We start from the raw sequence: 41,131 nt of genomic DNA, 5'->3' as shown, positions 1-41,131 counted from the left end.
GTGTTGGTCTCGACACGCTCGCTGGCGCTCGCGGCTCGACCAGCGGCGGAGGTCTCGTCGACGAGACAGATGTGCCGACTCGGCGACCCGATGAAGAACCAGTCCCCAACCGACTTGAAACCCCGACCAGCCCCGAAAAGCGACCGTGATGGTCTCGACACGCTCGCTAGCGCTCGCGGCTCGACCAGCGACGGAGGTCTTGTCGACGAGACAGATGTGCCGACTCGGCGACGCGATGAAGAACACGCTCGCTGGCGCTCGCGGCTCGACCAACGGCGCAGGCAGAACGTCAGCGACGCGAGCGGACCCCGAGCCGAGCGGTCTCCCCGGTAGCAGAGCGCTCGAGCGCGGCGATGAGCGTGCGTGCGTCGTAGCGGCCCTCGTGGCGGTGAGATCCGACGAAGAACGTCGGGGTGCCGCGGGCGCCGCTGTCGTTGGCGGAGGCCATGTCCTCACGGACATGTTCGGCCAGGTCCGGGTCCTCGAGGTCGCGGAGGAACTGCTCGACGTCGAGCCCGAGGGCACCGGCGTAGCCGGCCAGGTCCTGGTGCTCGAGCTCGTTCTGATGGTCGAAGAGGTGCTTGTGCATCTCCCAGAACCGGCCCTGCCTGGCCGCGGCCTCGGCAGCGACCGCGGCCAGCTCGGCGTGCGGATGCTGGGGGAGGGGCAGGTGGCGTACGACGTGGCGGATCCGAGGCCCGAAGTAGTCGCGGACCTCGTTGGCGGTGCCGGTGGCACGGGCGCAGAAGGGGCACTCGTAGTCGAGGTACTCGACCAGGGTGATCTCGGCGTCCTCGGCACCGTAGATGTGGTCGCGCTCCGGATCGACCGGGGTCGAGAGCACCTTCGGCAGCGCCGCGTCACGCTGGCCGAGGAATCGCGCGGCGAACTGGAAGATCAGCCAGCCGAGCGCGGAGGCGAGCACCACGGAGAGGAGTACGCCGACGATCGCGTCGCGCTGCAGCGTCTCGGAGTCGAAGGCGAGGGTGGTGATCAGCAGGGCGACGGTGAAGCCGATCCCGGACAGCGCGGCGCCGCCGAGGACATGGCCGCCGCCGACCCCCTGGGGCAGCCGGCCGAGCCGCAGCCGCGTGGCGACGAGTGCGCCGCCGCCGATCCCGAGCGTCTTGCCCAGGACCAGGCCGGCCACGACGCCCCAGGTCACCGGCGAGCTCAGCGCCTCCCCGAGCACGCCGTTGCGCAGGTCGACGCCGGCGTTGGCGAGCGCGAAGACCGGCACGATGAGATAGCTCGTCGGTACGTGCAGCGTCTCCTGGAGCCGCTCGTTGACCGAGATCGTGCGGGTCAGCTCGTCGCGGGTCTCCCGCTGCAGCGTGGGCAGCGGCGACTGCCGGAACGCCCGGAACCGCGAGGTCGCGACCTCCATCTGGGCCCGGGTCGGCTCCGCCGCCGGCACCAGCAGGCCGGCCAGCATCCCGGCGATCGAGGCGTGCAGGCCGGCGCCGAGAGTGGCCACCCAGGCGATCAGGACGAGCAGTACGTAGGGTCCGGCCCGCCACACCTTCACCCGGTCGAGCACGAAGATCCCGACCAGGGCCAGCCCGGCCACGACCAGCGGCCCGATCGAGAGGTGCTCGGTGTAGGCCACCCCGATCACGCTGACCGCGACGATGTCGTCGATGACGGTCAGCGTGAGCAGGAAGATCCGCAGCTGGGTGGAGACCGCCGGCCCGACCAGCGCGAGCATGCCGAGCAGGAACGCGGTGTCGGTGCCGATCACGATTCCCCACCCGCGCGCCGCCTCGCCGGAGGGGTTCAGCAGCAGGTAGATCAGCGCCGGCAGGAGCAGCCCGCCAGCGCCGGCGATCAGCGGGACCACCATGCGGCGACGGTCGGTGAGCTCGCCGACGGCGAGCTCGCGGCGTACCTCCAGGCCGACGACGAAGAAGAAGACCACCATCAGGCCGTCGTTGACCCAGTGGTGCAGGCTCATCGAGAGGCCGACGTCGCCGAACCGGACCGAGACCACCGTCTCCCACAGGTGCTCGTAGCCGTGCGACCACGGCGAGTTGGCCCAGGCCAGCGCCAGCAGCGAGGCGATGACCAGCAGCGTGGCGCTCGTCGACTCCAGATGCATGAAGTGCCGCAGTCTGGTGCCGAGCTGTCCGGTCAGGTCCTCGTCACGCCGGGACTTCGTCTGCTGTTTCCCCACAAGGAGGATCCTAGGCGCGCTGACCGTCCGACGTGTTGGCGCGCCGCCCTTCGGCCACCTCGCTCAGCCGCCGCGCGACGCCGTGCTTGGCGACGACGAGCTGGTCGACCACCGCGAGCGGCAGCTCGAGGACCTCGGTCAGCGTGAGCGCCGTCGCGGTCAGGGTGCCGCTCTCACGCAGGAGCGCCTCGGCGGTGACGACCTGGCCCCGGTCGAGGCGGGCCACGACGACTGCGCCGCCGGAGCCGCCCGAGGAGCGGGCGGGAGCGGTCACCTCGACCACACCGCTGGCCACGAACCCGTACGTCGTCGGCACCCGTCCCGGGCGGACGATGTGCTCGCCGGCGCCGAACGTGTTCAGGCGGCACTGCGGGGCGAGCGCCTCGATCTCCTCGTCGGTGAGCTCGAGCGTGGTCGAGACCGACCGGAGCGCCGCCTCGACATCGGCCCTCGGGCGGGTCTCCGGGGTGACGCCGTCGAGGGTGAGGCCGGCCCGGCGGGCCGCGTACCAGAGCCGTGTGCGAAGCGTGGAGCTCGCGACGCCGGCCTCGGAGGCGCTGGCCAGCGGCAGGGTCACGTCGTAGGCGCCACCACCGGTTGCGCGCACCGTCGCGACGGACCCGGGCCGGAGCGACGGCAGCGCCGCGGCGGTCGCCGTGACCGTCTCCACGACCTCGTGCGGTGGGTCGGCCGCCCCGAAGTCGAGGCTGAAGGTGTGGTCGTGAGCGCGGGTGGGACGGCTGTCGTTGGTGAACGAGGCCGCGGCCAGCGCGGAGTTGGGGATGACCTGGACCCCGCTGCCGGTGTCGAGGTGGGTGGAGCGCCAGTTCATCTCCACGACCCGGCCCCTGGCGCCGGCGACGTCGAGGGTGTCCCCGAGCCGGAAGGGCTGCTCGAAGAGGAGCAGCAGCCCGGAGACGACGCTGCCGATGGCGTTCTGCAGCGCCAGGCCGATGATGATCGACCCGACACCCAGGGTCGCCCACAGCCCGCCCACGTCGAAGCCCCACACCATCGAGGCCACGATCGCGGCGCCGGCCACGACCAGGACGAGCCGGGCGAGGTCGACGAAGATCCCGGGCAGCCGCTCGCGCCAGCTGCCCCGGTCGGCGTTGTCGAACAGGAGCGCGTTGAGGGCGCCGAGCGCGATGCTCACCGCCAGGACCCCGACGACGGTCGCCACGATGCGTACGCCGTTGTTGTCGGCCGGCAGGCTGCCCACCTGGGTGAGCAGCACCAGCAGCCCGGCTCCGGGGAGCAGCCACAGCCGCAGCCGGTTGACGGGGGCCGCGAGACCGCTGTCGCGGCGCACCAGGCGCAGGTGGACCTCGGAGAGGACCAGCAGCAGGATCGGGAGCCCGACGATGAGCGCCATCGCCCACCCGAACCAGGACGCGCCGCCGACGTCGACGATGTGGGTCATGACAGCACCACCTGCCACACCGGCCGGTCGTCGATGGTGCCGACCTGCTCGAAGTCGTACGCCGAGGAGAGCTGGCCCTTGACCTCGTCGGTCACGTAGATCCCGGCGTCACCGGCGACGGTCCGGACCCGGTAGGCGAGGTCGACCGCCTCGCCCCACAGGTTGTAGACCATGTCGCCCTGACCGACCAGCCCACCGCGTACGTCACCGGTGTGGACCCCCGCGCGCAGGACCAGGTCGGCACCGTTGGTGACGTTGAAGCGCTCGACCATCCGCGCCACGTCGACGGCGAAGTCGGCGACCCTACGGACGTGGTCGACGCGCTGCACGATGAGGCCGCTGCTGCCGATGTAGCCGGTGCCGACGCTGCGTACCTTCTCGATCCCGGCCCGATGTGCGGCGGCGTCGAAGCCGGCGGAGAGCTCCTTGAGCATGGCGAGCGACTCCTCGGCGGGTCGTTTGCCGGCGAACGCGTCGAAGCCGTCGATCTCGGTGTAGACGACCGAGGCGTTCTGGTGCTCGGCCGAGATCGTCGTCTCGCCGTGCTGGTAGCGGTCGGCGACCGCCTCGGGCATCAGCGAGCGCAGGATGCGCGAGTTCTCCGCCTGCTGCGCGTCGACGAGCTCCTGCTTGGCGGCCAGGCTCGCGCTGAGGTCGTTGAACGAGCTCGCCAGGTCGCCGAACTCGTCGCGGGACCCGGCGTCGACCTGGGCGCCGAGGTCGCCCCCTGCCACGGCACGTACGCCGCTCATCAGCCGTCCCACCGGTCGGGTGAAGACCCGGGCCAGCAGGATCGAGATGCCGCAGACGAACAGGATGACGGCAGCTGTCGCGATGAGTACGTTGCGGGCGAAGTCCTGCACGGGTTCGAGCGCCTCGTCGGTCTCGATGGTCGCGACCAGCGACCAGTCGAGCCCCTCCACGTCCAGCGGTTCGTACGCGGCCAGCACGTCCTTGCCCGCGTAGTCGGTCATCTCGGCGACGCCGGTGCTGCCCTCCTTGGCCACCCCGGAGATGTCCGGCCCCGCGGTGAGGAGACCGACGGCGAGCTTCATCCGGAGCATCTGGTCGACCGTCTCCTCGCTCGCACCGTTGTCGCGCATCTGCTCGGCGAACGCCTTCGGATCGGTGAGCAGCTTGCGGGAGTTGGTGCGGAGAAGACCGTCGGTGCCGACGATGTAGGACTCTCCCGTCTCGCCGAGCCCGGTGACCTTGTCGGCCTTGCCCGAGCCCGTGGTGAGCATGGTGATCGCGTTCGAGGAGATCTGGTAGACCAGCACGCCGGTCGCGTCGCCGCCGGTGCCGATAGGTGAGGCGACGAACATCCGCGGGCGGCCGAACGCCGGCTGGTAGCTCTCGTAGTCGGAGATCGCCACGTAGTCGCGGTTGTTGGACCGCAGAGCTTCGCGCCACAGCGACTCCAGCGCCCCGTCGCGGAGCTCGCCGGTGTCGACGTCGCTGCCGAGGTCGGAGCCCTTGTCGGCGGAGTAGACGATGCGTCCGTCGGTGTCGATCATCATCACGTCGTCGAGCCCGAGCGAGTCGCGTACGGCACGCCAGTAGGGGTTCCACCTCTTGTTGGCCGCGGTCCAGGCCGAGCCGTCGCCGGCGTCGTCGACGTCGGAGACGGGGCGTGAGGTGTCGGTCTCGGTGGTCGCCTCGACCGTGTAGCGCGCCTGCAGGTAGGTCCGCGCGGGGGAGGTCGGGATGAACGCCTCGGCGTTGATCTCACCGCCGACGTTCTCCTGCAGGTGGGGTGCGTAGTAGTCGTTGTAGTAGCGAGCCAGCGCCGCCGTGTCGGCGGGATCCACCGTGCCCCGCGCGAGCTCGTCGTACGCCGCGCTGAACTCGGCCATCGACTCCGGCCCGACCCCCTGGCTGTCGAGGACGACGCCGGCGGAGACGTTGTTGATCATCGCCGAGACCCGGGAGGCGCGCTCGTCGAGCACGTCCTGGAGCCGGCTGCGGGTGGAGTCCTCGAGTGCCTGCGTACCGCTGCGATAGCCGAAGTAGCCCACCACGATCGTCGACAGCACGCTGGTCAGCACCAGCATCAGCAGCAGCTTGGACTGGATGCTGCCGAAGCCTCGGCCGCTGCCACGCGACCGGGTGGCCAGCGGTTCGCGCGGCCCGCCGCCGTCGTCTCCGCCGCCGAGGCCGGACTCGGCTCCGTCGGCCGCTGCCGGCCGCTGTGACTCGGTCGCTCTCGCGTGGCCGCCCGCCCGTCGGACGACCGCGTCGCTCTGCCCCATGTGCACTTCCCCCTGCTGGTGCGCGCCCGTGGCAGAAGTCCCGAGACGGGTGCTGCCGCTCGTGCGAGCGTACATGCGAAGTGGATCGAAGCGCAGTGAACCGATCCAGATGGTCGTATCCGAATGCACCGCGAAGCATTCGGGCCGGATCAGGTGATCTCAGCGTCGAACGGCCACCAGTCCGGCGAGCGTGCCCTGGAGCAGGGTGCCGTCGGGGAGGATCGTGCCGACCATCTGCAGGGTGTTGGCCAGCGGTCCGAGGCCGAGGAAGGTCTCGGAGAGGATCTCGCCGTCGGCCGGGTCGATCCGGGCCAGGCGCCAGGTCAGCCCGCTGCCGCGGCGGGTGACGGTGTAGAGGACGTCCTCGCCGCGGGAGAGCCGGGGGACTGCGGCCGAGGGCACCTCGTTGCGCCAGACCGACTCACAGGTTCCGGACCGCTCATCGACGTCGATGCGCTCCATCCCACCCGCGAAGTCGGCCTTGGCCGGGACGGACTCGCCCGCGTCCTCGGTCGCCTGCGCCGGATAGGGGTAGCCGTAGGTGCTGGCGATGTAGACCGAGCTTCCCCAGGCCACCGGCGAGTTCTCGGTGCCGCTGCTCTCCTCGGTGAGGATCGGCAGCCGGCAGACCTCCCGACCGTCGCGGGCCCGGTAGACGAGAAGGTTCTCGCGCGGGGAGGCGTTGTCGGTGATCACCACGAACTCGGCGCCCGTACGCTCCCCGAAGAACGTCGGCGTCGAGCCGCTGCCGTGGCTGAGCTGCCCGGGCTTGCGGGCCACGCCGCGGTCGTAGCTCTGTCGCCACACGGTCCGCACCGACTCGCCGTCGCGCCCGGCGCGGAGCAGGTACGTCGCATGGTCGGTCGTCACCGCGACCCCGCTCGGCGCGCTGGAGATGGAGTTGGCGACCTTCTCGTCGCCGGCCCCGAGGCTCGTCGTGACGACCTCGCCGTCGGGCGTGACATAGCCCGCGCGTCCCTGGGCGGTTGCGAACCAGACGTTGGCGTCGTAGCCCGGTCCGACGGTGGTGACGGCGTCGCCCTCCGGCAGGGGCACCGGGACCTCACGCTCCACGTCGATCGACCAGCCGAGCCCCGAGCGGGAGTGCGTCAGCCAGAGCAGGGAGCCGGACCCGTCGACGGTGACGAGTCGCGACTCGTTGTCGACGTAGGCATAGACACCACCGAGCAGCGACCCGGCGGAGAGGTGGCGCCGGGCGACGGGGAGGAGCGTGGTGGGGTCGAGGAGGTAGAGGCTGGGCGCCCGGTCGATGTACTCGGTGCACAGCGCCTGCACCATCCCGTCGGCTCCGCTGAGGATCGTCGGGCACACCGCGGGCAGCGGCACCGGCTGCGCGGGGGAGGGGTCGGCGCCCGGGCCCTCGAACGGCGTCGTGTCGGAGGCCCCGGCGTCGCCGTGCATGTTCCAGGTGCCGTCCGGGCCGGCGTACGGGTTCGGCGGCATCGCGGCGCCGGCTGCTGGACCGGCTGCCGGGCCGGCCACGAGGACGACGAGGGCCAGAAGGACGGTGGCGGGCGCGGTCCGGCGGATCATGGTGAGGATCTAAGCATGAGTAAGTCGAGCGGATCGCTCGAAGATCATGTGGTGGGCGCCACAGGCGTTACACGAATGTCCAACAGATGCGTGACCTGTCACCCACATCATCGTTAGCCACTCTGACGGCGGGTAACAGCCGGATGACGGCGCCGAACCAAGTGGCGCCACCCGGCACTCGGCCGTACATGGGGGCTTCCGGTGTATGTGTCCGGGTGTTGACGGGCGCAAACGCACACATCGTGGGCATGGCCCGATCGAACCATGTCCTATAGGTCTTATGGCTCATAATTTGTAGAGGATAAAGTCCTTTCAAGTCTTCCTTGAAAGTCTGGATGGGAGTTAGATGGGCAACATGACAACTAGGCGCTCTCGGCCCGGCCGCCCTAGGCATGTTCCCGACTCAGGTACGACCTCACCGCGCGACCAGATCCTGGATGCCGCCTCGCGGCTGTTCGTCTCCCAGGGTTTCGCGGCGACGTCTACCCGCGAGATCGCCGACATGGTCGGCATCCGCCAGGCATCCCTCTACTACCACTTCGCGGGGAAGGACGAGATCCTCGGCGAGCTGCTCCGCCGGTCGGTCCGCCCGACCACGGACAAGGTCGAGAAGATCCTCGACCGGGTGCCGCCGCTCGACTACGAGACCGCGCTCTACCTGCTGGTCCTCGTCGACGTGCGCACCCTCGCCGACGTTCCGCACAACGTCGGCATGCTCTACCAGCTCCCCGACGTGGCCAAGTGCGAGGTCTACGACGAGTTCCGCAACGAGCACGCGGAGCTGGCCGGGCACTACGCACACCTGGCCGGCGAGATCGCCTCGAAGACGGTGCGCTCGACGGTCAGCCGCAAGCAGCTGGGTGACCTGCTCATCCAGCAGGTCGAGGGCGTGATCAACATGCGCACCGAGGACCCGAGCCGTCGGATCCCGTGCCGCGAGGCCTGGGCGATCGCCGCCACCTGCCTGCGGATCTGCGACGTTCCGCAGGAGAAGATCGACGCCGCGGCGCCCATCGCCATCGAGCTGCTCCCGCAGTTCATCGACGAGAAGGTCGTCGAGCCCGCCTGAGGCCCGATAACCCGGTGGACTCGGGTGCGCCGGTAGGTTTCGATGTGCGCATGACCCTCTTCGTCTCGCACACCACCATCGACTGCCACGACGCGTACGCGCTCTCGGAGTGGTGGAAAGCTCTGCTCGGCTACGTCGACGTGGAGGGTGACCCGAACCTTCCCGGTCACGAGGAGTGCATGATCCTCGACCCGGAGACCGGCCACCGGCTGCTGTTCATCGAGGTGGCCGACGAGGAGCTGCCCGCCAAGCGGATCCACCTCGACCTGCGCCCGCGCACGAGCACCCGCGACGAAGAGGTCGAGCGGCTCCTCGAGCTCGGCGCGACCCAGATCGCCGACCACCGCGGGAAGTACGGTCCCGGGACCGGCTGGGTGATCTTCGCCGACCCCGAGGGCAACCAGCTGTGCGTGCTGCGCTCCGAGGCGGAGGTCGCCGCCTGGGAGGCCGAGCGGGCCCAGACCTCAGGGGCGTAGCAGCTCATACATGCTGGAGAACCCCTGGTCGCCGTGACCCTGGGCGATCCGGCGGTCCATCAGCGCCTTCACCTCCCGCATCCGTACGGCCTCGACACCGGCCGACTCCCGGTGCCCGATCAGGTCGTCCATGAGCGCGGCCTGCACGTCGAGCGAGCCGAGGTCGGGGCCGTACGTCCCGCTCTTGATCGCTCCGGCCATCATCCGCAGCAGTCCTGCATAGCCGGACAGGGAACCGGCGACGCGCTCGGTGAACGACTCCAGGTCCATGCCCTCGGCCTCGACCAGGCTGAGGGTGTGCAGGAAGCCGATCAGGAACTCGTAGCCCATCGCGACCTGGGCGTTGAACTCGACAGCGGCATACCCCGCGTCCGGGCCGTGGTAGAGGACCGAGCCGAGCTCCTGCAGCGCCGGCCCGGCGCTCTCGTACGCGTCGCGGTTCCCGCTGAAGGCCAGCGACATCCTCGGCGTGCCGACGTCGGGCGGGTCTCCCATCACCTTCCCGTCTACGTACGCGGCCCCGTGCTCGCTCGCCCACGCTTCGTTGGCCCGCGCCTGGGCCGGGGAACCGCTGGTGAGGCTGACCAGGGTGTGGCCGGCGGCGGCTTCGCCGACCGACTCCAGAACGTCCTCGACCGCGGTGTTGTCCAGCAGGCTGAGGATCGTCAGCGGACTCGCCGCGACCGCCTTCGCCGCGGTGGAGGCGACGACGGCTCCGGCATCGGCGAGCGCCTCGGCCTTGTCGGCCGTCCTGTTCCAGACCGTGGTCCGGTAGCCGCGCTCGAGGTAGGCCCGGGCGAGGGCCGATCCCATGTTGCCCATCCCGATCACGGTGACGGCGGGTCGGTCGTTGCGTTCCGTCATGGTCCAGCTCCATCTCTCGTCGGTGTGCCTCCATGCTCGAAGATCAAGCCGACTTGAGGTCAAGGACCATCTTTCGTCGGTTTTCACCTGTTCGAATCATCACTGTGCAGAACAGGCAGTTTCTTTATCGAATCAGCCTGTTTGAGTCGAGCGCGCCTTAGCCTGGACCCAGGTTTCGACCGACCGGTTGAAGATGAGCCGACAGGATCTCCACATGGCATCTGCGTCCCCTGATTCGAAGACCGGCCATTCCCGCCCACCTGACTGGGTTCCGGTCGAACGCCGCTGGTGGGGCCTCGACCGCCTCACGCTGCGTCCGGCCCTCATCGTCGTGGCATTCGCGCTGGTCGCGCACTTCGGTGTCCCGGCGATCGATGCGGCGCTGCCGAACGACGACGAGACGTCGGCAGGTGACCGGATGCTGCTGAAGAAGGGTGTCTCGTTCGTCGCGGCGCCGGGGTGGAACATCGAGTCGGGGATCGTCGAGGGTGACGAGCCGATCAGCGGATCGCTGCCGCGCACGACAGTCCTGACGTCGGGGGAGGTCTCGTTCACGGTCACCGTCGGGGACTTCGACGGCGATCTCCGCGGACTCATGGAACAGCTCGAGAAGACGACCGACGCCACCAACGGCAGCGACGGCTTCCACATCACCAGCGATGCGTACGGAATCCGCAGCGCCGACGGCGAGGACGGTCTGCTGGCGCGCTACAGCAGCATCGACGCCGACGGGGCCCTGGCGGTGTTCCTTCATGACGGCACGGGCGCTCAGGTGACATCGACAGGCCCCGCGGGCACGGACGAGGACGTCGTCGAGCAGGTGGCCGCGATGATCCTCAGTGTCGAGTTCGGAGAGGAGGAGAGCGCATGATCACCTCGTCATCGACCGATCTCGCGGCCTTGGACCAGGAGCGCAGGGCGGCCATCACGGAGAACGGCTGGGGTGCCCGGTTCACGTTCTTCCAGCCCCGCAACCTCGCCTTCTGGGTCTGGCTTGTCTTCGTGATCTGGGGAACCTGGCACAACCTGCTGAGCACGATCGCGGCCAGCTACTACGCGCCCGCGATCGGCCTGGCGTTCGTCGTCTTCACCGTCTACGGAGCGGTGTTCTGGTGGTTCACCCAGCACATCGACCGGTATTCGTCCCAGCCCGCTCTGCTGCGGGTGATGGCCTTCCTGTGGGGCGGCTTCGCGGCGACGTTCGCGATCGCGGCGCCGGCGAACGACGCACTGCTGAGCATCTACGCAAAGCTCTTCGGTCAGCCCTTCGCGATGGACTGGGGTCCTGCCCTCGCCGCTCCGTTCACCGAGGAGTGGGGCAAGGGGCTGGGCATCCTGCTGCTCATCGCGCTGGCCCCTGGAGTGATGCGGACCGCGTACGACGGCTTCGTGGCCGGCGCCTTCCTCGGCCTGGGCTTCCAGATCCTCGAGGACGTCCTCTACGTCGCCCAGTCCGCGCCGACTCAGTTCGGCGCCAACCAGATCGGCGCCTCGCTGGGGACCTTCGGCGTACGGATGGCGTCCGGCATCGGCTCGCACATCTTGTTCAGCGCCATCTTCTGCACCGGTCTGGTGTACGCGATCGGTCTGCCCTCTCAGCCCCGGCGGCTCGGTCGTGGCATCGGTCTGATCGTGCTGGCGATGGTGCTGCACGGCGTCTGGGACGGGCAGAGCGCGATCGTGGCCAGCCTGTTCAGCGGCGGCGCCGCGATCGCCATGATCATCGTCTTGATGTGCTGTCTTCCACTGATCGGTGTCGCCATCGTGGTCCGGGTCTTCGGCATGGCTGTCGCCGGAGAGCGGGCCAGCATCCGCCCGATCCTGGCCCCGGAGGTCGCCAGCGGCGTGCTGACCCAGGCGGAGGTCGACGCGGCGGCGGGTGACCACAAGGCGCGCAGGCGCTATCGCAAGGACGGCCACGGGCCGGGCCACCGCCACCGCAATCGCCATGTGCTCGAGGCGGTCTTCGATCTCGCGCACGAGCTGGGCCGCTCCGGAGGGGACAGCGACGATCGGGTCGAGTTCGCCCGGGCCGAGGTCCTCCGACTGCGCCAGGCGGACGATCCCGCTCGTCAGGGCTGAGCCGGTCGGGTCAGCCGAGCGGCACGAGGCCGTTGCTGAGGACGGCACGCTGGAGGGTGCCGTCAGCGGTCGCCCACTCGACCTCCGCCGAGGTGGCGGAGCCGGGGGCGTCGTAGGAGAGGACCGCGGTGGTGAGCCCGGACAGGTCGGCGGACCCGTTGCCGAGATGTGGGAGCGCCGGGGCGGTGCCGGAGGTCCCGGACGGCATGGTGAGGGCGAAGGTGTCGAGGTGGTCGGGCATCGGAGCTCCTCTGCGTGTCGGTGGTTCCACCTTCGCCCGACCACCTGTGAGCCAGCCATGACCTGCATCGCGCCGGCCTGTGGGTCGTGATCTAGTCGGTCGCGACCGGGAGGTCGTGGTTGCTCCACTGGCTCCACGACCCGGGGAAGAGCGCGGCGTCGTAGCCGGCGATCGCCAGCGCGGCGATCTGGTGGGCGGCGGTGACCCCGGAGCCGCAGTAGGCGGTCACGGGGGAGTCCGCCTCGACGCCGAGCGCGGCGAAGCGGGCCTGGAGATCCTCGACGGGCAAGAAGCGGCCATCGGGCCCCAGGTTGTCGGCCGTCGGTGCGGAGACCGCACCCGGGATGTGCCCCGCCTTCGGGTCGACGGGCTCGACCTCGCCGCGGTAGCGCTCGGCGGCGCGGGCGTCGAGCAGAAGACCCTGGTACGCCTGGACCTGCTCGAACGGCAGCACGGGCAGGTGGCCCGGAGTGAGCGTCACCGTGCCGGGCGAGGGTACGACGTCGTCGACGGCCAGCGGGTGCCCGGCGGAGGTCCAGGCGCCGAGGGCGCCGTCGAGGAGGCGTACGTCGGCGACGCCCGCCCAGCGCAGCAGCCACCAGGCGCGGGCGGCGGAGGTGTTCCCGACGGCGTCGTAGGCGACCACGGTGTCACCTGCGGAGATGCCCCAGCGGCGGGCGGCGGCCTGCAGCTCCGCGAGCTCGGGGAGCGGGTGGCGCCCGTCTGTCGGCTCGCCGTGGCGGGCCAGCTCGGTGTCGAGGTCGACGTAGACGGCGCCGGGGAGGTGGCCCTTGAGGTAGGACTCGTGTCCGGGCGGGCCGCCGAGCTGCCAGCGTACGTCGAGGAGGACCGGGGGCCGGCCGGAGGCGAGCGCGGTCGCGAGCTCGTCGGCGTCGATGAGTACGTTCACGGACGGAGTCTTTCAGGAGAAGGTGGGCGGCTCATAGGCGCGTACGGGCGGGGTCGGGCCGTCGTAGCGGGTCACCGGGACCAGGACGTGGGCACCAGTGTTGGACCCGGGCTCAGCGTGCCAGCGGCAGCTCCAGGTTGTCGCGCAGCGTCGCGCCGAGGTAGTCGCTCCCGACGATCCCGCGGCGGCGGAGCTCAGGCAGCAGGCCGTTGGCGACGAAGTCGTGGGTGCGGTCCTCGCCGAGGTCGCCGACGCTGACCACGTCGAGCACCCCGAGACGGTAGCGCTCCTCGATCGCGTCGGCGATCTGCTCGGGGGTGCCGGTCTCGGCCCAGTGGCCGGTGTCCTGGGCGGCGATGACGAGGTCGCGCAGGGTGCGGCCCTGGCGCGCCCAGGCGGCGAAGATCTCGACCCGGCCACGACGGCGGCTGATCCCGGTGATCTCGGGCAGCAGCGACTCCGGGACGGTCTCGTCGAGCCCGACCCCGGAGAGGTCGGCGTCGCCGAGCATGCTCTCCAGCCGGGCGCGGCCGGCGTCGAGGTCGATCGAGTCGGTGCGCTCCCGGGCGAGCCGCAGGGCCTCCTCCTCGGTGGCTCCGTAGGTGGCGTGCAGGGAGCTGAAGATCAGCGGCCGGTCGCGGCGCCCGAACGAGGCGGCCAGCGAGCGGATTCGGCCGGTGAACTCCTGGGCGATCTCGATGGTCGGCAGCGAGGTGAAGACGACCTCGGCGAAGCGTGCCCCGAGGCGTACGCCGCCCTCGGACTGGCCCGCCTGGAAGATCACCGGCCGCCCCTGCGGCAGCGGCGGGATGTTGAGCGGCCCGGCGACGTCGAAGTGCTCGCCGCGGTGGTCGATGCGGTGCACCTTGCCCGTGTCGAGCCTGGCCGCCCCCTCGCCGACCCGCAGCGCGCCCGGCTCCCAGCTGTCCCACAGTGCGTGGGTCACCTCGAGGATCTCCTCGGCACGGGCGTAGCGCTGCCCGGGGGAGGGGATCTCGGCGTACCCGTAGTTCTCCTCGCCGAAGGCGGAGGTGACCACGTTCCACGCGGCCCGTCCGTTGCTGACGTGGTCGAGGGTGCCGAACTGGCGCGCCAGCGTGAAGGGGTCGTTGAAGGTCGAGGAGACCGTCGTGATCAGCCCGGTGTGGGTGGTCAGCTGGCTGAGCGCGGCCATGAAGATCAGCGGCTCCTGGGCGCCGATCGCCCCCTGGTTGCCGAACTGGAGCAGGTCGGCCAGGAAGAGCGCGTCGATCTTCGCCGCCTCCGCCCGCGGCGCGATCCGCGCGGCGTCGGCCATCGTGGAGCGGGTCGGGTCGAGGGCCAGGTCGTAGATGCCCCAGTGCTGGCCGCCGGAGCCGGCCACGGTCTTGAGTGTGCGTCGCTCGGTCACATTCATAAGTTAATCACTCGAATTAGGTGGCATAGGTCGAATGTCCACGACGGGCGACCGGGATCAGTGCCGCGGCCGAGAGGAGGGTCATCGCGCCGGCGGCCACCAGGAACCTCCAGTCGCCGAGCCACACCGCGCCCAGCGGGGCGCCGGCGCGGGAGAGCGCCATCGGGGCGGTCATCACGGCAAGGATGCTGGCGAAGTGGGCGACCCCGAAGACGTCGGCGACGATCGAGGGCCTGGCCACGACGCTGACTCCGTAGCCGAGCCCGAAGCAGGCGACACAGGCCAGGGTCGAGGGCACCGACGTGCCGGCCAGCGGAAGGGCGAGCAGGCCCGCGCCCTGGATCGCGAAGGACGCCGCGGTCACCCTCCCCATCCCGAACCGCGCGGCCAGCGGCGCCAGCGCGAGCCGTGAGGTGATCTGCAGGAGCCCGACCGCGAGCGGGAGCGAGGAGGCCACGCCGGCCGAGAAGCCGATGTCGCGGAAGTAGGTCACCATCGCGACCAGGAAGGCCGAGGTCGCGCCCGCCTGGGCGACGAAGCCGAGCAGCAGCAGCCAGAAACGTACGCTGCGGACCGCGTGCCCGACCCGCAGACCGGTGCGCGCCACGATCCTGCGCGCGTGCGCCGCCCGCCCGGGCAGCGCCCACAGGTGGGCCGGCAGCGCGACGAGCGCGAGCGAGGCGGCGAGCACGAGCAGCGTCGTACGCCAGCCGAGCTGGCTCTCCAGCCACCCGGTGAGGGGGTAGTAGAGGCTCGTGCCCAGGCCGGTGAGCATGGTGACGACGACGAAGGCCCGGTCGCGCCCGGAGGCCTCGGTCGCGACGACCAGCACCGCGAAGGCCGCCTCGTAGGTCGACATCGCGAGCGCGAGGCCGATGAGCACGAACGCGCCGTAGAGCGTCGGCTGGTCCTCGGCCCGGGCACAGACGACCACACCGACCACGCCGATCGCCGAGCCGGCCGACATCAGGGCCCGCCCGCCGTACCTGTCCAGCAGGGTGCCGACGGGGATGGCGGCGACGGCGCTGACCAGGATGGCGAGCGTCGTGGCTCCGGCGATCGCGGTGCGCGAGGTGTCCAGGTCGCGCGCCATCGGCAGGAGCAGGACCGGGACGGTCTGGATCAGGGCGCCGTAGCCCACGGTGTTGGTGATGACGAAGACCCAGACCAGACGCCGGGCGAGCGAGCCGGACTCGTCGTGCCCGACGGGTCGGCGGATGAGGCCGGTGTCGTTCGCCGTCATCCGCGCAGCAGCGGAAGCAGCTGCTCGCCCTGTCGCTCGATCTCGGGGAGATAGGGGGTGTCGGAGAGCACGAAGTGGGTGATGCCGAGGTCGGCGTACTTGCGCAGCGACTTGGCCACGTCCTCGGCCGAGCCGACCAGCCAGGTCGTGCCCGCGCCTCCGCCGCCGACCTTGCCGGGTGTCGTGTAGAGGTTGTCGTCGAGCACCTCGCCGCGCTCGGCGAGGTCGAAGAGCCGTTGCTGGCCCACCGCGGTGCGGCGGTTGCCGGTCCACTGCCGCTGCGCGGAGGTCTCGGCGAGCCGGGCCACCTTGGCCTCGGCGTCGGCCCAGGCCTCCTCGGTGGTGTCGCGGACGAAGGTCGTGATCCGCAGGCCGAACTCCAGCGGCGCGTGCTCGCGGCCGAGCTCCTCGCTCAGCGCCCGGAGCCGCTCGATGCGCTCCGCGACCCCGGCCAGCGGCTCGCCCCAGAAGAGCTGCACGTCGGCCTCGGTCGCCGCGACCCGCTCGGCGGCGGGCGAGGCGCCACCGAAGTAGAGCTTGGGGTGCGGGCGGCCCTCGCGCGCCTCGATGCGCGGGGTGAGCGTGGAGTCGGTGACCGAGTAGTGCTCGCCCCGGAAGGTCACGCCCTCCTCGGTCCACAGCCGCCGCACCAGCTGGAGGAACTCCTTGGTCCGTCCGTAGCGGGCGGCCTGGTCCGAGGCGTACGCCGCGTTGTCGCCGTAGGCGTCGAGATGGTCCTGCCCGGAGACGATGTTGACGCGGACCCGGCCGCCGGTGAGGTGGTCGAGGGTGGCCGCGGCGGAGGCGAAGTTGGCGGGGCTCCAGTAGCCGGGGCGGACCGCGATGAGCGGCTGGAAGGTGGTCGTACGCGCCGCCAGGGCCGAGGCCACGGTGAACGTGTCCGGGCGTCCCCAGCCGGTGCCGAGGAGGGCGCCGTCCCAGCCGTGCTCCTCGAGCGCGCGGGCGTGGCCGGTCAGGGTGTCGAGGGTGTTGTGGTCGGCGACCTGGTCGTCGCCGCGGTGACCGGGCTCGGACTGGTTGGGGATGTACCACAGCCGGGTCTGCTCGGGTCCGGGCGTGGCGGGGGTGGGGGACTGGGTCATGGGGTTCTCCTCAGAAACGGTGGGGACGGGGTCAGGCGGCGAAGGCGCGCAGCTGCGCCTCGCGGACGGCGTCGGTCTGGCCCTGGACGAGCACGAAGAGCGCCGAGCGGGCGTGGAGCTGAGCGGTGCTGGTGCCGGCCAGGCCGCGCCCGGAGCGGGCGATGACCAGGGCCTGGGTCAGGCTGGTGAGGGCGTGGCCGCTGGCGACCTTCAGCTCGAGCCGGTCGGTGAGGGGGATGCTCTCGCCGCCGTCGACACGGTCGATGAGGTCGTAGGCCCGCTCGCGGATGTCCGCGATCCGGGGCGCCCAGACCGAGGCGACCTCACGGGCGAGCGGTTGCGCCTCGGCGGCCAGCTCCGCGAGCACCGTGGCGGCCAGGCCGAAGTGGTGGGAACGGGCGTCGGCCGCCGCGGCGACGTCCTTGGCCCGCCACCGCTCCAGCGGGACGACCTCGAGCACGTTCTCGTCGCGGACCGTGACCGAGGCCAGGTCGACCCGCTCGGTCCGGCTGCCGGCGACGGCGCCGAGATGGAGCGGGCTGGCCGTGGTGCGCTCCTCGACCGGGACGAGCGCGAGCACCACCTCCTCGGTGGCGGCGTCGACGGCGGCGATCAGCAGCACCGAGTTGAGGCCCCAGCCGCTGACCCAGGAGACGGTGCCGTTGAACACCCAGCCGCCGGGCGCGCGCCGGGCGCTGAGGTAGCGGTCGGGGAAGCGGCGTACGTCGCTGATGCCGGCGCCGACCAGGAGCTCGCCGCGCAGGACGGCGTCGACCAACGGGTGCTCGGCGTCGGGGTTCTGGTCGCGCCACAGGGAGAGCCGGGCGATGCTCGGGGCGTGCTGGGCCCAGACCAGCCAGGTGTTGAAGCAGGCTCCGGCGAGGATCTCGTGGATGCGACGGTCGACGGGCCGGTCGGCCTCGGCGCCGCCGTAGGCCCGTGGCGCCAGGTGGTTGAGCAACCCGAGCCGGCGCAGGTCGTCGATCACCTCGGAGCCGACCTCGGTGGCGTCGGTCTCGAGCGCCCGTGGCCGGAGCACGCGCTCGGCGTACTCCTGCGCGGCGGCGACGAGGGGGTGGTCGTCGGTGGCGTCGACGGCTGCTGCGCCGAAGAGCGCGGGGGTGGTGACCGGTGGCATCGAGACTCCTCATCTGATTTTGAGACAGTAAGACTACTAGAAAAATAAAGTCGATAGACTCAGTGCACTTAGTTCGGACGACCACTCGGGTGACACGTCAGCCGGCCCCACCAAGCGAAGGACCCACCACGAGATGAACACCAAGAGACTTCGTACGCTGCTTGCCTCGGTCACGGTCGCGGCGACGGCGGCGTGCGTGCTGAGCGCCTGCGGCGGCACCTCCGCCGCGGGCGGCGAGGCGGGGGAGCCCGTCCACGGCGGGACGCTCACCTTCTTCGATCCCGTCGACTACGCGGCCTGGGCGCCGACCAACTCGCTGTGGTCCAACAGCAACGTCACCGGCAACCTCGCCGAGCGACTCATCTGGCAGGACCCCGAGACCGGCGACTTCGAGCCCTGGCTGGCCACGAGCTGGGAGGTCAGTGCCGACCACCTCGTCTACACCTTCAAGCTGCGCGACGATGTCACCTTCAGCAACGGTGACCCGCTCGACGCCGAGACCGTCAAGCTCAACTTCGACCAGCACGGCAACGGCGACGAGAAGCTCGGGATCCCGCAGGACCCGTTCTGGACCGACTACGCCGGCACGACCGCCGTCGACGAGCACACCGTGAAGGTCGAGCTGAGCAAGCCGAACGCGGCGTTCCTGCAGGTGCTCTCGAACTACCGGGCCAGCTCCATCCTCGGCAAGCCGTTCCTCGAGCAGGACCTCAACGGCCAGGGCGACCTGAAGAACTGGATCGGCACCGGCCCCTTCGTCGTGGACGAGGTCGACGGCACCACCGGCGTGACGCTGAAGCGCCGCGACGACTACGACTGGGCGCCCGAGAGCGCCGCACACCAGGGCAAGGCCTACCTCTCGAAGATCGTCTTCAAGACCGTGCCCGAGGCCGGCACCCGGGTCGGTGCGCTGCAGTCGGGCGAGGCCCAGATCGCCCGCAACATCGCCCCCTACGACGAGGAGACCGTGGAGGCCGGGGGCGGCAAGCTCGTGGCCATCCCGGTGCAGGGCGAGACCAACGACCTGACCATCCAGACCGGCGCCGCGGGTCCGACCCAGGACCTGCGGGTGCGCCAGGCGATCCAGGCGGCGACCGACCGCAAGGAGATCAACGAGACCGTCCTCTCGCCGAGCTACGGCATCCCGACCAGCGAGCTGGTCAAGGGGACGCCGCTGCGCGGGGACGCGAGCGACTACCTCGGCTACGACCTCGAGAAGGCCAAGAGCCTGCTGGACGAGGCCGGTTGGAAGGCCGGCGGCGACGGGATCCGGGTCAAGGACGGCAAGCGGCTCAGCTTCCACCTCCGGGTGGCTCCCTTCTACCAGGTCTCCAAGTCCGTGCTCGAGCTGCTGCAGTCGCAGTGGGAGAAGGCCGGGATCGAGGTCCGGATCACCCAGCCCTCGCTCACCGACTACCAGGCCCAGGAGGCGGCCTCGCCCGCGGACTGGGTGTTCTCCCAGGGGCAGACCTCGACCGCGGAGGCCGGGGTGCTGCGTACGTCCTGGAGCATCAGCAAGCAGAACTCGGCCGGCTTCACCAAGCCGGACGCGACCCTGGAGAAGCTGCTCGAGCAGCAGTCGCAGGCCTTCGACGAGAAGACCCGCAAGGACCTGATCCAGCAGGTCGAGGACCGGATCTTCTCCCAGGCCTACTCGATCCCGCTCTACGACGAGACCCAGGTCTTCGGTCTCTCCGACAAGGTCCAGGGCTTCGCCACCGAGTCGACCGCCCGCTCCTGGCTCTACGACACCTGGCTGGCGGAGTAGCCGATGCGGACCTACGTCGCGAAGCGGGTCGCCCAGGCGGTGCTGGTGCTGTGGGCCGCCTACACGCTCTCGTTCATCCTGCTCAGCGCGCTGCCGGGAGACGCGGTCAACAACCGCATCCAGGACCCGGAGAGCCAGCTCTCTCCCGAGGCGGCCAAGGTGCTGCTGGAGTACTACGGCCTGGACCGACCGCTGTGGGAGCAGTACCTGCACGGCATCGGCGCCGTCCTGCGCGGTGACCTCGGCTACTCGCTGACCAACGCGCGGCCGGTCGCCGACCTCCTCGCCGACGCGCTCCCGGCGACCGCGCAGCTCACCGGGCTCGGTCTGGTCTTCGGGGTCGGGTTCGCCGCACTGGTCGCGGTCCTGGCCACCTACGCCCCGGTGGCCTGGGTGCGGAGCCTGGCCGGCTCGCTGCCGGCGCTGTTCGCCTCGGTGCCGACCTTCGTCGTCGGGATCGTGGTGCTGCAGTTCCTCGCCTTCCGGCTCTCGTTGATCCCCTCGGTCGACGACGGCTCCTTCCTCGCCCTGCTGGCGCCCGCCGCCACCCTGGGCCTGGTCATCTCCGCCTCGCTCGCCCCGGTGCTGGCCGCCTCCATCCGGGGTACGCGCCGGCAGCCGTTCGTGCACGTGCAGCATGCGAAGGGCGCCGGTGAGGCCTACATCTTCCGCAAGGACGTGCTGCGGAACTCGACGCTGCCGGTGCTGACGCTCCTGGGCCTCACCGTCGGCGAGCTGATCGCCGGATCGGTGGTGACCGAGACGGTCTACGCCCGCAAGGGCATCGGCCAGCTGGTCGTCGGGTCGGTGAACACCCAGGACCTCCCGGTCGTGCAGGGCGTGGTGCTGCTCTCCACGGTGGCGTACGTCGCGATCAACATGGTCGTCGACCTGGCCTACCCGCTGGTCGACCCCCGGATCCTGGTCGACGGCAAGGCCGCCCGGGTGAGCCGGCAGAAGGAGCCGGCCGCGGTCGGGAGCAGGACCGAGGTGCGTACGCCGCGCCTCCCGGCCGAGGTGGCGATGCCATGACGGCCAGGTCCATCTCCGCCAGGCTCACGCTGGTGCTGGCGATCGGTGTCGTCGCCGTGATCCTGCTCTGGGCGGCCGTGCCGGGGCTCTTCACCGACCACGGCCCGCTCGCGGTCGACCCGCGCAGCAAGCTCCTGCCGCCCTCGGCCGAGCACCTGTTCGGCACCGACCAGCTCGGCCGCGACCAGTTCTCCCGGGTCGTGCACGGCACCCGGGCCTCGCTGACCGGCTCGGCGATCGCGGTCGGCGTCGCGGTCGTGCTCGGCTCGCTGGTGGGCGCGCTGGCCGGCTGGTTCGGCGGGGTCGTCGACACGCTCGTCGGCCGCGCGATCGACGTGCTGCTCTCCATCCCCGGCTTCCTGCTGGCGATCACGATCGTGGTGGTGCTCGGCTTCGGGATCGTCCAGGCGGCGATCGCGGTCGGGCTGACCTCGGCTGCGACCTTCGCCCGGCTGATCCGCTCGGAGGTGCTCAAGGCACGCACCAGCAACTACGTCGAGGCGGCCGTCACCAGCGGCACCTCCACCTTCGACATCCTGCGCCGTCACGTGGTGCCCAACTCGCTGGCCCCGACGTTGTCGCTGATCACCGTGCAGTTCGGGATCGCGATCATCTGGATCGCCTCGTTGAGCTTCCTGGGCCTGGGCGCCCAGCCGCCCGACCCGGAGTGGGGCCGGCTCGTCTCCGACGGGCGCAGCTACATCGCCACCCGCGGCTACCTCACGCTCTGGCCAGGCCTGGTCATCGTCGCGGTGGTGCTCGCGATCAACCACATCTCCCAGCACCTGACGAGAGGACGGCCGTCATGACCGCCACCCCGCTGCTGTCCGTCGAAGGGCTCGACGTCGCGTACCGGACCCGGAAGGAGCTGACCCGGGTCGTCGACGGTGTCAGCCTCGAGATCCTTCCCGGCCAGGTGCTGGCGCTGGTCGGCGAGTCCGGCTCGGGCAAGACCACGACGGGGCACGCGATCCTGGGCCTGCTCCCCGAGAACGGCGTCATCACCGGCGGCGTCGTCCGCTACCGCGGCGAGCCGATCCAGAGCCTCCCGCCCAAGCGGATCAGGGCGCTGCGCGGCACCGCGATCAGCCTGATCCCGCAGGACCCGACGGTCTCGCTGGACCCGGTGCGCCGCATCGGGCACCAGATCGAGGACGTACTCGTCCTGCACACCAGCCTGGACGCCACCGCCCGCCGGAGCCGGGTGCTGGAGCTGCTCGAGCTGGTCGGCTTCAGCGACGTGGAGCAGCGCTTCGGCCAGTATCCGCACGAGCTCTCCGGCGGGATGCGCCAGCGCGTCCTGATTGCCGCCGCGCTGGCGGGTGAGCCGGACCTGATCATCGCCGACGAGCCCACCTCCGGACTGGACGCCACCGTCCAGGCACAGGTGCTCGACCTGATCGACGACCTGCGCCGGCGCACCGGGACCGCGGTCGTGCTGATCACCCACGACCTCGGCGTCGCCGCCGACCGCTCCGACCTCATCGGGGTGATGCGCGAGGGGCGCCTGGTCGAGGTCGGGCCGACCCGCGAGGTCCTCGACGATCCGCAGGACCCCTACACCCAGCAGCTCCTGGCCAGCGTGCCCGCGCGGCTCGAGCTCGTCCGCGAACGCGCGGGGGAGAACGCCGCCGACGCGGAGGAGGATCCGGTCATCGAGGTCGCCGACCTGCGCAAGGAGTACGCCGGCTTCGCCGCTGTCGACGGCATCTCCTTCTCCGTGCGACCGGGCCGGACGCTGGCGATCGTCGGCGAGTCCGGCAGCGGCAAGTCGACCACCGCGCGGGTGCTGACCGGGCTCACCGAGGCCACCTCGGGCTCCGTCTCGCTGCTCGGCACCGAGATCACCGGGCTGTCCCGCACGCAGTTCCGCCCGCTGCGCCGCGATGTCCAGATCGTCTACCAGAACCCGTACGCCTCCTTCGACCCCCGCTTCGACGTGCACGCAGTGGTGGCCGAGCCCCTGCGCGCGTTCTCCTCCGGCGCCCGCCGCGGGCGGAGCGCCCGGCGCGAGCACGAGGAGAAGGTGGTCGCCGCGCTCGAGGCGGCGGCGTTGCCCGCCGACTTCGTACGCCGCCACCCCCGCGAGCTCTCCGGGGGCCAGCGCCAGCGCGTCGCGATCGCCCGCGCGCTCGTCCTGGAGCCGAAGGTCGTCGTGCTCGACGAGCCGATCTCCGCCCTCGACGTCTCGGTGCAGGCCCAGATCCTGGAGCTGCTGCGCGACCTGCAGGACCGGCTCGGGCTGACCTACCTCTTCATCTCCCACGACCTCGCCGTGGTGCGCGCGATCTCCGACGAGGTCGCGGTGATGCGGCACGGGCGGATCGTCGAGCAGGGCGAGGTCGCCCGCGTCTTCACCGACCCGTCCCACACCTACACCCGCCAGCTGCTCGACGCGATCGCCGGCAGGGGTCTGACCACCGAAGGGCTCAGGGCCCACGTGAAGGAGCGCGCATGACGACCGACGCCGCGGCCAACGGCAGAGCCATCACCAGCATCCGTGGGTTCGACCAGAGGGGCGTCGCCGGGCCCGAGTCGTACGAGGAGGCGGTGCTCGCATTTCGCGCCATCTTCGCGCAGCTTGCGCAGACGGCGGGGGAGCGGGATCGGACCCACACCCATGCGTTCGACCTGGTCCGCCAGTTGACTGACGCTGGAATCGGAAGGCTCCGGGTGCCCGTCGAGCACGGCGGCTACGGCGTGGATCTCCCGACATTGTTCGGTCTCCTGGCCGAGGCCGGCCAAGCGGACTCCAACGTGCCGCAGATCTTGCGTGGGCACTTCTCCGCGGTGGAGATCCTTCGCCACACCCCGGACGACCGGGTCGCTGGGCACTGGTTGCGCCGGATTGCTGCCGGAGCTGTGTTCGGCAACGGCCAGTCGGAGCCGGCAGGAGCGAACACCTCCGGTGCGGGCTTCGACATCTCCACTCACATCCATGAGGTAGACGGTCGCGCTGTCGTCTCCGGCACCAAGTACTACTCCACCGGATCGCTCTACGCCGACCACATCCGGGTCGCCGCACTGGACCCGGACGGCAACCGCGCCTTCGTCGTGGTTCCGGCCCGCCACCCCGGAGTCACCCACGTCGATGACTGGGACGGCATCGGGCAGCGGCTGACAGGCAGCGGAACGACCCACTTCCACCAGGTGCCGGTAGAGCCGCACGGCCATCTCGGGCTGGTCCAGGAGGCCCTGCGTCCGCTGCCCGCGTTCTTCCAGATCGTCCATCTCGCCAACCTCGCCGGGATCGCGCGCAGCATCCGCGACGAGACCATCGCAGTGGTCAGGTCCCGGCAGAGAACCGGTGTCCACGCGCTCTCATCCGTGGCGAGCACCGACCCGGAGGTGCTTGGCGTGATCGGGCGGCTACAAGCCAGGTCCCTGACTGTCGACACCCTGCTCCGTCAGGTGGCCGAGGGCCTGGAGGCAGCCGATGCGGAGGGCGCGCCGGAGGCATACGAGCGCAACTACATCGAGGTCTCGGCAGCCCAGGTCGCGGTCATCGAAGCCGTCCTCGACGCCGCAACGATCGCCTATGACGCCGGGGGCTCCTCGACAGTGCGCGAAGGCGTCCATCTCGACCGGCACTGGCGCAACGCGCGCACCCTGGCTTCCCACAACCCGGTGGTCTACAAGCCCCGCGTGATCGGCGACTACCTGGTCAACGGAACCTCTCCGACCTACTCCCACGAGCGGCCGGGGCAGGCACGGCCGGCGCATTCCGACTCGTCCAGCGAGCCGACGAACGAAGGAGCTCTCCCATGACACGTCAGCTTCACCTCAACGTCAACATCCTCAACGCCGGCGTCTTCGGTGGGTCCTGGCGCTTCCCAGGAACCGACGCGACCGCCAGCTACACCGTCGAGCACTACACCGAGATCGCCAAGAAGGCGGAGGCCGCGAAGCTCGACGCGGTCTTCCTGGCCGACGGGCCCGTTCTCGACCCGAACATCCGGCACCGCTCGGGCAACAACCTCGAGCCCACCACGGTGCTGGCCCGGATCGCCGCCCAGACCGAGCGGATCGGCCTGATCGGCACCCTGTCCTCCTCCTACAACGACCCGGCCGACCTCGCCCGTCGTGTCGCCGACCTCGACCACCTCGCCGGTGGCCGGGTCGGCTGGAACGTGGTGACCACCGCCGGTCCGGTCGCCGCCCGCAACTTCGGCCGCGAGGGCGAGCCCGACCACGCGCTGCGCTACCGGCGGGCGGCCGAGTTCGTCGAGCAGGTGGTCGCGACCTGGGCCGCCCGGGACTCCTTCGTCTCGCCGCAGGGGCGCCCCGTCGTCGTCCAAGCGGGCGGCTCCAGCGACGGCCGCAGGCTCGCCTCCCGCGTCGGCGAGGTGATCTTCTCCGCCGACCAGGACCTCGACCACGCCCGCGCCTTCCGCGAGGAGATCCGCCGCGGCGCCGCTGAGTTCGGGCGCGGCCCCGAGGAGGTCGTGGTGCTGCCCGGGCTCTCCACGGTGGTCGGCAGCACCGAGGCCGAGGCGAAGCAGCGCCGTGAGCTGCTCGACGAGGTCCTCCCCGACGCGTACGCACGGGCCCGTCTCGCCGGCCAGCTCGGGTTCTCCCTCGACGGGCTCGACGACGACGAGCCGATCCCGGCCGAGCTGCTCGTCGAACCCGACGCCGCGGGCGGGTCCCAGACCTTCTACCGGGTGGTGAAGGACTACATCGACAAGGAGAACCCCACCCTGCGCCGGCTGCTCAAGCACCTCAGCGGAGGTGGCGGCCACCGGATCGTGGTCGGCACGCCGGAGCAGATCGCCGACGACGTCGAGCGCTGGTTCCTCTCCGGGGCCGCCGACGGATTCAACGTCATGCCCGACGTGCTGCCCTCCGGGTTCGACCACTTCGTCGAGCAGGTCGTGCCCGAGCTGCAGCGCCGCGGCCTCTTCCGGCGCGAGTACGCCGGCACGACCCTGCGCGACCATCTCGGCCTCGGCCTGCCCTCCGTGCCACAAGGCGTGTGGGAGCGCGCCCCGCTCGCCGTCGCCCGCTGACCCGTCCGCCGACCAGCCCGGCCTCCACCAACACCCGAGGAGCTCATCATGACTCTCAGCACCCCACCCGTGGTCCTGCTGGACCTGGCCGTCGCCACCGCCGGCCCCGGCGCCCCGTGGCTGCCCGACGCGGCCACGGCGGCCGAGGTCGCCGAGGCCGCCGAGCGTGCGGGAATCACCGCCCTCCGGATCCTCGACGAGACCCCTGAGGCGACCACCCTGGACGCCACCGTCCTCGCCGGCCACCTGGCCGGACGCACCAGCACCCTGGGCTACCTCGTCGACGTACGCACCAGCCACCACGCCCCCTACAACCTCGCCCGCCGTCTCCTCTCCCTGGACCGGGCCAGCGGCGGACGGACGGGACTGGTGCTGCGCCCCGGTGAGGGCGACGAGGTCAGTGCGGCGGTCGCGCCTGACCAGGCGGCCTCGGACCCGGCTCTGCGCTGGCAGGAGTACGCCGCCATCCTGCTCCGGCTGTGGGAGAGCTTCCCCGCCGAGGCCCTCGTCGGTGACCAGGAGGCCGGGGTCTTCGTCCGCGACGAGCTGATCGCGCCGATCTCCCACGACGGCAGCTTCTACCGGGTCAACGGAGCTCTCGACGGACCCTCGTCGGTCCAGGTGCGCCCGCTCCACGTCGTCGCCGACACCGACGTGCTGTCCTGGGACCAGGTCGCCGCCACCGCGGACCTGGTCATCGTCGACCGCGACCGCGCCCCGGGTGCCGATCAGGCACTGGGCGCGGCGCTGCGGCGGGTCGGCCGGGATCGGGCCGACGTCGCCCTGGTCGGGAGGACCGCCGTGGACCCGGCGGTCCTCCGGTTCCCGCAGGCCCTGACCACCGACCTGCGCAGCTGGGCAGCCCGCGACGGTCTCGACGGCTTCGACCTCGTCCCGCTCGCCGAGGGCCCGGGGTCCGTCGGCGCCTCCGCGCTCGCGATCCTGGAGACCGTCGTCCCACTGCTCGGCTCGCGCACCGGCGCCACCCTGCGCGAGGCCACCGGATCCGTACCTGCCCCGGCCGAGACGGCCGGCGCGGGGACCACATCGGTGGAGGTCGCCTCGTGACCGCCGAGCTGACCGAGAACCCCACCGACCTCGCCGCAGGGGGAGAGGCGCCGCCGACCGTCGCCGGCATCCGGTCCGCCGTCGCGCCGGTCCTGGCGCGCCTGGCCGCCGGGGCCCGGGGCCGCGAGGACACCCGTGACTATCCCCACGCCGAGGTCGGCGCCCTCGCGGCGCACCGGATCACGCTCACCGGCATCGCCGTCGAGGACGGCGGCGCCGGCGGCACGCTGCGCGACGTCGCCGACGTGGTCATCGACATCGCCCGGGCCGACTCCAACGTCGCGCAGGCGCTCCGCTCCAGCTTCCTCACCGCCCAGTCGGTCGCGACCAGGCGGGACCTGCCCGACCGCGAGCGCACCCTGGACCGGCTCCGCGCCGGCCATCTCTTCGCCGGCACCGCCAACGAGCGTGGCGGGGCACCGGGCGCGGTCGCGACCACGATCCGCACCGTCGGCGAGGAGTTCCGGCTCACCGGCGAGAAGTACTACTCCACCGGAGGTCTCTACGCCCAGTGGTTCGGCGGCACCGCGCTGGACGAGGAGGGCGAGCTGGTCCGGTTCACGGTGCCGGTCGACCGCGACGGGGTCGAGCGGCTCGACGACTTCGACGCGATCGGGCAGCGGCTGACCGCCAGCGGCACCACCCGGCTCCGGGACGTACGCATCGAGCCTGACGAGTTCGCGCGTGCCGAGGACCGCCAGCCGCGCAACCCGTGGCAGGGCTCGTTCGCCCAGCTCTACCTCGCCGCGGTCGAGGCCGGGATCGCCGCGGCCGCCTATGACGACGCGCGCTGGTTCGCGCGCGACGTCGCGCGCCCGATCAAGCACAGCCCGGCCGAGCGTACGGTCGACGACCCCTACGTACGCCACGTGGTCGGCGAGATCGCTGCCCGGGCCAACGCCGCCCGGGCCGTCGTCCTGCTCGCCGCGGAGACCCTCGGCGCGGTCGGCGGAGCCGGCGACGAGGAGGTGCGCGAGCGCGGCGCGGAGGCGTCGGTGGCCGTCGCCCAGGCGCAGTACGTCGCCATCGAGTCCGCCCTGCGCGCGGCCGAGCTCGTCTTCGACGTCGGCAGCGGCTCGGCCACCGACCGCGCCCATCGCCTCGACCGGCACTGGCGCAACGCGCGCACGGTCGCGAACCACAACCCCCGCAACTGGAAGACGGCGGTGGTCGGCGGCTACCTCCTCGCCGAGGAGGACCCCCCGACCACCGGCCTGTTCTGAACGCCACCCAGACCTGTCCCACCCGAAAGGAACCCATGTCCCTCGAACTCACCCGGCGGCTCGGCCGCACCGGCGTCCGGGTCAGCCCGCTGACGCTCGGCACCATGAACTTCGGCCGCTGGGCCAAGGAGGCCGACAGCATCCCGATCATCCAGGCCGCGATCGAGGCCGGCGTCAACGTGATCGACACGGCCGACGCGTACGGCGCCGGAAGCTCGGAGAAGATCGTCGGCAAGGCCCTGCGGAAGGCCTCGGTGCCCCGCGAAGACCTCTTCCTGGCCACCAAGTTCCACGGTCAGATCGGCGAGAACCCTCAGCATGCGGGCAACAGCCGACGCTGGATCACCCAGGCCGTCGAGGACAGCCTGCGCCGCCTCGGCACCGACTACCTCGACCTCTACCAGGCCCACCGTCCCGACCCGGACACCGATCTGCTGGAGACCCTGCACACCCTCAACGACCTGATCAGGCAGGGGAAGATCCGCTACTACGGCACCTCCGTCTTCCCGGCCCACCAGCAGGTCGAGGCGCACTGGCTCGCCGAGAAGCACGGCCTGATCGCCCCACACACCGAGCAGCTGCCGTACTCGCTGCTGGTCCGCGGCGCCGAGCGCGAGGTCTTCCCGGTCGTGGAGAAGTACGGCGTCGGGGTGCTCAGCTACGGTCCGCTGGTCGCGGGCTGGCTCAGCGGCGGCTACCGCATCGGCGCCGAGCAGCCCACCTCCGCGCGGGCCGACCTGATCCCGGGTCGCTTCGACCTCGCGGCCGAGCGCAACCAGCGCAAGCTCGCCGCCGCCGACGCGCTCGCCCGCCTCGCCGAGGAGAACGGGCTCACCCTGATCGAGCTCGCCGTCGCGTTCGCGCTCAACCACCCGGCCGTCAGCAGCGTCATCATCGGCCCGCGCACCGCCGACCATCTCGAGAGCTACCTCAAGGCCACCACCGTCGAGCTGAGCGACGACGTGCTCGACCGGATCGACGAGATCGTCGACCCCGGGACCCAGTTCCTCGAGCGCGACACCGGGCGGGACACCCCGTCCCTGCAGCCCGACGCACTCCGCCGTCGCCGCCACGCCTGACCTCCACACCGACAACCCACCACCACGACGAGAGGGTCACGATGACCGACCAGTTCCCCAACTACCAGCGAGTCCACGCCGCGGCCGAGGACCGCTACGAGAAGGTTCCGTATCGGCGTACGGGCCGTTCCGGTCTGGACCTGCCCGCGATCTCCTTCGGCCTGTGGCAGAAGTTCGGCGCCGACTACGCCTTCGAGACGCAGCGGGAGATCATCCTGCACGCCTTCGACCTCGGGATCAGCCACTTCGACAACGCCAACCGCTACGGACCGCCGCACCGGGCAGCCGAGAAGACCTTCGGGCAGGTGCTGCGCCGCGAGCTGGCCGGCTACCGCGACGAGCTGGTGCTCTCCACCAAGGCCGGCGGCATCACCGGCCCCAGCCCGTACCTCAAGGGCGGCTCCCGGAAGAACCTGCTCTCCTCGCTGGAGCACAGCCTGCGCGACCTGGGCACCGACTACGTCGACATCTTCTACCACCACACCCCGGACCTGACCACGCCGGTCGAGGAGACCGCGAGCGCGCTGGCGACCGCGGTGCGCTCCGGCGAGGCGCTCTACGTCGGCATCTCCAACTACAAGCCCGACCGGGCCGCCGCGATCGCCGACCTGCTGGAGGCCGAGGGCGTGCCGCTGCTGATCCACCAGCCGCGCTACTCGATCTATGACCGCAGCATCGACCAGAACGGCCTCGCCGACCTCGCCCTGGACAAGGGCTTCGGGCTGATCGTCTACTCGCCGCTGGCCCAGGGTCTGCTCACCGACAAGTACCTGGAGACCATCCCGGACGGCGCGCGGGCGCAGAACAGCACCTTCCTCTCGCCCGACGTGATCGACGAGACCTACCGCGCCCGCACCGCCGAGCTGAACAAGCTCGCCGAGGCCCGCGGCCAGTCCCTGGCCCAGCTCGCGCTGCAGTGGGTGCTGCGCAACCCCGCGGTGACCTCGGCGCTCATCGGGGCCAGCTCCACCGAGCAGCTCGACCACAACGTCCAGGCGCTGGAGGCACCCGAGCTCACCGATGAGGAGCTGGCCGTCATCGACGAGTTCGGTGTCCACGGCACCGGCCTGAAGATCTGACGTACGCCATGACAGCGACGACCACCACGGGACCGATTGCCGCGGCAAGGCCGCGGATCGGGGCCGGCGTCGAGGACGGGCGCCCGTTCCGGCTCGGCTTCCTGCTGCACCTGGACAACGACCTGCCGCCGGCGCGGGCCTACCGGGAGGCGATCACGCTCTTCCGGGAGGCCGAGCGGCTGGGCTACGACTCCGGCTGGGTCATCCACCGCCACTTCCGTCAGGGCAACGAGCACGTCTCCGCGCCGCTGGTCCTGCTGGCGGCGATCGCCGAGCACACCAGCACGATCGGGCTCGGCACCGGCGTCTACGTGCTGCCGCTGGAGGACCCGCTGGTCGTGGCCGAGCAGGCCGCGACCCTGGACGAGCTCAGCGGCGGACGGGTCGAGCTCGGTGTCGGGTCGGGCCCGTTCGCCACGGCCTGGGAGGCCTTCGGCCGCGACATCGAGGCCCGCCACCAGCTCTACGCCCGCAGCGTCGCCCGCCTCCAGCAGGTGCTCGACGGCAAGCCGCTCAACAGTGCCGGTGAGGTGCTGCACCCGCCGGCGCCGGGGCTGCGGGGCAGGCTGTGGCAGGCGACCACGTCCGACCCGTCGGTCGCGCTCGACTCGGCGGCGGCCGCCGGGAAGGTGGGGGACGGGCTCCAGCTCTCCCGCGCCACCGCCTTCAACCGCAACCAGACACCGGCCCGGCAGGCCGAGATCATCGAGGCGTTCCGGGCCACCCACCTGGCCGTCCACCCCGACCGGGTGCCGCGGGTGCAGGTCTCCCGGGCGATCTACCCGCACCCCGAGCGGGAGGCCGCGGTCGCCGCCGTGGCGCCCGGTGCCCGCCGGTGGCAGTCGTGGATGGTCTCCCGGCAGGGGCAGCCCGAGCTGAGCGTGGAGGAGTTCCTGGAGCGCGACAACGCGCTGCTGGGCCCGGTCGAGGCCGTCGCCGACGGCCTGGCCGCCGACCCGGCGCTCCGGGAGGTCACCGACCTGCTGGTCAGCTTCGTCCCCGGCGTACCGCCGCTGGAGGAGCATCTGCGGCTGCTGGCGGCCTCGACCGAGGTCGCCGGCCGGCTCGGCTGGCAGCCCAGCCCGGGCGCGGCGGGGGAGGGGGACCGATGAGCTTCCACCTGGTGGCGTCGCTGATGACGCCCGGACACTTCCGCTCCGCCTGGCGGCTACCCGCGGCCGACCCGGCGGCCCACCTCGACATCGACTACTACCAGCGGCTTGCCCGGACCGCGGACGAGGCCGGGATCGATGCGATCTTCCTCGGCGACAGCCCTGCGATCGGGCCCGACATCGCCCGCAACCCGGCCAACGGCATCGACCCGCTGGTGCTGCTCGGGAACCTGGCGGCGGTCACCGAGCGGGTCGGGGTGCTGATCACCAGCTCCACGACGTACAACTCGCCCTACAACCTGGCGCGGCGGTTCCAGGCGCTCGACATCGTCACCAAGGGCCGCGCCGCGGTGAACCTGGTGACCACCTACGCGCCGAAGGCGGCTGCCAACTTCGGGCTCGCCGAGACCCCGGACAAGCCGACGCGCTACCGCCGCGCCCATGAGTTCCTGCAGGTCGTACGCGACCTGTGGGACGGGTGGGAGCCCGGAGCGATCCTGGCCGACAAGGAGGCCGGCCGCTACGCCGACCCAGACCTCATCCACGAGACCGGTCACCGCGGCGAGTTCTTCGAGGTGGCCGGCCCGCTGCCGACGCCGCCCGGTCCGCAGGGCCACCCGGTGGTGGTGCAGGCCGGCGGCTCCGAGGGTGGGCTCCGGCTCGGCTCCGCGCTCGCGGACGTCATCTTCACCGTCGCCCAGACGCGGGCGAAGGCGGTCGACTTCCGCGACGACATCCGCGCCCGGGCGGTCGCGGCCGGCCGCAGCGCCGACGCGGTGAAGGTCTCGCTCGGCGTCATCGTGCTGGTGGGGGAGGACGAGGCCGACGCCCGTGCCCGGGCCGAGGAGCTCTACGCCACTCTGCCGTTCGACGACATCGCCCGCGCCAACCTCGCCGTCCTCGGGCTGGGCGAGCGTGACCTGGACGAGCCGATCCGCGCCGAGGAGCTTCCCGACATCCCCGTCGCGGAGGGCGGCTCGGCGGGCTTCCAGGTCAGCACCCGCGCCCTGCTCGCCGAGCGGCCGCTGTCCGCACGCGAGCTGGTACGCGCCACCGCCGGCGTCCCCGGAGGCGGCCACCGCCTGGTCGTCGGCTCGGCCGAGCAGATCGCCGACGACCTCGAGGCCTGGTGGCGGGCCGGAGCCGCGGACGGCTTCACGATCATGTACGCCGACACGGCCGTCGACTTCGACCGCTTCGCCCACCAGGTGGTGCCGATCCTCGTCGAGCGCGGCCTCTTCCGCGCGGCCACACCCGGCACGACGCTGCGCGAGCGCCTCGGCCTGCCCCTCTGGGAGCGAGACCGCGGCCCGGCCGCGGTCGACGCCTCCGCCTGACCGACCGACACCGCCAACACCCCCACTTCGCACGGACCGGAGAGAGAACCCCCATGAGCGACCTACGCAGCTCCATCGAGAACGCCACCGCGCGCAACCGCCGCAGATGGCCCTGGATCGCCGGCGCGGCAGCCGCCGTGCTCGTGCTGGCCGTCGGCGGCGGCATCGTCGCCGCCCGAGGCGGTGAGGAGACCGCGGCCGGGAGCGACAAGCCCGTGCGCGGCGGCACCCTCGAGTTCGGCCTGATCGACTACCAGCGCAGCCCCGACCCGCAGTGGGGCACCAACTACGCCGAGTCGATCATCGCCGACAACATCACCGACAAGCTGACCTGGCAGGACCCCGACACCGGGAAGATCACGCCCTGGCTGGCCACGAAGTGGGAGGTCAACGACGTGCTCACGCAGTTCACCTTCCACCTGCGTGACGACGTCACCTTCAGCGACGGCGAGCCCTTCGACGCCGCGGCCGTGAAGGCCAACTTCGACCAGTACATCTTGGGTGACCCGAAGCTCGGGATCCTCCCCAACGGCGCCACCCTCTTCCCCGGCTATGCCGGCACCGACGTCGTCGACGAGCACACGGTCCGCCTCCGCTTCGACCAGCCCCTGGGCAGCGCCCTGCAGGCCGTCTCGTTCACCGCCAACGCCGGCCCCGGGTTCCTCTCGCCCAACACGCTGAAGCTGAGCGCCGAGCAGCGCTCCGCGGACGCCACCAAGGTGGTCGGGACCGGCCCGTTCGTCTATGAGTCGTGGAAGGAGCAGGACAAGACGGTGCTGTTGCGGCGCAAGGGCTACGACTGGTCGCCGCCATCGCTGAAGCACGAGGGTGAGGCGTACCTCGACAAGATCGTCTTCAACACCATCCCGGAGGCGAGCGTACGCACCGGCTCACTGAGGTCGGGAGCGCTCGACGCGACCCTGGACGTCGGCACCACCGACGAGAAGCCGCTCGAGGACGCCGGCTTCTCGATCATCAGCCGCGGCGTCTCCGGCACCGCGATCGTGTGGAACCTCAACGCCTCCCTGTTCCCGACCAACGAGCTCGCCGTACGCCGGGCGATCCAGCTCGGCTGGGACCGCGAGGCGGTCGAGAAGACCGTGCTGACCGACTCCTACTCGATCGCCACCTCGATCCTGGCGCCGTCGGTGACCGGCTACGTCGACCACAGCAAGGACGTCCTCCGCTACGACCCGGACGAGGCCGCGAAGCTGCTCGACGACGCCGGCTGGAAGCCCGGCCCCGACGGGATCCGGGTCAAGGGCGACAAGTTGCTGACCATCAAGGTCGTCGGGATCAGCAACCTGGTGGCCAACAAGCCGGCCTACGAGTCGATCCAGGCCGACCTGAAGAAGATCGGCATCGACGTGCAGCTCAACGTGCTGCCGCTGGCCGACTACGCCGCCGAGCAGACCAAGGTCGCCACCGAGTGGAACGCCGCCGCCGCCAACCGTTCGCGCAACGACCCGACGGTGCTCAACCTCCAGTACAACCCGGAGATCGGCAACCAGGCCTACCTCGGCGACAAGACCCCCGACGTCGACGCCGCCGAGGTCGCCGCCACCCTCGGCCGCCAGGAGACGACCCTCGACGACGCCAAGCGCAAGGAGTACGCCGCGGCCGCCCAGGACCTCGTGCTCGACAAGTACGCCCTGGTCAACCCGGTCTACAACCCGTCCCAGGTCATCGCCCACGCGGACTACGTGCACGGGATCGTCTTCGACGCCCAGTCCCGCAACCACTTCGTCGACACCTGGAAGAACAAGTGATCCCATGCTGCGCTACGTCGCACTCAAGGTGGGGCGGGCCGCGTTCGTGGTCTGGGCGGCGTTCACGCTGACCTTCGTCCTGCTCTACGTGCTGCCCGCCAACCCGGTGGACCTGATGTTCGACCCGGCCGAGCTCAACACGGTGACGCCGGAGGTCAGGGAGCAGGTCGCCGACACGTACGGCTTCAACGACCCGGTCCTCGTGCAGTACCTCGAGCGGCTGTGGCACGCGCTGACCGGCGACTTCGGCAACTCGGTCCAGTCGGGACGCTCGGTCAGCGCCGCGGTCGCCGCGGTGCTGCCCAGCACCCTGCTGCTCGCCCTCGGCGCGCTGGTGTTGGCGCTGGTGATCGCCTTCGTGATCGCCCTGGTCGCCACGGCCACCCGGCAGGAGTGGCTGCGCCGCCTGGTCGAGGCGCTGCCCACGAGCGCGGTCTCGGTGCCGGTCTTCCTCTCCGGGATCCTTCTCCTGCAGGTCTTCGCGTTCCGGCTGGGCTGGTTCCCGGCCTTCGGCGACGACGGCTGGCGCAGCCTGGTGCTCCCGCTGATCACCCTCGCGATCCCGGTCGCGGGGCCGATCGCCCAGCTCCTCGTACGCTCCTTCGCGGCCGAGCTCCACTCCGGCTACGTCACGACCAGCTGGGCCAAGGGTGCCTCTCGCGGGCAGGTGATCATCGGCGACGTCTTCCGCAACGCCAGCCTGCCCGCGCTCACGATCGCCGGGATCACCTTCGGCAACCTGATCGCCGGCTCGGTCATCACCGAGACCGTCTTCGCGCGCCAGGGGATCGGCCGGATGACCCAGACCGCGATCAACACCCTCGACATCCCGGTCGTGCAGGGGATCGTCGTGCTCGTCGCGGCGAGCTTCGCGCTGATCAACCTCGTTGTCGACCTGATCTATCCGCTGCTGGACCCGCGCCTGCGGGCCACCCTCGCGACCGCCTGAGGAGCCACCATGACCGCCGACGTTCTCAGCTCAGCGCTCGCCTCCGAGGAGCGCAGACACCCTCGGAGCACGACGCTGACGTGGCTGCGCAGGGTCGCCGGCCCCGTGGCCGACCTGGTCCGACAGCCGGTGCTCCTGCTCGCCTGGGTCATCGTGCTGGTCGCGGTGGGCTGGGCGGTCGTCCCAGGCCTGTTCACCCACTTCAGCCCCTACGAGGGCAACCCCGACGCCAGCTTCGCCCCACCGAGCGCCGAGCACTGGTTCGGCACCGACCGGCTCGGCCGCGACCTCTACGCCAGGAGCGTCTACGGTGCCGCGACCACGCTGACCGCGACCCTGCTCGCGGTGGCGATCGCCTTCGGGATCGGTGCCCTGGTCGGGCTGGTCGCGGGCTTCGCCGGCGGCCTGGTCGACACGGTGATCATGCGGGTGGTCGACGTCTTCCTGGCCATCCCGAGCCTGCTGCTGGCGATGGTGATCGTCTCGGTGCTCGGCTACTCCACCAACAACATCGCGCTCGCGGTCGGGATCTCCTCGATCGCCTCCTTCGCGCGGGTCATGCGCGCCGAGGTGCTCAGCGTCGCCTCGCGCGACTACGTCAAGGCGGCGTACGGCCTCGGGGTCGGCCGCCTGGGCGTGGTGGTCCACCACATCGTGCCCAACTCGATGGCCTCGGTGCTGGCCCTGGCGGCGCTCGAGATCGGCACCGCCATCCTGGCCGTCGCCGGGCTCGGGTTCCTCGGCTACGGCGCGCCGCCGCCCGAGCCGGAGTGGGGGCTGCTGGTCGCCGAGGGCCGCGACTTCGTCGCCGCCTACCCGTGGACCTCTCTGCTGCCCGGCGCGGCCCTCGCGGTCGTGGTGATCGCGACCCACCGCATCAGCACCTCCTTCAGGAAGGACATCGGCAGATGAGTGCCGGCCCAGACCCCCTGCTCCGCATCGACGACCTCGCGATCGACTACCGCACCGGTCGCGGCTGGACCCCGGCCGTACGCGGTATCAGCCTCGAGGTGCGACCTGGCGAGCTCGTCTCGCTGGTGGGGGAGTCCGGCTCCGGCAAGACCACGCTGGTCCAGGGCGCCCTCGGCCTGCTGCCGCCCTCGGCCCGGATCGGCCGCGGCACGATCGCCTATTCCGGCGTCGACGTCACCGGCTGGCCGGACAAGCGGATGCGGCTGGTGCGCGGCAACCACGTCGGGTTCATCCCGCAGGACCCCAACACCTCGCTGAACCCGGTCAAGCGGATCGGCCACCAGGTCATCGAGGCGGTCCGGTTCAACGCCCAGGACGGGCGCCGCGACTCCGCGGCCCACCGTGAGGCGGCGCTGGAGAGCCTGCGGGCCGCCGGGCTGGCCGATGCCGAGCGGGTCTTCGACCAGTACCCCCACGAGCTCAGCGGCGGGATGAAGCAGCGTGCCCTGATCGCCATCGCGCTGGCGGGGAAGCCGAGCATCATCGTCGCCGACGAGCCCACCAGCGCCCTGGACGTCACGGTCCAGAAGCGCATCCTCGACCACCTCGCCGCTCTGCGCGAGGAGCTCGGCCTCGGGGTCCTGCTCGTCACCCACGACCTCGGTGTCGCCCTGGACCGCTCCGACCGGATCGCGGTCATGCAGGAGGGCGGGCTCGTCGAGGAGGGCGACGTCGCCCAGGTCCTCACCTCGGCCTCGGACCCCTACACCCGCCGGCTCCTGGAGGCCGCGCCGTCGCGGCACGAAGGCCGGCTGCGTCCCAGCAGCGTCGCCGCGTCGACCGCCGGTGAACCCGCTCTGGTGGCCGAAGGGCTGACCAAGACCTACCGCCTGCGCGGCCGGGGCACCCGGAGCGAGCTGCGTGCCCTCGACGACGCCCGGCTCCTCGTACGCCGCGGCACCACTCACGCCATCGTCGGTGAGTCCGGGGCCGGGAAGTCCACCCTGGCCGGGATCCTGGCCGGCTTCACCACCCCCGACGGTGGCACCGTGCACGTCGACGGCACCGAGCTCACCGCGCTGGGTCGCCGGGAGTGGCGCGGCGTACGTCGTGACCTGCAGTTCGTCTTCCAGAACCCGTTCACCTCCCTGGACCCGCGGTTCACCGTCAGCAGGCTGATCGCCGAGCCGCTGCGGGCCTTCGGACTGGCCCGTACACGGGCGGAGCGGGCCGAGCGGGTCAGCGAGCTGCTGGCCGCCGTCGCGCTCGACGACAGCTACGCCCAGCGGCTGCCCGGCCAGCTCTCGGGAGGCCAGCGGCAACGGGTCGCCATCGCCCGCGCGCTGGCGCTCGAGCCGAAGGTGATCGTGCTCGACGAGGCCGTCAGCGCTCTCGACGTCTCGGTGCAGGCCCAGATTCTCCAGCTCCTGGTCGACCTGCAGGCCGAGCTCGGGCTGACGTACGTCTTCGTCACCCATGACCTCGGTGTGGTCAGGCTCGTGGCCGACGACGTGACCGTGATGAGGGCCGGTGCCGTCGTCGAGTCGGGGCCGGTCGAGGAGATCTTCGCGAACCCGTCCGACGACTACACGCGGTCGCTGATCGAGGCGATCCCGGGGACGCGGCACGCGCCGGCGCCCTGACCGGGCCTCCTGCCCGGATCAGGTGCCGGTCGGTCGGAGGTCCTCGGCGAGGTCGGGGGTCCAGATCGCGTGGGCGTACGCGTCCCGGAAGGAGGCCGCCGCGGCGGGCGTCCCGGCGACGGTGGGGGCGGCCTGGTCCTCGACGTAGAGGTCGTGGCCGATCGCGTCGACGAGGCGGGGGATACCGGTGGCCAGGCTCATCACGTCACCGACCGGGATCCCGAAGCTGAGCCCTGCCGCGGCCGAGAAGACATGGACGCGGCCCAGCCAGGGCGCGCTGCCCGGTGACCTCTCGCTCAGCTCGTAGCCGTCGCCGAGGTAGGGCCAGCGGGCGAGCTCGTCGTGGGCGAGGTCGGCTGGCGGGTGGTAGCGGTCGCCCCAGGTCGCGATGTCCGGGGCCAGCCGGGCGAGGTCGGGGCGGGTAGCCGGGTCGTACTGGTAGCCGGTGCCGGCGATCACCAGGTCGACCTCGTGGATGCCGTCGGCGGCCTCGGCCACGATCCGCTCGCCGACCGCCCTCGCGGTGTGCCACTCGGCGTCGAGATGGACGTGGAAGCCGTCGAAGGCGGCGGCGCGCTGCACCGACTCGAGGGTGCAGCTGCGCCCGGCCCGTGCCTGGACCACCTTCCGCTGCCAGCGGTCCGCGTCGCTGAGGCGGTGGAAGCTCTCCCGCGCGCCGAGGGTCAGTCCGCCGACGACGCCGGGGCCCTGCACGACGAGCTCGTCGCGGCGTACGAAGAGGTGGACCTCGGCCGCACCGGACTCCAGTGCGGCGCCGGCGATGTCGAGCGCCGAGGCGCCCGCTCCCAGCACCGCGACCCGGCGCCCGGCGAGCGCGGCGAGGTCGATCGGATCCGCCGTGTGTGCCTTCAGGTGGGCCGGCAGGCCGGCGATCGCCGCCGGGTAGGCGGGCCCGCCGGTGCTCTCGACACCGTTGGCGAGCACGAGCTTGCGCGTCGTCTCGGTCCTCCGGTGCCGGGCGCCGGCCGCGTCGGTGACCTCGAGCCTCACGCTCAGATACCTCGGGCCCGGCTCGACGTCGAGCAGCCTGGTCCGGTGCCTCACCGGCACCTCGACGACCTGCTCGATCCAGTCGAGGTAGTCCGCCCAGGTCGTGCGCGGGATCCGGTCGAGGTCCTCGTACGCCGCTCGACCGTGGAGCCGGGTGAACCAGCTGCGGAAGCTCAGCTCGGGGAAGCCGAACTCGGGGTCCGGCCAGACCTTCGGCGTACGCAGCCGCCGCATCCGGGCGATGCCGCGCCACACGCCCTTCTCGCCGGGAGCGGCGGCATCGATCACCGAGACGCGGCTGATCCCGAACCGTCGCAGGGCGAACCCGACCCCGAGCCCGGCCTGTCCCGCGCCGACGACCAGAACGTCGTGGTCGGTCCCGGTCTCGCGCACCCAGGGTGTCGGGGTCGGCCCGAAGAGGTCACGGACGTGGGCGGTGTAGTCGGTGAGGGCATCGTTCATTTAAGTAGAGTAACTCACGTGACTAAAACATATTGGTCGTCTCGGAATCAGGTTCTCGCCCAGCCGGCGGCCTCGGCGCTCAGGTGCCGGCAGACGTGGGCGACGGCCGGTGGCGCATCGGGGCCGGTGGCGAGCCAGAGGGTGTTGAGCGGCCCGAGCCGAGGTGTGTGGAGGCGTACGACGGTCCCGTCGGTTAGCGCCCCGTCGACCAGGTAGCGGGGCAGCACCGAGGCGCCGATGCCGGCGACGACCGCGCGGAGGATGCCGCGCAGGTCGGGCAGCACGAGCGCGGTGCGGTTGATGGGACGTTCGTCGAACTCGGTGAGCCAGTAGCGTCTGATGATCGGGAGGTCGGGGGAGTAGGCCGCGAGCGGTACGGCGGCGAGGGCGCGGACCGGGTTCTGCGCCAGCTCGGTGGGGTCGACCTGTGCCGCGACCGCCGGGGCCGCGACGAGGAGGAACTCCTCGTCGACCAGCACGGTCGACCGAAGCCTCTCGTCGGCGGGGCGTACGGAGGAGACGACGAGGTCGAGACGGTCCTCGGCGAGGTCGTCGAGGAGGTCTTGGGCCAGGCCGGTGGTCACCGTCACGTCGAGGCCCTCGCGGACGAGTGGGGCGAGGGCGGGCACGATCCGGGTGGTCATCACGTCCGCGGCGCCACCGATCCGGATGTTCGCCGGGCCGATCGAGGGCTCGGTGCCGACGGCGCCGCGGAGCTGGTCGACCAGCGGGGTGATCCGGGCGGCGAGCGCGTCGGCCCGGCCGGTCGGCACCAGCCCGGTGCGGGAGCGCTCGAACAGGGTCGTGTCGAGCTCGTGCTCGAGCTTGCGGATCCGTGCGGTCACCGCGGGCTGGGAGAGGTCGAGGCGACGGGCCGCGGCGCTGATCGACCGCTCCCGGTAGGCGTGTGCGAACGCTTCCCAGAGATCGAGCGAGGTCATAGAAATCATTATGACCTGCTCCCTGGTTCCGGGAGTGAAGCGGGAGATGGTGGTCGTTAGGTCATCACCGAACCGAACTTAAGGAAGAACCATGACACGCGTACTGATGGTCGTCTCCGCGGCCGACTCCCTCGTTCTCGCCGACGGCACCGAGCACCCGACCGGCTACTGGGCCGAGGAGGTCGCCGCCTCTCACGAGACGCTCGTGAAGGCCGGCGTCGAGATCGACATCGCCACCCCGGGTGGCCGGGCGCCGACGGTCGACGCGCTCTCGCTCAGCGAGCAGGGTGGCGTCCAGCCCGAGGATGCCGAGCGCTTCCGCGCCTACCTCGCGACCCTCGAAGGAGAGCTCGCGCACCCGCTGGTGCTCGCCGACATCGACCCGGCGGCCTACGACGCCGTCCACATCCCCGGCGGCCACGCCCCGATGACCGACCTGGTCTCGGACCCCGCGCTCGCCGCGCTCCTGGCGGCCACCGACTCCGCCGGGCGACCGGTCGTCGCGCTGTGCCACGGCGTCGCCGGTCTCCTCGCCGCGACCGGCGAGGGCGGCTGGCTCTTCGGCGGGCGCCGGATGACCGGGTTCACCGACACCGAGGAGCAGCAGGGCGGCTACGGCGACACCATCCCCTACTCGGTCGAGCAGCGGATGCGCGCCGCCGGCGGGATCGTCGAGGCCGGTGAGCCCTGGAGTGACACCGTCGTCGTCGACGGCACCCTGATCACCGGCCAGAACCCGCAGTCCAGCGTCTCGACCGCCAAGGCGCTCCTGGAGCGGCTCGCCTGAGCAGACCGCTTGGAGGAGGCCCGGCG

The 41,131-nt window shown here is 71.4% G+C and carries 34 protein-coding genes; 21 read left to right on the top strand and 13 right to left on the bottom strand.

All coding sequences use genetic code 11. The features are described 5' to 3' along the window. Nucleotides 1–289: 289 nt before the first annotated feature. From nhaA to ACFV9G_RS21295, 4 genes are all read right to left on the bottom strand, one after another. Nucleotides 290–2,173 carry a Na+/H+ antiporter NhaA gene (gene nhaA, locus ACFV9G_RS21310; RefSeq protein ID WP_378729610.1) on the bottom strand — a complete coding sequence of 628 codons (1,884 nt, stop codon included), beginning with the start codon at nt 2,171–2,173 and terminating at the stop codon, nt 290–292. A 10-nt stretch (nt 2,174–2,183) separates the two neighbouring features. Further along, nucleotides 2,184–3,596, bottom strand: a complete 1,413-nt coding sequence (locus tag ACFV9G_RS21305) for a mechanosensitive ion channel domain-containing protein (RefSeq protein ID WP_378729608.1) — start codon at nt 3,594–3,596, stop codon at nt 2,184–2,186. Next, entirely contained in the window at nt 3,593–5,848 is a 2,256-nt protein-coding gene (locus ACFV9G_RS21300) for an adenylate/guanylate cyclase domain-containing protein (protein WP_378729606.1), read from the bottom strand. Before ACFV9G_RS21300 ends, ACFV9G_RS21305 begins: the two co-directional genes overlap by 4 nt. Nucleotides 5,849–6,007: 159 nt before the next feature. Further along, entirely contained in the window at nt 6,008–7,402 is a 1,395-nt protein-coding gene (locus tag ACFV9G_RS21295) for a hypothetical protein (protein ID WP_378729604.1), read from the bottom strand. 355 nt (nt 7,403–7,757) lie between these two features. Between ACFV9G_RS21295 and ACFV9G_RS21290 the strand changes: the two genes are divergently transcribed. After that, on the top strand, nt 7,758–8,471 hold the full coding sequence (locus ACFV9G_RS21290) for a TetR/AcrR family transcriptional regulator (RefSeq protein WP_378729602.1): 714 nt from the start codon (nt 7,758–7,760) through the stop codon (nt 8,469–8,471). 50 nt (nt 8,472–8,521) lie between these two features. Next, entirely contained in the window at nt 8,522–8,947 is a 426-nt protein-coding gene (locus ACFV9G_RS21285) for a VOC family protein (RefSeq protein ID WP_378729600.1), read from the top strand. Here the strand turns inward: ACFV9G_RS21285 and ACFV9G_RS21280 are convergent. Beyond that, nucleotides 8,936–9,811: an NAD(P)-dependent oxidoreductase gene (locus tag ACFV9G_RS21280; protein ID WP_378729598.1), complete on the bottom strand. Its 876-nt coding sequence runs from the start codon at nt 9,809–9,811 to the stop codon at nt 8,936–8,938. The two genes, ACFV9G_RS21285 and ACFV9G_RS21280, sit on opposite strands and share 12 nt — an antisense overlap. 214 nt (nt 9,812–10,025) lie before the next feature. Between ACFV9G_RS21280 and ACFV9G_RS21275 the strand changes: the two genes are divergently transcribed. Together ACFV9G_RS21275 and ACFV9G_RS21270 are read left to right on the top strand one after the other, a co-directional pair. After that, a complete protein-coding gene (locus ACFV9G_RS21275) occupies nt 10,026–10,682 on the top strand; it encodes a hypothetical protein (protein ID WP_378729596.1) in 657 nt (218 codons plus the stop codon). Next, nucleotides 10,679–11,893 (top strand): PrsW family glutamic-type intramembrane protease, encoded by a 1,215-nt coding sequence (locus ACFV9G_RS21270; protein WP_378729594.1) that lies wholly within the window; start codon nt 10,679–10,681, stop codon nt 11,891–11,893. Before ACFV9G_RS21275 ends, ACFV9G_RS21270 begins: the two co-directional genes overlap by 4 nt. A 10-nt stretch (nt 11,894–11,903) precedes the next feature. Here ACFV9G_RS21270 and ACFV9G_RS21265 read toward each other — a convergent pair whose 3' ends face one another. The 6 genes from ACFV9G_RS21265 to ACFV9G_RS21240 all read right to left on the bottom strand — a co-directional run bounded on the left by ACFV9G_RS21265 (nt 11,904) and on the right by ACFV9G_RS21240 (nt 17,924). Further along, nucleotides 11,904–12,134 (bottom strand): hypothetical protein, encoded by a 231-nt coding sequence (locus ACFV9G_RS21265; protein WP_378729592.1) that lies wholly within the window; start codon nt 12,132–12,134, stop codon nt 11,904–11,906. A gap of 91 nt (nt 12,135–12,225) precedes the next feature. Then, on the bottom strand, nt 12,226–13,044 hold the full coding sequence (locus tag ACFV9G_RS21260) for a sulfurtransferase (RefSeq protein WP_378729590.1): 819 nt from the start codon (nt 13,042–13,044) through the stop codon (nt 12,226–12,228). A 112-nt stretch (nt 13,045–13,156) separates the two neighbouring features. Beyond that, nucleotides 13,157–14,434 (bottom strand): NtaA/DmoA family FMN-dependent monooxygenase, encoded by a 1,278-nt coding sequence (locus ACFV9G_RS21255; protein WP_378729588.1) that lies wholly within the window; start codon nt 14,432–14,434, stop codon nt 13,157–13,159. A gap of 22 nt (nt 14,435–14,456) precedes the next feature. Beyond that, nucleotides 14,457–15,683: an MFS transporter gene (locus tag ACFV9G_RS21250; protein WP_378729586.1), complete on the bottom strand. Its 1,227-nt coding sequence runs from the start codon at nt 15,681–15,683 to the stop codon at nt 14,457–14,459. After that, complete coding sequence (locus ACFV9G_RS21245) at nt 15,680–16,786, bottom strand: LLM class flavin-dependent oxidoreductase (RefSeq protein ID WP_378729584.1); 1,107 nt, start codon at nt 16,784–16,786, stop codon at nt 15,680–15,682. Before ACFV9G_RS21245 ends, ACFV9G_RS21250 begins: the two co-directional genes overlap by 4 nt. Before the next feature lie 31 nt (nt 16,787–16,817). Continuing rightward, entirely contained in the window at nt 16,818–17,924 is a 1,107-nt protein-coding gene (locus ACFV9G_RS21240) for an acyl-CoA dehydrogenase family protein (protein ID WP_378729582.1), read from the bottom strand. A gap of 133 nt (nt 17,925–18,057) precedes the next feature. Between ACFV9G_RS21240 and ACFV9G_RS21235 the strand changes: the two genes are divergently transcribed. From ACFV9G_RS21235 to ACFV9G_RS21160, 16 genes are read left to right on the top strand one after another with little or no spacing between them, the layout of a single operon-like run. After that, nucleotides 18,058–19,692: an ABC transporter substrate-binding protein gene (locus ACFV9G_RS21235; RefSeq protein WP_378729580.1), complete on the top strand. Its 1,635-nt coding sequence runs from the start codon at nt 18,058–18,060 to the stop codon at nt 19,690–19,692. 3 nt (nt 19,693–19,695) lie between these two features. Continuing rightward, nucleotides 19,696–20,724 carry an ABC transporter permease gene (locus tag ACFV9G_RS21230; protein WP_378729578.1) on the top strand — a complete coding sequence of 343 codons (1,029 nt, stop codon included), beginning with the start codon at nt 19,696–19,698 and terminating at the stop codon, nt 20,722–20,724. After that, complete coding sequence (locus ACFV9G_RS21225; RefSeq protein ID WP_378729576.1) at nt 20,721–21,533, top strand: ABC transporter permease; 813 nt, start codon at nt 20,721–20,723, stop codon at nt 21,531–21,533. The genes ACFV9G_RS21230 and ACFV9G_RS21225 overlap by 4 nt, the downstream gene beginning before the upstream one ends. Beyond that, nucleotides 21,530–23,182 (top strand): dipeptide ABC transporter ATP-binding protein, encoded by a 1,653-nt coding sequence (locus ACFV9G_RS21220; RefSeq protein WP_378729574.1) that lies wholly within the window; start codon nt 21,530–21,532, stop codon nt 23,180–23,182. Before ACFV9G_RS21225 ends, ACFV9G_RS21220 begins: the two co-directional genes overlap by 4 nt. Next, a complete protein-coding gene (locus tag ACFV9G_RS21215; RefSeq protein ID WP_378729572.1) occupies nt 23,179–24,492 on the top strand; it encodes an acyl-CoA dehydrogenase family protein in 1,314 nt (437 codons plus the stop codon). The genes ACFV9G_RS21220 and ACFV9G_RS21215 overlap by 4 nt, the downstream gene beginning before the upstream one ends. Then, nucleotides 24,489–25,733 carry an LLM class flavin-dependent oxidoreductase gene (locus ACFV9G_RS21210; RefSeq protein WP_378729570.1) on the top strand — a complete coding sequence of 415 codons (1,245 nt, stop codon included), beginning with the start codon at nt 24,489–24,491 and terminating at the stop codon, nt 25,731–25,733. Before ACFV9G_RS21215 ends, ACFV9G_RS21210 begins: the two co-directional genes overlap by 4 nt. Nucleotides 25,734–25,781: 48 nt before the next feature. Continuing rightward, on the top strand, nt 25,782–26,801 hold the full coding sequence (locus ACFV9G_RS21205; RefSeq protein ID WP_378729568.1) for an LLM class flavin-dependent oxidoreductase: 1,020 nt from the start codon (nt 25,782–25,784) through the stop codon (nt 26,799–26,801). Further along, a complete protein-coding gene (locus tag ACFV9G_RS21200) occupies nt 26,798–28,024 on the top strand; it encodes an acyl-CoA dehydrogenase family protein (protein WP_378729566.1) in 1,227 nt (408 codons plus the stop codon). Before ACFV9G_RS21205 ends, ACFV9G_RS21200 begins: the two co-directional genes overlap by 4 nt. 35 nt (nt 28,025–28,059) lie before the next feature. Further along, nucleotides 28,060–29,103, top strand: a complete 1,044-nt coding sequence (locus ACFV9G_RS21195) for an aldo/keto reductase (protein ID WP_378729564.1) — start codon at nt 28,060–28,062, stop codon at nt 29,101–29,103. Nucleotides 29,104–29,144: 41 nt separating this feature from the next. After that, entirely contained in the window at nt 29,145–30,182 is a 1,038-nt protein-coding gene (locus ACFV9G_RS21190) for an aldo/keto reductase (RefSeq protein WP_378729562.1), read from the top strand. An 8-nt stretch (nt 30,183–30,190) separates the two neighbouring features. Further along, the gene (locus tag ACFV9G_RS21185; protein ID WP_378729560.1) at nt 30,191–31,294 is read left to right on the top strand and encodes an LLM class flavin-dependent oxidoreductase; all 1,104 of its coding nucleotides are present in this window, start codon (nt 30,191–30,193) and stop codon (nt 31,292–31,294) included. Further along, entirely contained in the window at nt 31,291–32,631 is a 1,341-nt protein-coding gene (locus tag ACFV9G_RS21180) for an NtaA/DmoA family FMN-dependent monooxygenase (protein WP_378729558.1), read from the top strand. The genes ACFV9G_RS21185 and ACFV9G_RS21180 overlap by 4 nt, the downstream gene beginning before the upstream one ends. 53 nt (nt 32,632–32,684) lie before the next feature. Continuing rightward, nucleotides 32,685–34,400: an ABC transporter substrate-binding protein gene (locus ACFV9G_RS21175; protein WP_378729556.1), complete on the top strand. Its 1,716-nt coding sequence runs from the start codon at nt 32,685–32,687 to the stop codon at nt 34,398–34,400. 4 nt (nt 34,401–34,404) lie between these two features. Further along, on the top strand, nt 34,405–35,349 hold the full coding sequence (locus ACFV9G_RS21170) for an ABC transporter permease (RefSeq protein ID WP_378729554.1): 945 nt from the start codon (nt 34,405–34,407) through the stop codon (nt 35,347–35,349). A gap of 9 nt (nt 35,350–35,358) precedes the next feature. After that, nucleotides 35,359–36,261, top strand: coding sequence for an ABC transporter permease (locus ACFV9G_RS21165; RefSeq protein WP_378729552.1), 903 nt, complete (start codon nt 35,359–35,361; stop codon nt 36,259–36,261). Continuing rightward, the gene (locus ACFV9G_RS21160) at nt 36,258–37,904 is read left to right on the top strand and encodes a dipeptide ABC transporter ATP-binding protein (protein ID WP_378729550.1); all 1,647 of its coding nucleotides are present in this window, start codon (nt 36,258–36,260) and stop codon (nt 37,902–37,904) included. Before ACFV9G_RS21165 ends, ACFV9G_RS21160 begins: the two co-directional genes overlap by 4 nt. A gap of 18 nt (nt 37,905–37,922) precedes the next feature. On the opposite strand, the gene ACFV9G_RS21155 is transcribed toward ACFV9G_RS21160, so the two are convergent. Continuing rightward, complete coding sequence (locus tag ACFV9G_RS21155; protein WP_378729548.1) at nt 37,923–39,377, bottom strand: SidA/IucD/PvdA family monooxygenase; 1,455 nt, start codon at nt 39,375–39,377, stop codon at nt 37,923–37,925. A 47-nt stretch (nt 39,378–39,424) separates the two neighbouring features. Further along, entirely contained in the window at nt 39,425–40,318 is an 894-nt protein-coding gene (locus ACFV9G_RS21150) for a LysR family transcriptional regulator (RefSeq protein WP_378729546.1), read from the bottom strand. A gap of 91 nt (nt 40,319–40,409) precedes the next feature. On the opposite strand from ACFV9G_RS21150, the gene ACFV9G_RS21145 reads away from it, so the two are divergent. Further along, nucleotides 40,410–41,105 carry a type 1 glutamine amidotransferase domain-containing protein gene (locus ACFV9G_RS21145; RefSeq protein ID WP_378729544.1) on the top strand — a complete coding sequence of 232 codons (696 nt, stop codon included), beginning with the start codon at nt 40,410–40,412 and terminating at the stop codon, nt 41,103–41,105. Nucleotides 41,106–41,131 lie beyond the last annotated feature (26 nt).

This window comes from Nocardioides sp. NPDC059952, from assembly GCF_042730435.1.
Lineage (GTDB): Bacteria > Actinomycetota > Actinomycetes > Propionibacteriales > Nocardioidaceae > Nocardioides.
This window is presented reverse-complemented; position numbering and strand designations above follow the sequence as displayed.

Excerpts from the sequence above, each read along its gene's own strand:
- ACFV9G_RS21305 (WP_378729608.1), bottom strand. The coding sequence starts at position 3,596 with ATGACCCACATCGTCGACGTCGGCGGCGCGTCCTGGTTCGGGTGGGCG.
- ACFV9G_RS21300 (WP_378729606.1), bottom strand. The coding sequence starts at position 5,848 with ATGGGGCAGAGCGACGCGGTCGTCCGACGGGCGGGCGGCCACGCGAGA.
- ACFV9G_RS21295 (WP_378729604.1), bottom strand. The coding sequence starts at position 7,402 with ATGATCCGCCGGACCGCGCCCGCCACCGTCCTTCTGGCCCTCGTCGTC.
- ACFV9G_RS21290 (WP_378729602.1), top strand. The coding sequence starts at position 7,758 with ATGACAACTAGGCGCTCTCGGCCCGGCCGCCCTAGGCATGTTCCCGAC.
- ACFV9G_RS21285 (WP_378729600.1), top strand. The coding sequence starts at position 8,522 with ATGACCCTCTTCGTCTCGCACACCACCATCGACTGCCACGACGCGTAC.
- ACFV9G_RS21280 (WP_378729598.1), bottom strand. The coding sequence starts at position 9,811 with ATGACGGAACGCAACGACCGACCCGCCGTCACCGTGATCGGGATGGGC.
- ACFV9G_RS21275 (WP_378729596.1), top strand. The coding sequence starts at position 10,026 with ATGGCATCTGCGTCCCCTGATTCGAAGACCGGCCATTCCCGCCCACCT.
- ACFV9G_RS21270 (WP_378729594.1), top strand. The coding sequence starts at position 10,679 with ATGATCACCTCGTCATCGACCGATCTCGCGGCCTTGGACCAGGAGCGC.
- ACFV9G_RS21265 (WP_378729592.1), bottom strand. The coding sequence starts at position 12,134 with ATGCCCGACCACCTCGACACCTTCGCCCTCACCATGCCGTCCGGGACC.
- ACFV9G_RS21250 (WP_378729586.1), bottom strand. The coding sequence starts at position 15,683 with ATGACGGCGAACGACACCGGCCTCATCCGCCGACCCGTCGGGCACGAC.
- ACFV9G_RS21245 (WP_378729584.1), bottom strand. The coding sequence starts at position 16,786 with ATGACCCAGTCCCCCACCCCCGCCACGCCCGGACCCGAGCAGACCCGG.
- ACFV9G_RS21240 (WP_378729582.1), bottom strand. The coding sequence starts at position 17,924 with ATGCCACCGGTCACCACCCCCGCGCTCTTCGGCGCAGCAGCCGTCGAC.
- ACFV9G_RS21235 (WP_378729580.1), top strand. The coding sequence starts at position 18,058 with ATGAACACCAAGAGACTTCGTACGCTGCTTGCCTCGGTCACGGTCGCG.
- ACFV9G_RS21230 (WP_378729578.1), top strand. The coding sequence starts at position 19,696 with ATGCGGACCTACGTCGCGAAGCGGGTCGCCCAGGCGGTGCTGGTGCTG.
- ACFV9G_RS21225 (WP_378729576.1), top strand. The coding sequence starts at position 20,721 with ATGACGGCCAGGTCCATCTCCGCCAGGCTCACGCTGGTGCTGGCGATC.
- ACFV9G_RS21220 (WP_378729574.1), top strand. The coding sequence starts at position 21,530 with ATGACCGCCACCCCGCTGCTGTCCGTCGAAGGGCTCGACGTCGCGTAC.
- ACFV9G_RS21215 (WP_378729572.1), top strand. The coding sequence starts at position 23,179 with ATGACGACCGACGCCGCGGCCAACGGCAGAGCCATCACCAGCATCCGT.
- ACFV9G_RS21210 (WP_378729570.1), top strand. The coding sequence starts at position 24,489 with ATGACACGTCAGCTTCACCTCAACGTCAACATCCTCAACGCCGGCGTC.
- ACFV9G_RS21205 (WP_378729568.1), top strand. The coding sequence starts at position 25,782 with ATGACTCTCAGCACCCCACCCGTGGTCCTGCTGGACCTGGCCGTCGCC.
- ACFV9G_RS21195 (WP_378729564.1), top strand. The coding sequence starts at position 28,060 with ATGTCCCTCGAACTCACCCGGCGGCTCGGCCGCACCGGCGTCCGGGTC.
- ACFV9G_RS21190 (WP_378729562.1), top strand. The coding sequence starts at position 29,145 with ATGACCGACCAGTTCCCCAACTACCAGCGAGTCCACGCCGCGGCCGAG.
- ACFV9G_RS21185 (WP_378729560.1), top strand. The coding sequence starts at position 30,191 with ATGACAGCGACGACCACCACGGGACCGATTGCCGCGGCAAGGCCGCGG.
- ACFV9G_RS21180 (WP_378729558.1), top strand. The coding sequence starts at position 31,291 with ATGAGCTTCCACCTGGTGGCGTCGCTGATGACGCCCGGACACTTCCGC.
- ACFV9G_RS21175 (WP_378729556.1), top strand. The coding sequence starts at position 32,685 with ATGAGCGACCTACGCAGCTCCATCGAGAACGCCACCGCGCGCAACCGC.
- ACFV9G_RS21170 (WP_378729554.1), top strand. The coding sequence starts at position 34,405 with ATGCTGCGCTACGTCGCACTCAAGGTGGGGCGGGCCGCGTTCGTGGTC.
- ACFV9G_RS21165 (WP_378729552.1), top strand. The coding sequence starts at position 35,359 with ATGACCGCCGACGTTCTCAGCTCAGCGCTCGCCTCCGAGGAGCGCAGA.
- ACFV9G_RS21160 (WP_378729550.1), top strand. The coding sequence starts at position 36,258 with ATGAGTGCCGGCCCAGACCCCCTGCTCCGCATCGACGACCTCGCGATC.
- ACFV9G_RS21155 (WP_378729548.1), bottom strand. The coding sequence starts at position 39,377 with ATGAACGATGCCCTCACCGACTACACCGCCCACGTCCGTGACCTCTTC.
- ACFV9G_RS21150 (WP_378729546.1), bottom strand. The coding sequence starts at position 40,318 with ATGACCTCGCTCGATCTCTGGGAAGCGTTCGCACACGCCTACCGGGAG.
- ACFV9G_RS21145 (WP_378729544.1), top strand. The coding sequence starts at position 40,410 with ATGACACGCGTACTGATGGTCGTCTCCGCGGCCGACTCCCTCGTTCTC.